General features: G+C 60.4%; 57 protein-coding genes and 1 other RNA gene (1 of these 58 only partly in view). 19 read left to right on the forward strand and 39 right to left on the reverse strand.

Going from position 1 to position 57,300, the window contains the following annotated elements; translation table 11 throughout:
• The coding region (locus G442_RS0113205; protein WP_026398370.1) for an IS5/IS1182 family transposase at positions 1-345 on the forward strand (345 nt) is incomplete at its 5' end.
• Between the two features lie 365 nt (positions 346-710).
• Positions 711-938: a hypothetical protein gene (locus tag G442_RS22285; protein ID WP_051292313.1), complete on the forward strand. Its 228-nt coding sequence runs from the start codon at positions 711-713 to the stop codon at positions 936-938.
• 176 nt (positions 939-1,114) lie between these two features.
• Here G442_RS22285 and G442_RS0113215 read toward each other — a convergent pair whose 3' ends face one another.
• From G442_RS0113215 to G442_RS0113230, 3 genes are all read right to left on the reverse strand, one after another.
• Entirely contained in the window at positions 1,115-1,873 is a 759-nt protein-coding gene (locus tag G442_RS0113215; RefSeq protein ID WP_026398371.1) for a hypothetical protein, read from the reverse strand.
• Between the two features lie 578 nt (positions 1,874-2,451).
• Positions 2,452-3,003 (reverse strand): hypothetical protein, encoded by a 552-nt coding sequence (locus G442_RS0113225; RefSeq protein ID WP_026398373.1) that lies wholly within the window; start codon positions 3,001-3,003, stop codon positions 2,452-2,454.
• A 208-nt stretch (positions 3,004-3,211) separates the two neighbouring features.
• Positions 3,212-3,679, reverse strand: a complete 468-nt coding sequence (locus G442_RS0113230; RefSeq protein ID WP_051292315.1) for a lipocalin-like domain-containing protein — start codon at positions 3,677-3,679, stop codon at positions 3,212-3,214.
• A gap of 189 nt (positions 3,680-3,868) precedes the next feature.
• Between G442_RS0113230 and G442_RS0113235 the strand changes: the two genes are divergently transcribed.
• Positions 3,869-4,786 (forward strand): LysR family transcriptional regulator, encoded by a 918-nt coding sequence (locus G442_RS0113235; protein WP_026398375.1) that lies wholly within the window; start codon positions 3,869-3,871, stop codon positions 4,784-4,786.
• A gap of 406 nt (positions 4,787-5,192) precedes the next feature.
• Here the strand turns inward: G442_RS0113235 and G442_RS26680 are convergent, their stop codons facing one another.
• The 13 genes from G442_RS26680 to G442_RS22295 form a co-directional block, all read right to left on the reverse strand.
• On the reverse strand, positions 5,193-5,558 hold the full coding sequence (locus tag G442_RS26680) for an RcnB family protein (RefSeq protein ID WP_456303706.1): 366 nt from the start codon (positions 5,556-5,558) through the stop codon (positions 5,193-5,195).
• Between the two features lie 295 nt (positions 5,559-5,853).
• A complete protein-coding gene (locus tag G442_RS0113240) occupies positions 5,854-6,669 on the reverse strand; it encodes a DNA/RNA non-specific endonuclease (protein WP_456303707.1) in 816 nt (271 codons plus the stop codon).
• A gap of 71 nt (positions 6,670-6,740) precedes the next feature.
• Entirely contained in the window at positions 6,741-6,968 is a 228-nt protein-coding gene (locus G442_RS24455) for a putative hemolysin (RefSeq protein WP_084440593.1), read from the reverse strand.
• Between the two features lie 158 nt (positions 6,969-7,126).
• A complete protein-coding gene (locus tag G442_RS0113245; RefSeq protein WP_026398377.1) occupies positions 7,127-8,293 on the reverse strand; it encodes a GNAT family N-acetyltransferase in 1,167 nt (388 codons plus the stop codon).
• A complete protein-coding gene (locus tag G442_RS0113250) occupies positions 8,293-8,757 on the reverse strand; it encodes a RidA family protein (RefSeq protein ID WP_026398378.1) in 465 nt (154 codons plus the stop codon). The genes G442_RS0113245 and G442_RS0113250 overlap by 1 nt, the downstream gene beginning before the upstream one ends.
• Positions 8,758-8,868: 111 nt before the next feature.
• On the reverse strand, positions 8,869-9,243 hold the full coding sequence (locus tag G442_RS0113255; protein ID WP_026398379.1) for a histidine triad nucleotide-binding protein: 375 nt from the start codon (positions 9,241-9,243) through the stop codon (positions 8,869-8,871).
• Between the two features lie 49 nt (positions 9,244-9,292).
• Positions 9,293-9,640 (reverse strand): phosphoribosyl-ATP diphosphatase, encoded by a 348-nt coding sequence (locus G442_RS26570; protein ID WP_084440601.1) that lies wholly within the window; start codon positions 9,638-9,640, stop codon positions 9,293-9,295.
• A 303-nt stretch (positions 9,641-9,943) separates the two neighbouring features.
• Positions 9,944-10,705, reverse strand: a complete 762-nt coding sequence (gene hisF / locus G442_RS0113265) for an imidazole glycerol phosphate synthase subunit HisF (protein WP_026398381.1) — start codon at positions 10,703-10,705, stop codon at positions 9,944-9,946.
• Positions 10,705-12,036 (reverse strand): 1-(5-phosphoribosyl)-5-[(5-phosphoribosylamino)methylideneamino]imidazole-4-carboxamide isomerase, encoded by a 1,332-nt coding sequence (gene hisA / locus G442_RS0113270; protein WP_026398382.1) that lies wholly within the window; start codon positions 12,034-12,036, stop codon positions 10,705-10,707. The genes hisF and hisA overlap by 1 nt, the downstream gene beginning before the upstream one ends.
• Positions 12,033-12,731 carry an imidazole glycerol phosphate synthase subunit HisH gene (hisH, locus tag G442_RS0113275; protein ID WP_051292317.1) on the reverse strand — a complete coding sequence of 233 codons (699 nt, stop codon included), beginning with the start codon at positions 12,729-12,731 and terminating at the stop codon, positions 12,033-12,035. The genes hisA and hisH overlap by 4 nt, the downstream gene beginning before the upstream one ends.
• The gene (locus G442_RS22290) at positions 12,728-13,177 is read right to left on the reverse strand and encodes a hypothetical protein (RefSeq protein WP_051292318.1); all 450 of its coding nucleotides are present in this window, start codon (positions 13,175-13,177) and stop codon (positions 12,728-12,730) included. The genes hisH and G442_RS22290 overlap by 4 nt, the downstream gene beginning before the upstream one ends.
• Positions 13,174-13,770, reverse strand: coding sequence for an imidazoleglycerol-phosphate dehydratase HisB (hisB, locus tag G442_RS0113285; RefSeq protein WP_026398384.1), 597 nt, complete (start codon positions 13,768-13,770; stop codon positions 13,174-13,176). Before hisB ends, G442_RS22290 begins: the two co-directional genes overlap by 4 nt.
• Before the next feature lie 96 nt (positions 13,771-13,866).
• A complete protein-coding gene (locus G442_RS22295; protein ID WP_246789448.1) occupies positions 13,867-14,709 on the reverse strand; it encodes a TetR/AcrR family transcriptional regulator in 843 nt (280 codons plus the stop codon).
• 66 nt (positions 14,710-14,775) lie between these two features.
• Here G442_RS22295 and G442_RS22300 point away from each other — a divergent pair, with 66 nt between their 5' ends.
• Entirely contained in the window at positions 14,776-16,092 is a 1,317-nt protein-coding gene (locus G442_RS22300; RefSeq protein WP_084440594.1) for an MFS transporter, read from the forward strand.
• A 174-nt stretch (positions 16,093-16,266) separates the two neighbouring features.
• On the opposite strand, the gene G442_RS0113300 is transcribed toward G442_RS22300, so the two are convergent.
• Positions 16,267-17,367 (reverse strand): NADH:flavin oxidoreductase/NADH oxidase, encoded by a 1,101-nt coding sequence (locus G442_RS0113300; protein ID WP_026398385.1) that lies wholly within the window; start codon positions 17,365-17,367, stop codon positions 16,267-16,269.
• Positions 17,368-17,579: 212 nt separating this feature from the next.
• On the opposite strand from G442_RS0113300, the gene G442_RS26575 reads away from it, so the two are divergent.
• The 3 genes from G442_RS26575 (at position 17,580) to G442_RS0113315 (ending at position 20,369) form a co-directional block, all read left to right on the forward strand.
• Entirely contained in the window at positions 17,580-18,458 is an 879-nt protein-coding gene (locus tag G442_RS26575; protein ID WP_371863417.1) for a Smr/MutS family protein, read from the forward strand.
• 94 nt (positions 18,459-18,552) lie between these two features.
• Positions 18,553-19,587 carry a FecCD family ABC transporter permease gene (locus tag G442_RS22310; RefSeq protein ID WP_035376650.1) on the forward strand — a complete coding sequence of 345 codons (1,035 nt, stop codon included), beginning with the start codon at positions 18,553-18,555 and terminating at the stop codon, positions 19,585-19,587.
• Positions 19,584-20,369 (forward strand): ABC transporter ATP-binding protein, encoded by a 786-nt coding sequence (locus G442_RS0113315; protein ID WP_035376633.1) that lies wholly within the window; start codon positions 19,584-19,586, stop codon positions 20,367-20,369. Before G442_RS22310 ends, G442_RS0113315 begins: the two co-directional genes overlap by 4 nt.
• Positions 20,370-20,441: 72 nt before the next feature.
• On the opposite strand, the gene G442_RS0113320 is transcribed toward G442_RS0113315, so the two are convergent.
• Entirely contained in the window at positions 20,442-22,655 is a 2,214-nt protein-coding gene (locus tag G442_RS0113320) for a TonB-dependent receptor (RefSeq protein ID WP_456303708.1), read from the reverse strand.
• A gap of 492 nt (positions 22,656-23,147) precedes the next feature.
• Here G442_RS0113320 and G442_RS0113325 point away from each other — a divergent pair, with 492 nt between their 5' ends.
• Positions 23,148-24,272, forward strand: coding sequence for a phosphatidylinositol-specific phospholipase C1-like protein (locus tag G442_RS0113325; protein WP_246789449.1), 1,125 nt, complete (start codon positions 23,148-23,150; stop codon positions 24,270-24,272).
• A gap of 160 nt (positions 24,273-24,432) precedes the next feature.
• On the opposite strand, the gene G442_RS0113330 is transcribed toward G442_RS0113325, so the two are convergent.
• The 3 genes from G442_RS0113330 to G442_RS0113340 form a co-directional block, all read right to left on the reverse strand.
• Positions 24,433-26,799 (reverse strand): TonB-dependent receptor, encoded by a 2,367-nt coding sequence (locus G442_RS0113330; RefSeq protein WP_084440604.1) that lies wholly within the window; start codon positions 26,797-26,799, stop codon positions 24,433-24,435.
• Positions 26,800-27,014: 215 nt separating this feature from the next.
• Complete coding sequence (locus G442_RS0113335; protein WP_035376651.1) at positions 27,015-27,752, reverse strand: tetratricopeptide repeat protein; 738 nt, start codon at positions 27,750-27,752, stop codon at positions 27,015-27,017.
• A 617-nt stretch (positions 27,753-28,369) separates the two neighbouring features.
• Positions 28,370-29,020 (reverse strand): DNA-3-methyladenine glycosylase family protein, encoded by a 651-nt coding sequence (locus tag G442_RS0113340; RefSeq protein ID WP_035376652.1) that lies wholly within the window; start codon positions 29,018-29,020, stop codon positions 28,370-28,372.
• 625 nt (positions 29,021-29,645) lie between these two features.
• On the opposite strand from G442_RS0113340, the gene G442_RS0113345 reads away from it, so the two are divergent.
• From G442_RS0113345 to G442_RS26200, 6 genes are all read left to right on the forward strand, one after another.
• The gene (locus G442_RS0113345) at positions 29,646-30,800 is read left to right on the forward strand and encodes an energy transducer TonB (RefSeq protein ID WP_026398392.1); all 1,155 of its coding nucleotides are present in this window, start codon (positions 29,646-29,648) and stop codon (positions 30,798-30,800) included.
• 90 nt (positions 30,801-30,890) lie between these two features.
• The gene (locus G442_RS0113350) at positions 30,891-32,357 is read left to right on the forward strand and encodes an AMP nucleosidase (protein WP_035376653.1); all 1,467 of its coding nucleotides are present in this window, start codon (positions 30,891-30,893) and stop codon (positions 32,355-32,357) included.
• A 144-nt stretch (positions 32,358-32,501) separates the two neighbouring features.
• On the forward strand, positions 32,502-32,861 hold the full coding sequence (locus G442_RS0113355) for an acyl-CoA thioesterase (RefSeq protein WP_146882499.1): 360 nt from the start codon (positions 32,502-32,504) through the stop codon (positions 32,859-32,861).
• On the forward strand, positions 32,858-33,514 hold the full coding sequence (locus G442_RS0113360) for a phosphoribosyltransferase family protein (RefSeq protein WP_211229148.1): 657 nt from the start codon (positions 32,858-32,860) through the stop codon (positions 33,512-33,514). The genes G442_RS0113355 and G442_RS0113360 overlap by 4 nt, the downstream gene beginning before the upstream one ends.
• 185 nt (positions 33,515-33,699) lie before the next feature.
• Positions 33,700-34,260, forward strand: a complete 561-nt coding sequence (locus tag G442_RS22315) for a hypothetical protein (protein WP_246789450.1) — start codon at positions 33,700-33,702, stop codon at positions 34,258-34,260.
• Positions 34,253-34,450, forward strand: a complete 198-nt coding sequence (locus G442_RS26200; protein WP_246789451.1) for a glycosyltransferase family 2 protein — start codon at positions 34,253-34,255, stop codon at positions 34,448-34,450. The genes G442_RS22315 and G442_RS26200 overlap by 8 nt, the downstream gene beginning before the upstream one ends.
• A 63-nt stretch (positions 34,451-34,513) precedes the next feature.
• On the opposite strand, the gene G442_RS0113370 is transcribed toward G442_RS26200, so the two are convergent.
• Positions 34,514-35,329: a TIGR00282 family metallophosphoesterase gene (locus G442_RS0113370; RefSeq protein WP_026398396.1), complete on the reverse strand. Its 816-nt coding sequence runs from the start codon at positions 35,327-35,329 to the stop codon at positions 34,514-34,516.
• 121 nt (positions 35,330-35,450) lie between these two features.
• Between G442_RS0113370 and G442_RS22320 the strand changes: the two genes are divergently transcribed.
• Complete coding sequence (locus tag G442_RS22320; protein ID WP_026398397.1) at positions 35,451-36,020, forward strand: nucleoside deaminase; 570 nt, start codon at positions 35,451-35,453, stop codon at positions 36,018-36,020.
• A gap of 35 nt (positions 36,021-36,055) precedes the next feature.
• Here G442_RS22320 and G442_RS0113380 read toward each other — a convergent pair whose 3' ends face one another.
• The 4 genes from G442_RS0113380 to G442_RS26205 form a co-directional block, all read right to left on the reverse strand.
• Positions 36,056-36,682: a 5-formyltetrahydrofolate cyclo-ligase gene (locus G442_RS0113380; protein ID WP_026398398.1), complete on the reverse strand. Its 627-nt coding sequence runs from the start codon at positions 36,680-36,682 to the stop codon at positions 36,056-36,058.
• Positions 36,669-36,825: non-coding RNA, 6S RNA (ssrS, locus tag G442_RS24465), on the reverse strand. The genes G442_RS0113380 and ssrS overlap by 14 nt, the downstream gene beginning before the upstream one ends.
• A gap of 9 nt (positions 36,826-36,834) precedes the next feature.
• Positions 36,835-37,173 (reverse strand): cell division protein ZapA, encoded by a 339-nt coding sequence (locus G442_RS0113385; RefSeq protein ID WP_026398399.1) that lies wholly within the window; start codon positions 37,171-37,173, stop codon positions 36,835-36,837.
• A 3-nt stretch (positions 37,174-37,176) separates the two neighbouring features.
• Complete coding sequence (locus G442_RS26205; RefSeq protein WP_246789452.1) at positions 37,177-37,674, reverse strand: hypothetical protein; 498 nt, start codon at positions 37,672-37,674, stop codon at positions 37,177-37,179.
• A gap of 67 nt (positions 37,675-37,741) precedes the next feature.
• Here G442_RS26205 and G442_RS24000 point away from each other — a divergent pair, with 67 nt between their 5' ends.
• On the forward strand, positions 37,742-38,257 hold the full coding sequence (locus G442_RS24000; protein WP_051292320.1) for a hypothetical protein: 516 nt from the start codon (positions 37,742-37,744) through the stop codon (positions 38,255-38,257).
• 45 nt (positions 38,258-38,302) lie between these two features.
• On the forward strand, positions 38,303-38,965 hold the full coding sequence (locus G442_RS22335) for a thiamine phosphate synthase (protein ID WP_051292321.1): 663 nt from the start codon (positions 38,303-38,305) through the stop codon (positions 38,963-38,965).
• 258 nt (positions 38,966-39,223) lie between these two features.
• Here G442_RS22335 and G442_RS25145 read toward each other — a convergent pair whose 3' ends face one another.
• The 4 genes from G442_RS25145 to ndk form a co-directional block, all read right to left on the reverse strand.
• Positions 39,224-39,394: a hypothetical protein gene (locus G442_RS25145; RefSeq protein WP_161628368.1), complete on the reverse strand. Its 171-nt coding sequence runs from the start codon at positions 39,392-39,394 to the stop codon at positions 39,224-39,226.
• Positions 39,391-40,560 (reverse strand): PepSY-associated TM helix domain-containing protein, encoded by a 1,170-nt coding sequence (locus G442_RS22340; RefSeq protein ID WP_051292322.1) that lies wholly within the window; start codon positions 40,558-40,560, stop codon positions 39,391-39,393. Before G442_RS22340 ends, G442_RS25145 begins: the two co-directional genes overlap by 4 nt.
• Positions 40,561-40,686: 126 nt before the next feature.
• Complete coding sequence (locus G442_RS0113415; RefSeq protein WP_026398400.1) at positions 40,687-42,225, reverse strand: flippase; 1,539 nt, start codon at positions 42,223-42,225, stop codon at positions 40,687-40,689.
• A gap of 282 nt (positions 42,226-42,507) precedes the next feature.
• On the reverse strand, positions 42,508-42,930 hold the full coding sequence (ndk, locus tag G442_RS0113425) for a nucleoside-diphosphate kinase (RefSeq protein ID WP_026398401.1): 423 nt from the start codon (positions 42,928-42,930) through the stop codon (positions 42,508-42,510).
• Positions 42,931-43,153: 223 nt separating this feature from the next.
• On the opposite strand from ndk, the gene G442_RS0113430 reads away from it, so the two are divergent.
• Positions 43,154-45,049 carry an ABC-F family ATP-binding cassette domain-containing protein gene (locus G442_RS0113430; protein ID WP_026398402.1) on the forward strand — a complete coding sequence of 632 codons (1,896 nt, stop codon included), beginning with the start codon at positions 43,154-43,156 and terminating at the stop codon, positions 45,047-45,049.
• 147 nt (positions 45,050-45,196) lie between these two features.
• Here G442_RS0113430 and G442_RS0113435 read toward each other — a convergent pair whose 3' ends face one another.
• Positions 45,197-46,072, reverse strand: a complete 876-nt coding sequence (locus G442_RS0113435) for a peptidylprolyl isomerase (RefSeq protein ID WP_084440606.1) — start codon at positions 46,070-46,072, stop codon at positions 45,197-45,199.
• A gap of 100 nt (positions 46,073-46,172) precedes the next feature.
• Positions 46,173-46,988, reverse strand: coding sequence for an AraC family transcriptional regulator (locus G442_RS0113440; RefSeq protein ID WP_026398404.1), 816 nt, complete (start codon positions 46,986-46,988; stop codon positions 46,173-46,175).
• An 88-nt stretch (positions 46,989-47,076) separates the two neighbouring features.
• Here G442_RS0113440 and G442_RS0113445 point away from each other — a divergent pair, with 88 nt between their 5' ends.
• Positions 47,077-47,859, forward strand: a complete 783-nt coding sequence (locus G442_RS0113445; protein WP_035376634.1) for a class I SAM-dependent methyltransferase — start codon at positions 47,077-47,079, stop codon at positions 47,857-47,859.
• 220 nt (positions 47,860-48,079) lie between these two features.
• Here the strand turns inward: G442_RS0113445 and G442_RS0113450 are convergent, their stop codons facing one another.
• The 7 genes from G442_RS0113450 to G442_RS0113480 all read right to left on the reverse strand — a co-directional run.
• The gene (locus G442_RS0113450) at positions 48,080-48,451 is read right to left on the reverse strand and encodes a hypothetical protein (protein ID WP_154660377.1); all 372 of its coding nucleotides are present in this window, start codon (positions 48,449-48,451) and stop codon (positions 48,080-48,082) included.
• A gap of 358 nt (positions 48,452-48,809) precedes the next feature.
• Positions 48,810-50,279: a M81 family metallopeptidase gene (locus G442_RS0113455; protein WP_026398407.1), complete on the reverse strand. Its 1,470-nt coding sequence runs from the start codon at positions 50,277-50,279 to the stop codon at positions 48,810-48,812.
• On the reverse strand, positions 50,276-51,256 hold the full coding sequence (locus G442_RS0113460) for a CobW family GTP-binding protein (RefSeq protein ID WP_026398408.1): 981 nt from the start codon (positions 51,254-51,256) through the stop codon (positions 50,276-50,278). Before G442_RS0113460 ends, G442_RS0113455 begins: the two co-directional genes overlap by 4 nt.
• Positions 51,253-52,743 carry an amidohydrolase family protein gene (locus tag G442_RS0113465; RefSeq protein WP_026398409.1) on the reverse strand — a complete coding sequence of 497 codons (1,491 nt, stop codon included), beginning with the start codon at positions 52,741-52,743 and terminating at the stop codon, positions 51,253-51,255. The genes G442_RS0113460 and G442_RS0113465 overlap by 4 nt, the downstream gene beginning before the upstream one ends.
• Before the next feature lie 10 nt (positions 52,744-52,753).
• A complete protein-coding gene (locus G442_RS0113470; RefSeq protein WP_026398410.1) occupies positions 52,754-54,073 on the reverse strand; it encodes a CapA family protein in 1,320 nt (439 codons plus the stop codon).
• A gap of 120 nt (positions 54,074-54,193) precedes the next feature.
• The gene (locus G442_RS0113475; protein ID WP_026398411.1) at positions 54,194-56,617 is read right to left on the reverse strand and encodes a TonB-dependent receptor; all 2,424 of its coding nucleotides are present in this window, start codon (positions 56,615-56,617) and stop codon (positions 54,194-54,196) included.
• 75 nt (positions 56,618-56,692) lie between these two features.
• Positions 56,693-57,300, reverse strand: the 3' portion of a protein-coding gene (locus G442_RS0113480) for a MurR/RpiR family transcriptional regulator (RefSeq protein ID WP_026398412.1). 220 nt of this gene lie beyond the right edge of the window; only the last 608 of its 828 coding nucleotides appear in the window; its start codon lies beyond the right edge, outside the window; the stop codon is at positions 56,693-56,695.

The raw sequence follows: 57,300 nt of genomic DNA on the forward strand, positions 1-57,300 counted from the left end.
TCTTTCACCCTGACACCAGGTCAGGCCCATGAACTTCCCTCGGCCATGGCCCTCCTTGACGCATTGCCGCACGCCCCGCGCTACGTCGTCTGCGATCGGGGCTATGCCTCGAACCAGTTTCGAGAGGCCTTATGGGACAGGGGTTCACGCCCGGTCATCCCGACAAAACGCAACGAACCGCAAGTAGCCTGCCCGAAATGGGCCTATCGGCACCGACATCTGGTGGAAAACCTGTGGGCACGCCTCAAGGAGTGGAGAGCAGTCGCCACGCGGTATGAGAAAACCGCTACGTCCTTCATGGCTGTCATCTGCATCGCTGCAACAGCAGATCATCTCAAGACCTAACAGACCCTAGCGTCACAAAATATTCCACAAAAGAAAAATAAATACAAATTATTTATTTATCAAAAAATAATAAACAAAATTGTTATGTTTAATAAACCACATGAAATTTATATCAATTTAAATCGCATGCTCCAAATATTCACAGGAAGTAGCAAACTCTGACGATGCTGTTTTCTCATAACGGGCAACCAAATCAAAAACAGAAAATCCAATTGACGCCATACGCGCGATAAAGCTGTCTGGCGAATGCCTCGCCCAAAAGCTGCAACCGCGATTACGATTGTGATCACCGGTTCAACTTGCATTTTACACTCCATAACGCGCATAGCGTTCGAGGTGTTCATAATTCAGGCAGAAACCCGTCAATGAACAAAGATTCCGATTTTTTACCGGATGTCGGCTGGACCGAACAATCGCCCGAAGACGCGGAGGTCGATAGCAGAGCCGACGCCATAGAACAGGCCGAGGGCATTGGCGAAGAACCTGCAGGAAACACGTCAGTTCTACGAACTCTCGTGCTTCCTGTTCTCTTGGGAGGTATTTTTCTTATTTTCGCATTCTGGGCGGGCTTCGCCTGGTTGGGCATGTTGTAATGGCTACCCGTGAAGCACGTCCGCACACCTCCCCTCTAATGCTAATACGTGATCAGAGCCGCCCACTTCCGCCGTAGGGCCAGCGTCTTCTGGAGCGCCAGCGGAGGATCAGAATCATACCGATTTGCCCAAGCAAACCACCCACAAGCAGGCATGCTCCTGCGACAAGTCCGAGTTCAGACACTGGCAGCAGCCCGCATCTCGCTGACGAGGGCGTCGAGCATCTCGCCATTCGGTGAGACGCCATCAACGCACATCCAGTTCTGGCGAGAAACGAGCCCGTAAGCCTCGTCACAGAACTGCCGCATGAACGCGTGAGACATTCGTTTTTGTTCGCCCCATGTGTTCAGATAAAACCAATCCGCGTCGTAACCATGCAACCACACGCAATGCCCGCCCGCGATCGCATTGTTACGGTCGGGCGTGTAATCCCAATCCCCGCACCCGACGACACAAGCCCATTCCGGAAGCGACAGTCCGATATAAAGACCGCCCAAAAATGCAATCGATCGCTGTGCGCCCGCGACATCCTGTGGATTCACGAACCCATAAGCCGTCAGATAGTCCCGCGTCTGTCCTGGCCGCTCATATCCTTCGACACGCCAGCGTTCGAGCACGTCAACTTCCACAGCGCCCCGATCAGTTGAGGGAATATCAGGGTTAAATCCAGACTCTGCGCCATAATTGTCCATTACCTGAGATTCGCTCAGCAGAACCGGCGCCTGCGCCGCCCCGGTCCACGTACGGATCGCACTCGCGACGCCAACCTGCGTGCAGCACCCGTAGCGGTCATTCGCCCACATTGGCCACGATACGTCGTTGGCCCAGTTCGCGGACAGCGGCGGAACTGGCAGCGCCGCAGCGAGAGGCTCCGCCATGCGAAAGGTGCGCGGATCATGCCGCGCCGGAAGCTTACCCAGTTTTCTTGTGATCATGGTTCATCTTCTTTTTGTGAAAGTATAGCGTCCGCATCATAATTTTTCGGCAGCGACGTTCGATCCGGATATTTCAGACAATCTCGCACGAGCGGCGCGCAGGCCGCGTGCGCACCAAACAGCAGCGACGACGTGCCTACGTAATGCAGACTCGCGATCCGCCCCCCGCGAACGCGCGCTGTCATACGACATGACTCCTGCGCGCTCGCCGTTACAGACGGTTTCAGCAAATCACCGAGCAAAGGCACTGAGCCAGTTACGGACGGGGTCGTGATTGTCACCGGAGCGAAAATCAAAACCCAGTCGTCGCGCCCAACGCGCATCCGTTCCGCAGGCTGTCCGGCGCAGGAAACGAGATCTGGCAGGCTGACACCCACAAGGTCGCGCCTAGCCTGCCCCGGAAGCTCTGAACAGGATGAAAGAAAGATAAAGAATGCGCTTGTCAGAGCGTATGTTCGGTTCCCGCCCAATCGACGCCGTCTACGCTCGACGCTTAAGCTCCCCGGGTGTAATGCTTCAGCATCCCGCACCTGGCTACTATCGCGAACTGCGCGGGCGGGCACGCTGTCAGCCCCAACTTACAGTGCGACGCCAAGCACACGCAGCGCCTGCGGCTCGCTCATTGGCGTCGCGCCAGCGGAAGCTCCCGAGAGCAACGCGCGAAACAGCGCGATAACCGTCTCAAGCGCGTTCAGCGCCATCGTGGCGTCATTTCGCACCGTCGTTGACAGAGCCGAACCGGCCCCCTGAATCGCGGCGTCGATGGAGCTCGCCACTGTCGAAAGGTCTGAGAACAGGCTGTCGACACGCGTTTTCCAGTTCGTGTCGTCGTAGGTAATCGTTACAGTCGCGCCTGCAGCCGAGCTAAACGCTGTCAACGCGGCGGCAAGGGCCGTTTCCCCGACCTCAATCGCCGGCAGATAGGGAGTCAACGACGCCACGCCGGCAGCGAGTCCCACAATCGTCGCCGCGCCGTTTAGGCCCGCCTGACCATAGGCCTGCAGCTTGGCCACATTCAGGGTAATCGCGGTAACGCCGCCGGTAGTCGTGACGGTGCAGGCCGCCGCAGTCAGCGCAGCTCCGACAAGCGCAGAATTGCGCAGAAACGAGCGGCGAGAAAAATTGGACACAGAATGCTCTCCACGAAGAAAGCCGCCCGAGGAGAGCGGCTTGGCCCGCGAGAGTATCTGTCTCGAAAGTCCACATTCGGCTGACGAGGCGTTCGGCGCAGTCTTATCCGCCAGAAGCGCGCCACCCGCCATGATCCAGATTGCCGCACGTTATGGGAGACGCGAAGGCGGCTCTGCGGAAACTGGACGGAGTCGGCCAGCGCGCCCGTTACGGCGTCGCGCGACGGAAGCGGATGATGCTGCGTGTGAGTTTATCGGGCATCCAGTTCGGCATCTTCCGCCACGGCGTCACCACATCCGCATGATCCCGGCCATCCAGAACGACCTGACGCCGTTGCTCGGTGCCTACCCAGTCGGGAGTCCAGGCAGTCTCAACGCTGGTGATCCAGCAGTTACCCTCGATGCGATACCGTCCGATATAGGCCACGAGGGTCTTCATAAGCTGAGCCCGACCCGCGTCTGTGTTGGAGAACTCGCGCCCGCTTCCTTCCAGATTGAAGGCGACCCAACCGCTGTCGGTGAAGATGACGCGGCCGCGCGGTGAAGTCCCCATGGCGTCGATCGTGCGGAGAGTGTCCTTCTCTTCCACCTTGTAGGACACAAGTTCCCACGTTCCGATCAGTCTGCTCCGAAGCTCTTCGCCTTCACACACCAGTTCATCACTCAAAATCGACATGGAATCACCTCGACACAGCCCGCTCCGGGCAGTCGTCGTCAACCGCACCGGAAGCTTCATCACAATCTGTTGTAGTAGGCCCTTTAATGCTCCCGTTGATTGCGCTCGAGTAGTGCTTTTTTGGGAAAAAAACTGTTTACAAAAATGCAAAAATAAACCCGAAATGCGCTTCAGGGAGAAGTGTCCATCATGGCGGATGACCAGACAGGGGATCTGCGGTTCTTCATATCGCTCATCGAAGCAGGGAGCCTGACCGCGGCCGCGCGCAGTCTCGGCAGTTCGCCCGCAGCCATATCGCGTCATCTCGCGCGGCTGGAAAAGCGTCTCGGCAGCACATTGGTGATCCGCAATACACGGCATTTTGCGCCGAGTGAAACCGGTCGGGTCTATTATGAAAACGCTCTGGGCATCGTTGCCGAGATAGACCAGCTTGAAAGCGAAATTGCCGCCGCGGCGCACGCGCCAAGAGGCTCTTTGAACGTCGGCGCTCCCGTCGAAATCGGTCGCTATCAAATAGCTCCCTTCATCGAAGCATTCAGCCTGAAGCACCCCCAGATCAATATCAGCCTCGCCGTCGCCGCCGAAGGCCTCCACAATTTCAGCGACTGCCTGGACGTGATCCTGCGCCTCGGGATGCCAGACGAAGCCGGAGCAGTCGTCACGCGACTGGCCTCCACGACCCGCGTGCTGTGCGCATCTCCATCCTATCTCGCCCGTCGCGGAGTTCCCGCCTCCCCCAAAGACCTGCTCGACCACGATTGCCTCTGCCTTGTTCGCAACAAAACAATGACATTGTTAAACAAATGGGTAATAGGCGATGGGATGGATACTGACATAGTTTCTATAAAACCAAGACTTTCAACAACAAGCGCCGAAATACTTCACGACTGGATTTTATCCGGCCAAGGAATTGGCTACAAACTTCTTTGTGATGTCCATAAAGATCTTGAAAATGGTCAACTCATACGCGTTCTGCCGAATATGAGAGGTGAGACCATTGACCTCTACGCTGTACAACCGACAAGACAGCATGCGCGGGCCAGCGTTCAGGCTTTTTTGCGAGAACTCAAACCTTATATTCAAAATCTCGGTTTTTTCTATTTATAACTGCGAGAAAATAAATACAAATATATTTAATGGATTATATTTTTGTGTATTTGTAAATTTTATACGTTTATTAGTCACGTTGATGTCCAGAAACTCACATCGCTAACTGCCATTACAGAACCCAGAAGAATCAGTCCCTCCAAATCACGACCAGATCTCGCTTGAGACCACAAAACATCCACACCCACCAATTCATCCGCAGCTACCATAAAGACTACCCTGCCGACTTCAGGTGGTCGCGCTATCAAATAAATTTGTCACGGCCTTAAGAACGCTGTCCCGGCAATATGTCCGCGTCGACAATTTACTTGGAAATGACGACGCGGAATTCAGAGTCCAAGCAACCCTCAGTGATAGCTGCCCCAATCTCAGAGGCAGCCAACAGGAGGCCTGCAACGTTCTCCCGTTACGGATGCGCAAGTGCCCCAGCTACTACCGCGGTGATCACCCCGGTAGCAACTGCAGTCAGTAGGAATGAGTTCCCATCATGCACCCAGCGGTATCCGTAAGGCGGCGCATAAAGGCCAGGATAACCACGCCAGTCGTTTACCCACGGAGCGCCGCCATAATAGCGCATTCCAGAGCGCCACATTGGAGGACGCATAGGGGCTGGCGGAGGCGGACGGAACCGGCCCGGACCTCCGCCATGCCGCCAATGGTTGGGACCGGGGCCGCGGCCTGAACCATGCCAGCCACCCGGAGCGGGCTGAGCCTGAACCGGCAACGTTGCACACAACGCGACCAAAGCGACGACGGCAGCTATAGATCTCACGACGACCTCCACAAAATGACACAGACCCGCAGTAGCACAACAATATGGAAAAACGCTGGCAGACGAATCTTGAGAGCAATTAAGCGGGTCAGCGTCCGCCAATCTGACTCTACGCCGCCAATCACACCCACGCGATCTGGTCAGTCATAGCTTTTAAATTCATACCGCATAACATATATACAGAGTTGCGCCCCATCCCAACCGGGCGCAACTTCCGCAAGCATCCCGTGAAAGCGCCGAGGACTCCTGTGATGAGCCTCGACGCCTTCTGCGCATCCCACTGGCCTGATTGCCGCTAACTTCGGCCATCCAACAGGGAGCGATCAAGTTCCTTGTCCCTACGAAGCTCAGAGTGCGGAAGACCCGGAAAGGGTGTTACTCCAACAACCCGCGCCAGCGCATCCAACCCGACAGCGTCGCATCCGTATGGTCCGACGTTGCGGCACACGATGACAGACACGGCGTGTCTTCCGGGCACATAGACGGCCTTCCAAATTGACGAAGGGATACGAACACGATCAGCGCCGACAACGCCGAGCGGTTCGCGAAAGGCCGGGCCGGTGACGACATAGGCCTCGCCGTCCCTCTTCACGATACGCCGCACGTTCCGCTCGATCTCGTTCCAATGCCCCGAATTCAGAACGATCGCCTGAGGCACAATATTCGACAGGGCGAATGTTTCTTCCCGACCTGATCGCGTCGTGGCGTCTCCCGACGGCGCCATATGCCCCATGGACCAACCTGAACGTTTATAGGCGGATCGCGTCGATCGAACGGATCGCGGCAGTCTCATATCGTCATGAAAATGCCCTCGCCCCTTCAAATTTTCCGCCAGCAGCACGCCTGCTCCCGTAAGCCGCTCTGCGCTCCAAGCCGGTTCCCGATCTTCTGCGGAGTAACCGCTGACAAACTCCGCAGAGCAGAGAACAATCAGTTGCCGGTCAGATCGCGGAGGGACTCCCGCAACGAACTGCTCGGGGCACGCGGCGAAAACTGCCGCCGGGAACATAGCTGCAATAGCAGCTGCTAACGGCGCTGCCGCACCAGGAAACCGCAGTAGAGTCGATTTTGACGTGCTGACGCACGCAAGTCGTAGAAGGCTCAGGATCACGTCTCGCCGCACCGATGGTCTTTACAATTCACCTACGAGAAAGAGTCCTTCTCGCGCCCCCCCCCAAAACATCACGAACGCGAAGACCGAAACAGCGCCCATTCCTCGACGGTCCGACCATCCGGCAGGTGACAATACCCTACCTGACCATCTCTCTCTTTTCTGATCTCCAGCCCTCCGCCTTGCTTCTGGCAATAGACCGATGCGGGATTCGCCATACCTACGGCTGACGGCTGCTGCGTCGCACCACACCCCACGATACCGCATGCCATCATGGCGGCACAAAACAAACGCTTCATGAAAGACACCTTCCAAAACAGAGAACGTTGAAGACACATTTCCGAAGGTAATGGAGGGTGACTCTTGATCGGTAACGTCAGCAAACCTCAGAAAAAGCTTAGCAAAACAATTTCAACAATCCTGCTCGTTTGCTGGCGCGCCATTCCAATTGCAAACGTCAGCCCGCCTCCTCCTGTTTATACGGGGAGAATTCACGCAGGGCCTCCGCCTCCCCAATCACCGCCATGCGCTCGTGATCAAGAAATTCGGCTACCGCATTTCGCAATCCCCGATTTTCAATCCAGTGCGCCGAATGCGTAAAACTTGGCACATAACCGCGCTGAATCTTGTGATCACCCTGAGCGCCCGCCTCGACGCGCGAAATTCCGTTTTCTATGGCGAATTCTATTGCTCTGTAATAGCACAATTCAAAATGCAAAAACGGCCATTCGCCGACGCATCCCCAATTCCGCCCGTAAAGCGCGTCACGCCCCAGCAGGTTCAGCGCCCCGGCGACAGGCTTGCCGTTATGATCGGCGATCATAAGCACCACGCGGTCGCCCAACCGGGCCGACAGCAAGGAGAAAAATTCGCGCGTCAAATACGCGCTGCCCCATTTTCTATCGATAGTCGATTGGTAGAACTCGAAAAATGCATCCCATAGAGCTTCGGAAATGTCGCCGCCTCGAACCGCGCGAAACGTAAGGCCACACGCATTTGCATCCCGCCGCTCCCGCTTCAGAACCTTCCGTTTTCGCGACGCCAAACGTGAAAGGAAATCGTCGAAGCACGCGTAACCGTCATTATGCCAATGATACTGTACGCCTAACCGCTGCAGCCAACCGCGCTTGCCAAATGCGTCATAATCCTGCTCCGTGCAGAACGTCACGTGGCAAGACGAAAGCTCCAACTCTCTACATACCTGCGCAAGACCATCCGCCAACGCATCACGCGCGGACGATGCGCCCCCCGGAGCCACCAGATCAGGCCTAACCAGCAAACGCGGTCCCGGAACTGGAGAAAACGGCGACGCCACCTGCAGCTTGGGATAATACGCTCCTCCGGCTGCCTCAAACGCACGGGCCCAACCATGGTCGAACACATATTCGCCGTATGAATGCGCCTTGAGATATGTCGGAGCCACCGCGACCAGACGCCCCTGTCCATCGTGCAGAGCCGCATGACGGGGCAGCCATCCAGTGCGCGGCGTCGCTGAACCGCTGTCTTCAATCGCCGACAGGAAAGCATGGCTGACGAAAGGATTATCGTCGCCCGCACAGGCGTCCCACGCCTCCGGAGAAAGCCCCCGAATAGAATCGTGAAGCGTGAGCGCCCACGCCGTCATCAGGCGATCTCGAACATGCCCTCGACCTCGACCGGAGCATCGAGCGGCAAAGACGGCACCCCGACGGTCGAACGCGCATGACGACCAATGTCGCCAAACACTGCGACAGCGAGATCCGACGCGCCATTCATCACAGCCGCATGCGCGGTGAAGTCCGGCGTGCAGGAGATAAACCCGCCCAGCCGCACAACCTTCGTAACTTTGGTCAGGTCGCCAACGGCTGACTGAAGTTGTGCCGCAAGATTGATGAAGCAGAATTTCGCGGCCTCGACGCCAGTTTCGATCGACACTTCCCCGCCAAGCTTGCCAGTCGCCAGCAACTTGCCATCCTTGAGTGGTAGCTGGCCGGAAATCACGATCAGCGAACCCGAACGCGTCCAGGACACGTAGTTGGCGACAGGCGTCGCGGGCGTGGGCAGAACGATCCCCAACGCGGCAAGACGAGAAGAGGGAGTTTCAGACATTGAACGATCCTTCATATTCGGAGCCGCACCTTGCGGCCTCACCCCGACATTGACCCGGCGCCCGGCAGCCAGGGTTCCGCCAGACGGGCGCTTCCAACGCCACAGACGAAATCAGCCGATCAGCGCGCCCAGAGGACCGCCGCCGAGCAGATGCGCGTGATAATGCGGGACTTCCTGCCCCGAGTTCGGCCCCACGTTCATGATCACGCGATAACCGTCCTCCTCAAGCCCCAGTTCGCGCGCGATCGCGCCCAGAGCTCGATTGAAGCCGACGATTTCCTCTCCTGAGGCTTTCGCGCTGAAATCCGCGAATGAGACGTATGCGCCCTTCGGGATCACCAGGATATGCGAAGGCGCTTTCGGTCCAATATCGTGAAACGCCAGAACCCAGTCATCCTCATAAACCTTGTTGCAAGGGATTTCCCCTCGCAGGATTTTTGCAAAAATGTTCTGGGGATCGTAAGGCCCGATACCGCTTACCGCCATCCTGTCTTCCTCCATACGCAAAAACTGTCCGCCGCGGCGTCAACGCCGATCAGGATTTGACGGGAACGCGGGACGCCTTTTCCTCGATTCCACTCGTGCCCTCGCGACGCGCCAACTCGGCCCATACTTCCGCCGGGGTCACGCCCGCATCCACCCACATGACGATCAGATGGTAGAGAACATCCGCACTCTCTCCGATCATCTCATGGGAGCGTCCAGCAACAGCCTCAATAAGACACTCGACCGCTTCCTCGCCGAACTTCTGCGCGATCTTGCGCGTGCCGCGCGACAGAAGACGCGCAGAATGGCTGATCGCGGGGTCCGTATCGCGGCGGCTCGTCACCACGTCGAAAAGACGATCCAGAACGCTCGCGTCGATCGCCGAATCCGGCGCAATTCGGACATCCGAAGACTGCGACGTGTTTTTTCCAACACGCGCCTTGGTTTTGGCCTTCCCCTTGCCTCGCCCCTTGGCGAGAGCCGTCGCCACGCGCGCCTTAAGTGACCCGGTCGCAGGCGCGGCCTCAATCGAGACGGCGTCAACACCGGCGCTCCGGCGCTTTTTCGCAGCGCCGGCGGTCTTGGCGGAACTTTTCTTCACAGGCGTCTTGGCCATCTCACATCCGGTCAGTTGCAAACTTTTGCGCACTCTGCGATCAGGTCGCCCATCACACTGCGCAGCGTATTCATTGTATCGGCGTCAAGCAGTCGTCCGCACCGGCAAACCTGCGTCGGCCAAAGCACGCTTCACCTGCGGCACCGTAAACTGCCCGAAATGAAACACGCTTGCCGCCAGAAGGCCAGTCGCCCCGGCGCGAGCGCCCTCCACAAAATGCTCCAGCTCCCCGACGCCTCCTGACGCAACGACGGGCAATCTGACAGCCGCATTGGCCGCCCGCAGCAGGTCAAGATCGAAACCGGACCGCGTGCCGTCGCGATCCATCGACGTCAGCAGTATCTCCCCCGCTCCGCGAGCCGCCACCTCACGACACCACTCGACCGCGTCACGTCCCGTCGGCGTCCGACCGCCATGCGTGTACACCTCCCAGCCGCCCCGCCCGTCGGAGCGCGCGTCGATCGCCACGACGACGCACTGGCTTCCAAACTTGTTCGCCGCTTCGTTGATCAGTTCAGGCCGGGACACCGCAGCAGAGTTCATCGCGCATTTATCCGCGCCCGCCAACAGGAGCCTCCGCATATCGTCGGTGACGCGCACGCCTCCGCCAACAGTCAGCGGCAGAAAAATGCGTTCCGCCGTCCTGCTCACGACGTCCAGTATCGTATCGCGGTTCTCATGACTGGCGGTGATGTCGAGGAAAGTCAGCTCATCCGCCCCGGCTGCGTCATAAAGCGCCGCCTGTTCGACCGGATCGCCTGCATCGCGGAGCGACACGAAATTCACGCCTTTCACAACACGGCCATTTTTCACGTCGAGACAGGGAATGACGCGCAGCTTCAACATCAGGCCAGAACCTCAAGAGCCTCATGCGGAGAAATGCGCCCGTCATAAAGCGCGCGCCCGACGACCACGCCCTCGATCCCCGGCGTGTCCTGTGCGACGCGCTTCAGGGCGGCAAGATGATCAAGCGAGCCCACGCCGCCGCTGGCGATGACGGGAATGGATACCGTGCGCGCGAGTTGCGCCGTCTGCTCCAGGTCGAGCCCCTCCAGCATCCCGTCACGGCTGATTTCGGTGAAGATGATCGCTGCAACCCCCGCATCCTGCATGCGCAGCCCGAGTTCGGTCGCCTGCATGTCGGAAACCTCCGCCCAGCCTTCCGTCGCGACCTGCCCTCCACGTGCGTCGATTCCGGCGACGATGCGGCCGGGAAAAGCGCGACAGGCTTCACGCACGAGTTCCGGGTTCTTCACGGCGACGGAACCGAGGATCACCCGCGTCACGCCTGCCTCCAGCCACGCAGCGATCCCTTCCATGTCGCGCAGGCCGCCGCCGAGTTGCACCGGCGTCGTCGCATTTGCGACGATCCGGCGTACAGCGTCTACGTTGGCGGAGCGACCGGCAAAAGCGCCGTTGAGATCGACAACGTGCAGCCAGCGAAACCCGGCGGCGCACCATTGCCGCGCCTGCGCGCCGGGATCGTCGGAATAAATCGTCGCGTCATCCATCTCTCCGCGCCGCAGCCGCACGCAGGCGCCGTCCTTGAGATCGATCGCCGGGTACAGCGTAAGCGGACGCGCTGACGCGCCGACAACGCCCGCGTCAGACCTGGAGTTTTCTTCCGACACCTGATGCACGACCCGACTTTGCTCCTGAAGACGCATGACAAAATAATGACCGCGCACCAGCCGCCCGCCAACAATAGCGTATCCCGGATGCGTGCCCCACTGCTCGAAGCCCGCGCGGCGAAACAGCGCGATGGCGCGATCCTGCGTTTCCCGCACGTCAAGATTCAGAAGCTGATATCCCATCGCGCGAGCGCATTGCACGATTTCGTCAAGCAGCTTGCGCCCCAGCCCGAACCGACGGGCATAAGGCGCAATATGGAAATGCATCAGGCTCGCAGCCATCGCCTGCGCTTCGTTGTTGCGCGGTGGCCGGACGAGTTGCGCCGATCCGACGATCACGCCGTCGTGCCGTGCGACAAACAACTGGCGCTCCGGCACCAACATGACGCCCTGAAAATAACGGGAAAGCGTCTTCAATCCCTGTGGATTGACCCAGCCGAATCCCCCGCCATCGAGAATCGCGGCGTCAGTCGCCTCGCACAACGCATGCAGGTCGTCTTCCGACAACTCCTGGACACGCTCGGCGGTCAACTGCGTCTCGCTCACGCCTCAACCCCTTCCGATCCGCGCGAAGGCTCCCACAGCAGAAAATTCGCCATGATCTTCAGCCCCACATCCTGACTTTTCTCAACGTGGAACTGCGTCCCTGCCCGATTGCCGTGCGCGACGATCGCCGGAACGGCGCCGCCGTAATCGGTCGTCGCCAGCAAATCTCCCGGCCCGGCCCCGGTCAGGGCGTACGAATGCACGAAGTACCCATGCGGTGCCAGGCCAAGCCCCTCGGTCAGGGGATGCGGACGGGTCAGCGTCAGTTCGTTCCACCCCATTTGCGGAAGCCGCAGGCCCGGCGCCTCCATCGGCGCGATCTCTCCGCCGATCCAGCCCAACCCCTGCGTCGCGCCATGCTCAAGCCCGCGCTCGGCCATCAACTGCATACCCACGCAGATGCCCAGGAACGGCGAGCCTCCGTCAACAGCGTCCTCGATGGACGCCCGAAGGCCGGGAACCGCCGCCAATCCGCGTGCGCAATCCGCAAACGCGCCCTGCCCCGGCAGTACGATGCGTGAAGCCCGCCGCACTGCGCCGGGATCGTTTGAAATCACGACTTCGGCGTCGACGCCGACCATTTCTGCGGCCCGCGTCGCGGCGCGAGCCGCAGACGCAAGATTGCCGCCGTCATAATCGATCACAACGATCAGTTGCCGTTCCAACCTGGCGCCATCAGGGCTTTTCGTCGTCATAACCGGGCGCCCGCAACCGCAAACGGGTCAGGAATAAGGCCGCCCGGCGCACCATGTCGCCGCTCGCCGCCGCTCTCTGTCCGAACGCGGTCAAGATAGCGCAACAGCGCTCCGTCGCGAGACGCGCCCACGATCACGCCGTCGGGGCGAAAGCCACGCAGGCGCAACTCCCATGCGCGCAAATCGCCCGCGGACACCGCCAACACAAGGTGGCTCAGACACAGGATAGCCCACGGCGCCACGAAGCCGCCCGCGCCGGTCCGAACCAACATCGTCGCGGAGGCTGCGAACAGCCCGCTCATCCATGCGCCACCGCGAAGCAGACCGAGCCACCCGAAAAAAGCGACGCGCCAGTCAACGCCGTCCTTTACGAGAACAGGCGCTCGCGCATCACGCTGCGAGACCGGCGCGTTCGGCCCAGGCACCCATACGGTGAAAACTTTCACAGCACCCCCTTCGTCGAAGGCACCACGCCCGACGCGCGCGGGTCTGGCTCCACCGCCATCCGCAGCGCCCGGGCCGCAGCCTTGAATGCGCTCTCTGCGATGTGGTGACAGTTTCGCCCTGCCTTGTTCGTGACATGCAGGGTCATCATTCCCGCCATCGCGAACGCCCGGAAGAATTCCTCAAACAGTTCCGTGTCCATCTCACCAACCACAGGGGCCGGGAAATCTACGGTCCACGCGATGAACGGCCGTCCGGAAAGATCGACCACAACTTCGGCCAGAGCCTCATCGAGCGGCACAAGCGCATGGCCGAATCGGCGCACTCCACGTTTGTCGCCCAGAGCACGTGTGATCGCCTGCCCCAGGGCGATGCCCGTATCTTCGACCGTGTGATGGAAATCGACGTGCAGATCACCCTTCGCCACAATATCGAGGTCGAGCATTCCATGCCGAGCCAGAGCCGTCAGCATGTGGTCGAAAAAACCCACGCCCGTGTCGATCGACGCGACGCCGGTCCCGTCCAGGTTCACAGTGACGGCGATATCAGTCTCACCGGTGACGCGGTGGATGGAGGCAATGCGCTGCTGGGTCATGCCAACCTTTGTACAGGATGGCTGCTTCGGACACCACCTTCGGTCTGAGAAGTTTCATGGAACGACGCGCTGCCCGGACACGCCGTGAAGCCCGCTTCAGGGTGCGGCACATCCCGCCGCATCCAGCACGAGACGCGCAAGCGCCGCCGCCTGCGCAGCGGGACCCGGCAGCGCAAACGCCTGCCCCGCGCCGTAAACCCCCTCCATCAACAGCAGAAGCCTGTCGGCGAGCGTTTCAGGATCGGCGACCTTCGTCTCCCGGCATTTGGCCGTCATCCACTCACGGATATCCTGTTTCAGTTCCTGTGCACGGCGGCGCACCGGATGATCGGACTCCGTATACTCAAGCAGTGCGTTGCTGAGTGCGCAGCCACGGTAATCCGGCCGGACCGCCCGCTTCGTCAGATCGTCAAAATAGGCGATGATCTGGGCGCGTGGATCGCTCGGGTAAATGGCCTCGAAACCCGCCATCCGATCATTGAAACTGCACAGGTAATCCCGCAGGAAAAGCTCAGCCAGATCGTCCTTGCATTTGTAGGCGCGATAGAGGCTGGGCTTGGTGACATGCGCCGCACGCACGATTTCGTCCACGCCCACCGACCGGATTCCCCGCGCGTAAAACAGCGACGCAGCAGTCTCCCTTATCTTGTCACCAGCAAGAACGCGGTCTCCACGGCGGGCGACAGGCGCGCCGCCGACTGACGAAGCCCTCGCCGTGCGGACGCTTGCAGAAGAGACATCCGTTGAAGAACCGTCCTCAGGAGAAAACTCCGCCGACTCACCGCCCGTCGGGGCTGCACGTCCCCTCTCAGCGACAACGGGCATCGAGACCTCGCCGTGCGACTGCGCAAATCTGCCGAAACTGGTGGTGAGCGGCCGCTGGTCGCTATGCGCTCCGCTCTCCACCATCGAACCCTCGCCGTCGCGATTGCGCCGCATCTCGCCTCCATTGACAATGTTACCGACCGGTACGCTAATGCCAGATGTAACTTACCGGTAAGTCATATGCGCGCTCCATCACCGCCTCACAACCCTTCCCCGAATCAGACGCCAGCATCTCCCCGTGTCGCCGCCCCCGTGGTCGTAGCTGTCGCCGTCGTCTTCGCCGCCCTGCTTGTTTCGGCAGGCGTCCGCGCTACGCCCGGTGTGCTGATGATGCCATTGCACGACACTCTTGGATGGAGTCGTCAGACGCTGGCGGCCACGGCGGCTGTAGGCATTTTCCTCTACGGCCTCATGGGTCCGTTCGCGGCGGCGCTGATGCAGGCCATCGGAATCCGCCGCACGCTGCTCGGGGCGCTGGCGTTGATGGCGGCGTCGACCCTCGCCTCGTCCGCCATGACGCAGCCGTGGCAGTATTTCGTCACCTGGGGGGCGCTCACCGGCGTCGGCACCGGAGCCGTCGCCATGGTGCTGGGCGCGTCCGTCGTAAACCGCTGGTTCGTCACGCGGCGTGGTCTCGTGATGGGCATTCTCGCGGCCAGCACCGCCACCGGGTCGCTGATATTTCTGCCTGCGCTCGCCCATATCGCGCAAAGCGTCGGGTGGCGGGCCGTGACGCTCTGCGTCGGCGCCGCCTGCGTTCTGCTCATCCCGCTTGTCGCGCTGCTTCTGCCCGAACATCCTGCTGATCGCGGCGTCCTTCCTCACGGCGCTCCGGCGGACTACGCGCCGCCACCGCCGCCGACGACGCATCCTGCGAAACTTGCGATCGAAACCCTTCTGAGCGCCGCGCAGCGACGTGATTTCTGGTTGTTGTTTCTGACGTTCTTCGTCTGCGGCTTCACGACGAATGGCCTGATCGGCACCCATTTCATCGCCATCTGCGCCGATCATGGGATCGCCGAGGTTCCAGCTGCTGGCATACTGGCGATGATGGGTCTGTGCGACCTTTTCGGCACGACCCTGTCTGGCTGGCTGACCGATCGCTTCGACGCGCGCCGGTTGCTGTTCGCCTATTACGGAATCCGTGGGCTTTCGCTCTGCTTCCTGCCTTTTTCTGATTTTTCCGGTCCCAGCCTGACCATATTCGGCGTGTTCTATGGTCTGGACTGGATCGCCACCGTCCCGCCGACGCTGCGACTGACCAACGCCGCGTTCGGAGAGCGCGCGGCGCCCATCGTATTCGGGTGGATAGTCTGCGGCCATCAGGTTGGCGCAGCATCCGCAGCGTTCATCGCCGGAATGCTTCGTCAGGCTCAGGGCAATTACAAAGATGCGCTGATACTGTCCGGTTGCACGGGCGTAATCGCCGCCTTCATGGCGCTCTCGATCGGCCGACGCAAGACTGAGCTACAGACCACAGAATCTTACGCCGCCTGAGCGCTATAAAAATAGGACCTGGCCCCTGCACCCAGCCCACTGAATCAAGGCACGCGCTGCGTTACTCGCGGCAGGCTTTACGCTTTCCATCCCACGACGCGTTCGCCGTTGACGAAAGCGCCCAGTCGGGCTGCGAAGGGTGCCCCCTCGCAGCCTGCGGCCTCCGGCGCGTGATCAGACGTTGAACAGGTCTTTGTAAGCGCGCGGCTGACACCGCAAATACTGATTCGGCGCCCGCACCCTGGCGCCAAGGTGGGCCGCCGCATGCCACGGCCAGCGCGGGTCGTAGAGAATGGTGCGCGCCAGTGCGATCATATCTGCGTCCCCTGTGGCGACGATCTGTTCAGCCTGCTCGAAGCCGGTGATCAGCCCGACCGCAACGACCGGCAAGCGCGTCGCCGCCTTCACCGCGCGCGCCAGCGGAACCTGATAACCGGGATGCACAGGAATTTTCTGGTCCGGCGTCAACCCGCCGCTGGAGACGTGCACGGCGTCGCATCCCCGCGTCTCCAGCGCCTGCGCCAGAGCGATCGTCTGTTCGACATCCCACCCGCCCGGCGCCCAGTCGGAGCCGGAAACGCGAATCGTCACAGGCCCGTTGGTAAACGCCTCGCGCACGGCGTCGAAAACCTCAAGCGGAAAGCGCAGGCGGTTTTCCAGAGAGCCGCCATATTCATCCTCTCGCTGATTGGCGAGCGGCGACAGGAACTGATGCAGCAGATAACCGTGCGCAGCATGCAACTGCACCGCGTCAATCCCCAGCCGGGCGGCCCTGCGGGCGGCGGCGGCAAAGGCGTCGCGCACGCGCCGCAGCCCATCCTTGTCGAGGGCCGCAGGAGCTTCGGTCCCCGGCGCGTACGGCGTCGCAGACGGCGCCTCGGTACGCCAGCCATTCTCCACGTTCGAGGGGATGAGCTGCCCCCCTTTCCACGGAACCTCGTGCGACGCCTTGCGCCCTGCGTGCGCAAGCTGAATCGCGATCGGCGTATCGGACCAGGCGCGTACGCCATCCAGCGTCCGACGCAGCGCAGCCTCGGTCACGTCATCCCACAATCCGACATCGCCGTAGGAGATCCGCCCTTCAGGCAGGACCGCCGTGGCCTCGATCGTGAGCAGACCGGCGCCGGAAAGCGCAAGCCCGCCGAGATGGATCAGGTGCCAGTCATTCATGCAGCCATTCTGGGCTGAGTACTGACACATCGGCGCGATGACGATCCTGTTGGCCAGTTCCAGCGAACCGACACGAACAGGCTCAAAGAGTTTTGGTCCGGCCATGATCACTCCAAATTTTATACGCCGCGCCTCGGCTTCTATCGCCGCACGGATGTGGAATACTCAATGCCTCAAATCAGGCGGGCGCAATATCCCTCCCCCCTCGGTCGAAGCGGGTTTTTCGTTTGCCCCTTGCGGCGATAGAAGCCGAGGCGGCATCATGACCAAAGGTCGCGCATACGGCGAACGACCATAGAGAAGCGAGAGGATCAGGCGTGCGCCGCAGGACGTTGCGCGATGACGAGCGAGAGCTCTGGATGCGCTGCGTGCGTGACGTGACGCCGCTGGGGCGGCCTGCGCCCGACACAAGGCCGGGCGAAAGCGATATTCCGGCGCAGAACGCCGCCGAAGCGCCATCGTTGCGCACGACAAACGCGCACGCCCCGCGTCCCTTGCCGCCAACTCCCGGCCTGAAAGCATCACGGCAGGCGAATTTGAGTCCAGCTCATCTCGAAGCGCCCGCTCAAGGCCTGAATGTACGCAACCCGACTGCGCCGAACGCGATCGCCCGATCCCGGAGCGATGCGGCCCTTTCCATACCCCGAACGCCCACATCCTCGTTTCTGCCCGCCGCCGAAGCGGCCATGGCGGCGCATCTGCGCGCGAAGGCATCTCGCCGAGCCGGAAGCGGCACGACAGGCAAGGCGACCGTCACAACGCCTGCGTCAGGCATCGATCCCCGCAACCTTCGCAAACTGGCGACCGGGCGCGTTCCGGTAGAGAGAAGGCTGGACCTGCACGGAATGACCGCTCAGGCTGCGTTCTACCGTCTGCAAGCCTTTCTGCACGAAGCATACGTCGAGGGCGTTCGATGCGTCGAAATCGTCACGGGTCTCGGGTCGGGACCGGAGGGAGGAATCCTGCGTCGCGAACTCCCGCACTGGCTCGGGCGGGTCGACTTGCGTCGCGTGGTCCTCGCCGCGACGCATAGCCATCAGGCCAATCAGGGCGCCGTGCGTCTTCTGCTCCGCAGGCGCGACGTCTCGCCAGTAAAAAAAATACGCAACCACACAGCCAGCGCGATGACCGACGACGAGGCCTTGCGCAACGTCCCACCTTCCCACGCCGTTAAGAAGCGACGCCGTGGACGGTGATTCCGCCGACGTGACGAGCACTTCCCGCCCCCCTGCAGCGCCGCCGGAAACGTCGTTTCCCGACGTTTCCAGTCCAGCGGTTCCTTCGCCGGAGATTGAGACGGCGCTCGTGGCTTACCGGTCTCTGCAACGGCGGCGGATCGTCGTTCTGGCGAGCCTTCTGGCATTGCTGAGCGTCACGTTCGTGATCAATCTGGCCCTTGGCCCGGCGAGACTGGGCGTCGACGACATCTTTCGGGCCCTGCTTGGACAAGGCGACGCTGGAGCGCAAACCATCATCTGGCGTTTACGCCTGCCCTATGCGGTGATGGCGGTCCTGACCGGCCTCGCTCTCGGTCTCGCCGGGGCCGAGATGCAAACCATTCTGGACAATCCGCTGGCCAGCCCCTTCACGCTCGGTCTGTCGGCGGCCGCAGCGTTCGGAGCCTCCCTCGCTATTATTCTTGACTGGCGCCTACCCTTTCCGTTTCTAAGCGGCGAAGGCGCTGTCGCCGCCAATGCATTTCTGTTCGCAATCGGTTCATCCCTGGCGCTCGACGCCGTCGCCCGCCTTCGAGGCTCCGCGACCAATACGGTCGTCATGTTTGGCATCGCTCTGGTCTTTACCTTTCAGGCCTGCGTCGCCCTCCTGCAATTCATTGCATCAGAAGACGCGTTGCAGGATTTGATTTTCTGGACGATGGGCAGCGTCACGCGCGCAACATGGCCGAAAATCGGTGCGCTGTTCGTCGCCTGCGTAATCGTTGCGCCCTTTTCACTCCGTTCAGCGTGGGCTCTGACCGCGCTGCGGCTGGGCGAAGACCGCGCCGCCAGCATGGGGGTCGACGTCCGCCGCGTGCGCCTCGCCTCGCTCATGCGGATCAGTGTTCTTGCCGCCATCGCCGTCGCATTTTCGGGAACCATCGGTTTCGTAGGGCTGGTGGCGCCCCATATCGCGCGCCGCCTGGTCGGCGAAGACCACCGGGCTTACCTGCCCGCCGCAGCCCTTTCCGGCTGCCTGATCATGTCAGGCGCAACCCTAGCCTCACGCAATCTGGTGCCAGGCCAGGTCCTTCCGGTCGGGATCGTCACCGCGCTTGTGGGAATCCCCTTTTTCCTGGGCGTCGTTTTGCGGCGTCCGGCGTCATGAGAGAGGCTATACAAGATTCTCTGACGGCTGGTCCGCTCACTATCTCCTACGGACGCAGGCGCATTCTGGACGGGGTGACCGTCGGCCCCCTCCCTCCCGGCTCGATCACCGCATTGCTGGGCGCGAACGGCAGCGGCAAATCGACGCTGCTGCGGGCGCTTGCAGGGCTGAAAGCCGCAGACGGAGCGATATCGCTCGGCGATATCCCCCTCGGCGCCCTCGCTCCCCCCGAACGCGCACGTTACTGCGCCTATATGCCCCAGACGTTGCCGCCGCCGATCCGGATGCAAACTCTGGAAACAGTGCTCGTGGCCATGCGCACTGACAATCGTTCTCGCAAATCGAATCACATCGCCCAAGCGCTGAAGATTTTATCAGATCTGGGCATAGCCTCGCTTGCGCATCACTACCTCGATGAATTATCGGGCGGGCAGCGGCAGCTTGCAGGTCTGGCCCAAGCGCTGGCGCGATCTCCAAGGGTGCTTCTTCTCGACGAACCCCTGAGCGCCCTCGACCTGCGCCATCAACTCGAAGTCATGGACCTGTTGCGTGACGAAACAGCCTCTCGCGGAATGATCACCATAATCGTGCTGCACGATCTCGGCGTCGCCCTGCGACGCTCTGACCAGGCCATACTTCTTGCAGAGGGTCACGTCGTAAGCGCCGGCCCAGTGAATCAGGTGGTGACCCCGGAACATTTGCGCAGGGCGTTTGGTGTGGAGGCGCGTATCGAAATCAGCAGCGACGGGCGCCCTATGCTGCTGGTCGACGGGGTCGCCTGAAACAATCCCGAATAACCTCAAAGATCGCGACCCCGCCTGTTTCGAAGGAACACAGGCCGGACGCGATCCTTTTTATTCGAATGTGCCAGCAATCGTCACAACGGCAGCAAAGCCGGATCCGACATTGTAGCTCGGATTCGAACCGCTGACGGTCTTGCCGTAAATCCCGGTGATCGATTTCGCGGCCGTCACGGAATATCCGGTCATCGATGACAGGTAATGCACATCTCCCAGATTGGTCAGACTTAACATCGCCTTGGGATGAAATCGCCCCACTTTTGGAAGATAACGACCGAAAGAGAGATCCGCCGTGAAATAGGCTGGAATTCCCTGATCGTTCATCAACGTCGAGTATTGCGAATCTGAATAGCGGAAATTGAAATTTCCGAATGTCGTGCCATCGTCATAGGTCAGGCCCAAAGCCGCGAGAAATTTGGGTGACGCCACTTCCTGCTTGCCCTTAGTTCGAAAATAATCTCCGCCATAGGCGATGTTATTGCCGACCGACGTATGCATGTACTGCCCTGACGCATAGGCGCTGATATGATGCCATGGACGAGTGGATATCTCCGCCTGAACGCCACGCGCCGTTTCCCCGCCTGCGTCAATCGGCTGGGATACGATCAGCGTTGAATTCGGCAGATAGGTGGAGCTGCTGATCTGGTGATGCGTCAGATTGTAGTTAAACCCGGACACGTTGAACATGATCGGTCCATAATGACGAAAGCCGATTTCCTCTCCGATCATATACTCAGGCCGATAATCGCTTAACGGCGATGACGCCACAACAGGCGACGTGAAGCTATATGTCGCCACCTGAGACTGGAATGAAGACGGAGCCCGGTAACCGGTCGTTCCATTTATATAGATCTGATTTTCAGGATCGATCTTGTAGCTGATGAGCAGTTGAGGCGCCGGTATGAACATATTCTTAACCGATTTGTAGGGATCGGCGCCCGGAAGGTTCTCTGTGAATTGCCGACTGATCATGTTCGTGCGCAGACCGGCATTGATCGTCAACCGATCATGGAATAGACGCAGTTCGTCTTCCAGCGCTAGGGTGTTCGACTGCTGCATGCCGTTGATATCGTATTGGGTCAGCGCTCTGCCTCCGACTTTCAGATATCCGTTATTCTCCGAGTACCCGCCATGTGAATCGACGACATAATGATTTTGATACTCGGTATGCACAACATAAGAATACCAATATGAAAATTTTACCGTGTTATTGCCCTTTTTCCACGCCCCGATCAAATTCAACCCGCTAGACGTCTGTACCCAGGGGTGAATGCTGATCGCCGTGACGTTTCCGCTTCCAGACGAATATCCATCGAGATTCGAATACTTTTCAGACCCAAAATAACCATTGGACGTTGGTATGGACACGCCATAATTGTTCGGGCCATAGGTTTCGACCGCATAGGGCTGAGCGTCCAGCGTCAGCCCGCTCCCAAAATCAAAGTGATTTTTGATCGTGCCAACAATCGCATTTGTCGCTTTGGTATTTAATTTGTAATATGACGTGTTTCCTGCGGTATATTTTGAACTCGTATTATAACTGTCGCCGTACTCGTGCCACTGGGCGAGGGTAGGATATAACCACTCGGTCTGGTTCGCGTAGTTGTAGCTGAATATCAATTCTGAACTGCTGCGTCGTCCCCACTGCTTCTCAAGAGCAGCATCGATGTGCCAGCGATACATGTCGCCCGGACCACGCCAGAGATTCGCACTGGAATAAGAACCAGACACAAATCCCGTCACGCCAGAATGTCCTATTTCCCCTGTGTCAACGCGGATAAATTCCTTATTCGTGCTGTGAGTTCCGCCTGACGCCTCGACATACGCCCCAAATTTTTTTGACGGATGGCGCAAATTCAACGTCATTTGCGCGCCGTCGGCGTTATATGTCGGCGCTGTAAGATCAGAAGATCCCTGGCTGACAGATACGGACGCCATATTTTCATTATCCACCATGGCGGACGTGTAAGCGCCGTAAGTGAACGGGTCAGCGAGCGGCATGCCTTCATAAACCATCCCGATCTGGGTCTGGTCCAGACCGCGGATATGTATGGTTTCCGACGTGGTGCTCAACGGCCCCTCGTTATTGCCCTGCACGCCAGGCAAACTGGACACCAGAACACCAGGGTTCACAAGCGGGGATTGTTTTGAAATATATTCCTGATTTACAGAACTTATCGTTTTTGCAACCGTCTGCCTCTCCATCATCCCGCCGCCAAGTGCGCGATGAGAAGCCTGCACGTTCACTGTTTCAGCCTGAGTGGCCATAAGTCGCGTATGCGGCTTCGTACGAGTGGCGGATTTCAGTGGCGCGTCGGGTTTGGCGCTGACTATCGCCTCGGCCTTCGATCGGCTTTTCGTATGAGAGTGATGGCTTGCCGCAATCGCCTGGGAATAAGGTCGCGCGATAAAGACAGAGCAGGCGACAAAAATCGTGCTGCAAAGGGATGCTTTTTTTAACGTCATTACAAAGTCCGTTCATGGTGAAGGAACGGCGAGATGAACGGCTCCCGCGCGGCAGCCATGAGCTATTGCGAAATACCCCCGTATTCAAATGACATTTCGTTATAAATTTTGTGTATTTTTTATGAATGTTTTATGATTTCCCAATAATTGAATTGCGCAATGCGTCAATTGCGACTTGAAACAATTACCGACAAAAACTTCAGAGAATAAAATATGTTTCGACCAAGACGGTTTTCCCTGCCTCTTCTGGCTTCGTTTGTTTTGACACCGACATACAGCGTTCACGCTCAAGGCGTGGACGACTCCGTGCGTCTGAACCAGATACAGATTATCGGCACACACAACAGCTACCGTTCCGACATTTCTCCGGTCACTCTGAAATGGCTGCAAAAGTTGAGCCCGCAGATGGCGGACGCGCTCGATTATCGTCACACGAATCTGGACAAACAGTTCGATAGCGGCGTGCGCCAGATTGAAATCGATATTTATGCGGATACGCATGGCGGCGAATACAGCCACCCCAAGGGCCCTGCATGGGAACGCCAATCCGGCCTGAAGCCGGACCCGGCGTCTGAATCCTCGTCCCTCATGCAGGGGGACGATTTCAAGGTGATGCACATCGTCGATGTCGACCAACGTTCGAACTGCGAGCCCTTGCGAAAATGCCTGGAGATTGTCTCGTCATGGTCCAAGGCCCATCCTGGCCACCTGCCACTTTTCGTGGATCTTGAGACCAAGCAGGATATTCCGTTCAAGAGTGAAAAATTTCCCTTCACTACCCCGGAAGCATTCACCCCGGCCACTTACGACAAACTCGACAAGGAAATTCTGGAAACAGTAGGACGCGCGAATATCCTGACGCCCGACGACGTAAGAGGACAGTTCGATACGCTGGATCAGGCGGTGCGCGTGACCGGGTGGCCTACCCTTTCGCAGGCGCGGGGGAAGATCATCTTTCTGTTTGATCGTCCCCACGACACCGCACGCTACACGCAAGGACATCCCGCCCTGCGCGGACGTGTCGTTTTCACAAACTCTCATCCGGGCGACCCCGACGGCGCCTTCACCGAGGTGAACGAAGGCTTTGTAGGTCAGGCAGGCAACGGCAGCGCCGCTGTGAATAACGCCGCAGCCGAAAAATCCATCTCCGAGCTGGTGAAGGCCGGTTACCTTGTTCGCACGCGGGCCGACGCAAACACCGTCGAACCACGCGCTGGCGACACGTCCCGCCGCGATGTCGCCTTCCACAGCGGCGCGCAGATCATCAGCACCGACTTTCCCGGACTGGAGCCTGCGCGCTGGAACAATTATGTAGTGGCGTTTCCGGACGGATTGATTGCGCGTTGCGATCCGCTCAACGCGCCGAAAGATTGCCAAAGCGCGTCTCTGGAGAAGCGGGATGCTTCGGCGACCCGATAGTCATTACAAGACCGGGCTATCTGGAAGCGGGCTGACAATAAAAAAGGTCGACTTACGGCGTTGGCGTAAGTCGACCTTTTCTCGACGTCAGATCAGAGTGCGTATCCGAACAAAATTGCAACCGGCCTGAGCAATCAGGCAGGCCGACTTTGGTACGCAATCAGTAAGTGAACGACAGGCTTCCCAGGAAAGTTCGGCCGACCGAGGGGGTCGCCCTGTCGCTGAACAGGTTGGAATAATTCACCCGGTTCGTAAGATTGTATCCATTCAGCGCCATACGCCAGCGATGCCCGATGTTGTGAGAAATCATCGCATCCCAATCCATCGTGTGCGGCACACGCGCCGTATTCGCAGCGTTGAGGTAAACCGCGTCGCGCCATGTAAGTCCACCGCCAAACGTCACGTTCCAGGGCGTATCCGGGGCGATCGTATATGTCGTCCAGAGCGTCGCCATGTTCTTCGGCGCATACTGAATACGCTTTCCAACATCAGCCGCCGTCAAAGACCATGTCGTGGTCGCGTCATAATAGGCGTATGTGCCAATCACGTTCCAGTTCTTGAGAATTTGCCCGGAAAGGCTGAGTTCCACGCCCTGATTTCTCTGGCGGTCGCTGGATGACGACACGGTTCCCGTGCTGGGATCGGTCATCATGGCGTTGCCCTTCTCGAGCCTGAAAACGGACGCTGTGGCGCCAAGTCGGCCATGGAAAAACTGCTGCTTGATCCCCAGTTCGTAGAGACTCGACTGCTCTGGCTTGAAGCCCTGAGTCGAGGATTTCAGCGGCTCGGAACTGTTCGTCACGTAGAGCCCGAGCGGCGTCGTCGAGCGCGCCCAGTTGAAATACACCATTGTATTCTTGCTTGGCGTGTACATCAGGCTGACCGTCGGATTGAACGTGTCCTGCTGCTGCCCGTAATGGACGCCGCCGCCAACCATCCCGCCATTCGCGGAGTAATGGCTGTTCCAGTGATCCCAGCGGAAGCCGCCCTTGATGGAGAACCACGGCGCGACCCACATCTGCTCCGAAAAGAAAGCGCCGACATCAGTGGCGTCGCCCGTCTTGTAGAGCGCTCGTCCCACTCCGGAGATATTCACCAGGTTACTTTGATACTGGCCGGCGCCGCCCAGCAGCAGCCCCGTCTGGGTATGAGAGGGGTGCACCAGACTCGTGGTGTCGGACGCCGTGCCATTCTGACCGTTAAAGTTATAGGCGTAGTTGGTGCGTCGGTCATAAACGTGTTCGACGTCCCACCCTGCAATCATCTCATGCTTGATCGATCCAGTTTTGAATTTCGCCAACACAGAGAAGACGTTCTGCACAGACCAGTCATTTTGCTGATATGGCTCAGGACCGCCAAGATGACCGCGACGGTCCACCGTCGCAGCGGAGGGGTCCGTAAAGAATTCACTGGCGCAGGTCGTGTCGCAACCCGGTTGGGACGCAGAGAACCAGCGCTGATACATGCCGCCACGAAGATCATCGAACACAGTGATGTACTGACTGATCTCTGACTGAAGCCTGCCAGTCAGCATGTTTTCATTGGTGACGTCCTGATCGTAATTCGTTCCATACCAGTTGTGACGGTTCAGCCCATATTCCGTGGCCGGACGAGCGATCGCGGTCCCCGGTTTCGTGATGACCGGCACGCCATAATCGGGAATCCGGTTATCCGACTGGTGAAAATATTCCAGCGTGAAAGTCGTTTTCGTCCCCAGCCCAAACCCTATCGACGGCGCCAACCCCCAACGATGGGAGTAAATATTGTCTCGCCCAACCTCGTTGTTTTCATTCCCCATCCCGGTAATACGGATCGCCGTGTGCTCGCCTATCTGCTGGTTGAAATCCAGTGTCCCTCGATAGTATTCACCAGAGCCGCCAGAGAATTGCGCGCCGTAGTTGTTACCCAGATGCGCCACCTTGGTGGTAATGTTGATGGCGCCGCCTGTCGTTCCGTTTCCAAACACCTCCGAAGATGGTCCCTTGATGACGGAGATGTGGTCGTAGTCGAAACTGTCGCGCGTATAGACGCCGAAATCTCGCAAGCCATTTTCGTAAATATCGTTCTGGGCCTGGAACCCGCGGATCAGGAACTGATCCCCCGACATCCCGCCCTCGCCCTCGCCCACCGAAGCCGTAACGCCCGGCACGTCCCGCAACGCCTCGTCAAGCGATTTGACGTTCTGCTGCTCCATCAGAATGCGCGGAACAGCGTTCACCGTCTGCGGCGTATGCATGATATCCTGCGGCATACGGCCAATGCCGATCGGATCGTTCAGAATATTCATGCTGCGTCCGGTGACGAGCAAAGACTCCCCATCGCCAGACTGAGCGCTTCTGCCCGTCTTCCGGGCGGCGTGCTCGTCCCCGTTTAATGCCGCCGCAGGAGCATATCCGGGAGCAGGCGACGGCGTGTTTGTCGCGGGTTTACTTGCCTCTGCGACGTGCCGGTGATGGTGTTTGTGGCGTTGCGGGCTCTGCGTCTGGTCATTCGCGCTTGCGAGCGGCGCACCAAGCGAAGCCCCCATGGCGAGGGAGCCGAGAGCAAGGGACAACGAAGGGGTGCGATACTTGGCGCCGGAAGACAAAGACGCTGCTCCTGCAAATGATTCTGAATACGAATTAAGCCTTCTGTCATTCAAATGATAACCATTTGCAAGTGCAATCAGGACACACCTGACATCAAAAGATATGATTCGGTCAGATTTCTGATATGCAACGGAAGCAATTCAGACGCTTTCCGTTACTGATCCGCCGCGACGCCCAAAGCGCCCAGCCGCGCCCGCGCGCGCTCAAGCAACGCCGTGTCTCCAGCGGCGCCCAAGCTTCGCAGCCGTTTTTCCATCGCGAGCAAGATGTCGCTGGTGGCCTCTTCTACCGCGCGACGCCACCACGTCAGCGCATCTTCACGCCGCCCCATTTCAAGCAACGCCGTCGCGTAATTATGCTGCCCTCTGTAATCACCGCCCTCAGCCGACCGCCTGTACCACTGAAGCGCAACTTCTGGATCACGCGGCGTATGCCATCCCTCCTCGGTAAATCTCCCGACGAGGTTCATAGACTTTGCGTGCCCACGGTCAGCCGCGCTGCGAAAAAGAAACAGTGCTTGCTCAAGGTCTGCAGGACGACCAAGACCCCGCATGGTCATGATTCCGAGGTTGTAACACCCCCAAAGATCACCCAAATCCGCCGCAGCCCTGTAGCTGCTGACCGCTTTGGCAAGGTCAACAGGGCAACCCCAGCCGAAATGATGGCACCGGCCCAGCATGTTGTACGCCGGAGCATACCCTGCGCCTGCGGCGATGGCGTACCACTCCCGTCCCTGTTCGGGATCTCGTGGGCCGTACTGATCGCTTAGAAGAATATCGCCCCATCGAACCTGATCGAGAACATGCCCCTGTGCCGCACGTTCGCGGATCTCGAGAACAAAATCCGGCAAAGGCGTCGCAGATTTCTTCGTCGTAACGGGGCGACGAGACATTCGCCGCAGGAGGTTGTCGAAAGCCACTGTTATAAATTCTCATGCGATTGGTTGCGGGGAACCTCGTATTGCGAACGAAAGTCAGTCACAGCTCGATAGATATAGCCGCACAGAACGTCAACCAGGAACGCACACGCGCATGGTCAGCGTTCCTTTAAAAACTCATACCAGACGTAAGCGATCGCGTTACCATGCCCATATCTTGTTAACAGACATGCCTTTTTCTATACTCTGCATTCCATTGATGACGAGAGCCCTCACTGAGGGAACGCGCGCCCCTCGATAATTTCGAAGTATTTTCGCAAGTATGAGCAGAGATTATCGGTAACTATATATAAGTATTTTTCGGTTTTATTTTTATTTTTTAATCCCACACCAAAACCCAAAAAATACATCACGCGATAAAGCGAAGAAAAACAATACAACAAGATCGATGTTGCGGGCGTACCAGAAAAACAGACTAACTCTATATTTAATAAAACACCTATATAATACTGAATTTATCGCCGCCGACTACAAAACCCCCTCCGCAGGACAACAGATCGAAGCAGACACAGAGCACTGAAGTTAAGGCTGCCCCAACTCCAGACGTTACGTCGAACCGCCGGACCCGACGCTCACCCGGTAAGGACGTTGGCCGCGACTGCCCGTCCCTCCTCGCTCGCCCGCCACAGATACCAGGTCGCGACGGAGCGCCAAGGCGCGAGCGGAAGAGACTCTTCCAGCAACGCACGAGGTTTCGGCTGCGCATCCAGCCCCTTTATACGCCGCCACCCTTCCCGCACCCCAAAATCGTCGACCGGCATCACGTCCGGCCGCCCAAGCGTGAACATCAGCAGCATCTCGACAGTCCAGCGACCGACGCCTTTCAACGAAATCAGACGCGCGATCAGCTTCTCGTCATCAAGACGCGCCGCCTGCGCGCGAGACGGCACGGTCCCGTCAAGTCTCGCCCGAGCAAGCCCCTGCAGCGTTTCGGCCTTGCGCGCCGACAGGCCGCAGCCGCGCAGACACCCTTCGTCCTGCTCCAGCAACCACTCCGCAGAAGGAAGACCGCCAGCCGCCGCCTCCAGACGACCAAGGATCGCAGCCGCCGCGCGGCCGTGCAGTTGCTGATAGACCACGGCCCGCACCAAGGCGTCATATGGTTCACGCCGTTCCCTGTCCTGCGTGAGGCGACATCGACCGACGCGCCTGATCAGCGCCGCCATGTCCGGATCGGCCTCCGACAGATGACGTTCAGCCACGCGATGAGAGAGTGCGGGCATGAGGCAATCACTCCTGTCGCCAGACCACATGACGGTTCGAACCGATTCGAGCGTCTGCACATTGTCTGATCCAATGAACACCCGTGACCACATAGCCACGCTCACCGGAACAAGTCCGCCTGACATATCGCGCCCGTCAGGCGACAGTAAGCTCAACCTGCCCTGATGCAGCGCCGCCTCTTTCACGACATGCGGCAATCACGGTCAAAACATAAGCGTTCGTTTAAGAGGATCAGACACTGCTCGCCTCTCGACCCGCTAGCGTATGCGCACGCATGACGCATCGGCGCCGCAAGCGAAGATGGAGCAGAAGCGAACCGGATCGAGCGGTAAGGTTTGCGTCCGACAACACGTCCGCTTTTATTGAGAAACAGTTCACGCCGCCAGAAGCAGGACCGCCCCGCAAGCGACGCCACGTCCCCACCCAGAGCGCCACAACCGCGCCGTCGAGGAATCCCGGCCGACGCACGGTGAATCCGGCCTGATAATTCCGCGCTCAGGCGGACTGATACGTTGCATTACCTTAACCCGGCAGGATACGGGTGGCCACGCGCTGACGGCGGTGGCAGATTGAGACGGCGGCTCGCAGGCAAACGCAGGTCCATCCGGAGAACGACCCTTTTTCATGACGGTGACGCTGAGGCCTTATTCCCGCGTCAGGGATCCAAGGGAGCCGGTGCTGGTTCCGCGTCACGGCGAGACACGCCCGGGCGCAGCGGCGCCGAGACCGCTCGCGTCATCCGACGAGAACGGTCGCAATGGACTTGCGCCCACATTCATCGACCGCCCCGAGGGCTACCGCAAACTGCGTCGCACCAGGACGCCCATGCGGCCCCGGCAGATTTTCGCCGACCCAGACATTGTGGCCGTGCTGGTCATCTCGATGGCGCTGCACGCCGCGTTGCTGGCCTTCGCCCTGATAATGGCCGCGCATCATCGGCCGCGGGGGTCGCCGATGGCCCCAGAATCGAATTCCGTGGACATGATGTTCGTTACCCCGCCAGCCCAGAGCGGCATGGTCGGCGAACATTCTGACGACGCCGCCGGCGGCAACGCCTCGTCCTCGTCCTCTCAAAGCAGCGACGCCGAGCCGGAGAAAGCCGAGTCCGCCAAGGGAGACGCGCAGCCGACGCCTGAGACGCCGTCCACGCCGCCGCTTCCGCAGGCCTCCGCCGACGAAAGCTACCCGACGCCCACGCCGACCCCCGCGCCGATCAACCCGACGTCAAGCAACTCCGGGCAGGGAAGCAAGCAGACAGAGAAGCAGTCGACGCACAAGCAGTCGGTGCAGCGCCAGACGCATCGCCAGCACGCGCCGTCCCCGTTCGACACGCCTATGGACCTGTCACTCGACCAGTCCTCCGCGCCGCGCCGCAACCGGCGTGGGCGTTCGGGCGGCTCCGGCGGTCCCATCGACCTCTCGATCGGGCCTATGGTGCAGAACGGCCGTCTCAACGCGCCTTATTCCACGCGATCCACGACGCGCGGCGTCAGCGACGATTACAGCGCCGAGGTCGACCGCTGGATACGCCGCCACATGTACTATCCGGAGGACGCAGCCCGAAACGGCGAGGAAGGTCCGTCCTCCGTACATGTCGTGATCGACAGGGCCGGACGCGTGCGGTTCGTCCGTCTGACGGGACAGTCAGGCTCCTATGAACTCGACGCCTCGACGACCGGCATGTTCCATGGCGCAGAACTGCCGCCGGTGCCGCCTGACATTCCGGGCGACCACTTCGATCTCGACGTTACGATCAACTACATACTTATCCGGCACTGACGCGCGCCTTCGCGCCGCGCCAGACCCGGGAGCGGACGCAGGAGAGCCAGAATGCCTGAAACACAAACGATCGAAACACTTGAGATCGGGATGCTGGCGGCCGGGACGCAAGCGATACTGAGCGAAGTCGGTTCGGACTTCGTCTCATTCACTGACGCTGGCGATGCCGTGCAGCGGATCGAAGCGCTGTATGAAGAGAGCGCCGAGGCGCTGCGCGCCGCGTTCCGTAACCGCGAAGCGGGTTCGATCGCTCAGCCGACCTACCCCTACCTGGCCTTCCCGGTCTCTCACGGCCCTGCGCCGGGCGTCCGTCCGCCCTTCGACATCGTGCTCGAACCCGGCTTTTACGGCACGACGCTAACCCGGCCGACTTTGTTTCACGACTATCTTCTCGAGCAGATCGAGTTGTTGATTCGTCATTACGAGCAACCCGTTCTAGTCGGCAGGTCACGCCGCCCGATCCCGCTCCCCTACGTCATGGACGATGCGGTGGCCGGGTTGACCGAAGCGGACCTCCGCCTGTTGCAGGACCACTTCGCCCTGCCAAACCTGCGCGCAACGGACGATTCCATAGCAAACTGCGCGCTGGTGCCCGAAGACGGACGCCCACGCCCTCTGGCGCTGTTTACAGCAGAGCGCACGGATTACTCGCTGGCCCGCCTGCACCACTACACCGGCACGGCCCCTGCGCATTTTCAACGTTTCATTCTGCTGACCAATTACCAGCGTTACGTCGACGCCTTTCGCGCCTATGGCCAGCAGGAGGTCCTCAAGGGCGGCGAATACGATGCGTTCATCGAGCCGGGCGATATCATTTTCCAGCAGGACACCGCCGAAACCGGTGGTGGGACCGCCCAGCTGACCAGCCTCCCGCAGATGCCCGCGTATCATCTGCGCCGCCCGGACGGGAACGGAATCACGCTGGTCAATATCGGCGTCGGTCCCGCAAACGCGAAGACCATCACCGACCATATGGCTGTCCTGCGGCCGCATTGCTGGCTGATGGTCGGGCACTGTGCCGGGCTCCGTCGCACCCAGCTTCTCGGAGACTATGTCCTCGCACACGGCTATGTACGGCAGGATCATGTTCTGGACGACGACCTGCCGCCATGGGTGCCGGTTCCGCCCATCGCCGAGATTCAGGTGGCGCTTCAGGAAGTGACTGCGCGCGTCACCGGGCTGCGTCACGCTGAATTGAAGACACGATTGCGTACCGGAACCGTGATGACGACCGACAACCGGAACTGGGAATTGCGGCTGAACGCGCTGTTCGCAGAGATCAACATGTCGCGTGCGATCGCCGTCGACATGGAATCCGCAACGATCGCAGCCAACGGTTTCCGGTTCCGCGTGCCCTACGGCACGCTCCTGTGCGTATCCGACAAGCCGCTGCACGGAGAATTGAAGCTGCGTGGAATGGCCAACGCCTTCTACCGGGAGCGCGTAAACCAGCATCTCGTCGTCGGAATCGAGACCATGCGCCTGTTGCGCGAACAGGGGGTGGCGGGGCTACACTCACGCAAGCTGCGCGGTTTTGACGAGCCGCCGTTCCGCTGACCTCCGGTCCCGGCCCCCGCCTGTCTTCAAGGCGGCGGCGCCTTCCGAGGCGAAGCAGTCACTGTTGTTGATGTGAGGATACTCTCTGTGCCGACGCCCCCATCCAGCCCGCCTGAAGTGATACCGACGATCCGGGTGGTCGCGATGCCAACCGACACCAATCCCGCTGGCGACATCTTCGGCGGTTGGCTCGTTTCACAGATGGATCTCGCGGCCGGCACCGCTGCAGCGTTCCGCGCGCAGGGGCGCTGCGTGACGGTCGCGATCGACAGCTTCATTTTCCATGAGCCCGTCATCGTCGGCGACGAGGTCAGCATCTACACCAAGATCGTGCAGACCGGCCGCAGTTCCATGGTCATCCATGTCGAGACCTGGCGCCGCGCCCGGAACACCAAGGACCGCCGCAAGGTCACGCAAGGAAAATTCACCTTCGTGGCGCTGGACGAAAATCGCAAACCCCGCCCGCTCCCTCCGGAGGACGGCTTCGATACGGTCACAGCGTGAGTCACGGTCAGGACAACCAGATAACCCCCGGCGGCTCCAGCCCGCCGCTGGCTTCCACGACTTGGCGCGTGGACGTGGCGGGCCGCGAGATCGAACTGCCGATAACGCCTGTCAAGCCGGACCTCGCCATCGCCCTGATGATGATTACGGACATGGGCGTGTCGTTCGGCGATCATATCGGCGCTGAACTGGCGAAGATTCTGCGCCCCTTACAGCCGGAGATCGTCGTCGGTGCGGCGACGCTCGGCATTCCGGTCGCCATCGAAGTCACCCGCCATCTCGGCCTCGACCAGTACATAATCCTGCAGAAATCTCCGAAACTGCACCTGACGAACGCGCTGAGCAGACCGTTGCAGTCGATCACCTCTCACGGCGATCAGGCCCTTCGCCTCGACCGCGCTGCTCTGCCGCTGCTGATGCGCCGTCGGGTGGTCATCGTTGACGACGTAATCGCGACGGGCGGCAGCATCGCAGCCTGCATTGCGCTCGCACGGGATGCTGCGGCGGAAGTCGTCGGCGTCGGGTGCGTGTTGACGGACGGCGCCGACTGGCGCGCCAGACTGGGCGAGGACGCCGGACTGGTCCGCTCGCTCGCCCACGTGCCACAGTTCAGGCCAACCACCCTCGGAGTATGGGAACCGATCGAGGAGTAGGCTCAGTCTGCTCGCCAACGCGTTCCGCAGCCGAACCTGCCATCTTCTATACCTCACGATTTCTGCCGCTCGCTCCGGGACGTCCTGCAAATTTTCCATGTGTCGGCGCCCGTTTCAGAAACACGCGATTAAACCTATCGAAACCGCTCTCACGCAGGATGCTCCTGACAACAGAGGCATTCCGAGTGAACGATTCAGCGCCGATCCCCCATATCTTCATCGCCACGCCCTGCTTTGGGGGCGTCGTGACGCAGACCTATATGCAATCCATTCTGGGAAGCGTCCTTTCCGCCCCGCATCAGGGACTGGAGCTGACGCTATCGATGGTCGGCAATGACGCCCTGATCACCCGCTGCCGCAACACGCTGCTGCACCAGTTTTTCTCCCAAAGCCACGCGACGCATATCCTGTTCGTCGACAGCGACATCGGCTTTCAACCGGACGCCATCGGGCGTCTTGTCGCGACGAAAAAAGATCTCGTCGCCGGTCTGTATCCCCTGAAGGACCGTTACTGGGATGCCCTGACAGACGCACAGACACAACGCGGGGAACCGCCGGCGACAGCGTCCCTGCGTTATGTCGGCGAATGCGAGCGTCTGCATGAGGCGACGCCCGCAGGTAACGGCGCAAGCCTTGTCGAAGCGGGCTACGCGGGGACTGGCTTCATGCTGATCAGCCGCCGGGCAGAGCGCTTCTGCGCAACCCGCGGCGGCCGAGGCATACGCCCTGTTCGATTGCATGATTGACCCGGAGACCGGAACCTATCTCAGCGAGGATTTCACGTTCTGCCGACGCTGGCGACAGATTGGCGGCGAGGTGTGGCTCGATCCGTCAATCGTCCTCACGCACACCGGTCCATCGACTTTCAGCGGTCATCCAGTCAACCGTGTCGGAATCGCGCACGGAGCGCAGGCTTTTCACGTCTCCCACCTTTAAACCGGTGGCCTGAAAACACACGCCTGACGCGAAACCCCGAAGCAATCGCCCCCAGGCCGGGCGTCAGAAGTCAGGTAGCGTTTGCGACAGGATGCCGCCCTGACGCAGCGGCGCGATCTTCCGGGCAAGCCCTGTGGCGTCGTCCGTCTCGATCATCAGCCCGGCGACCGTCGCCTCGCCCTCCGCAGGCTGCAGCCTCTCGCCCGGCATCTTGCGAACGAAACGCGCCAGCGCAGCCTCCTTCTGCATGCCTATGACGCTGTCGTAATCGCCGCACATGCCCGCGTCGCTCTGGAAAGCCGTGCCTCTCGTGAGAATACGGTGGTCGGCTGTCGGGGTGTGCGTGTGCGTGCCGATCACCAGAGACGCCTTGCCGTCGAGCGCGTGCCCAAGCGCCCATTTCTCGCTGCTCGCCTCCGCATGCACGTCGATAATGGCGGCCTGCACTGTCACGCCCAGACGATGGCGCGCCATCAGCTCCTGCGTCATGCGGAACGGGTCGTCGAGCGGATCCATGAACAGCCGCCCCATCACATTGGCGACCAACACGCGGCGCCCATCCGCCAGAGTGAACACAGTGCTGCCCTGCCCCGGCGTGCCGGGCGGGTAATTCAGGGGGCGGACGACGTTCGGCAGACCGTCGATCTCCGCCACCAGATCCTTGCGGTCCCAGCTATGGTTGCCAAGAGTCATGACGTCCACACCGCAGGCAGACAGGTCGCGGGCAATGGCGGCGGACAGGCCGAAGCCATGGCTGGCGTTCTCTGCGTTCGCAATCACAACGTCTAGCGACAGGCGCTTACGCAATTCGGGAACTCGGGCGATCACGGCGTCCCGTCCGGCGCGGCCGACGATGTCCCCCAGAAACAGTATCCGCACCAAATTCTCCTGCTATCGTTCCCACTGTCGGCCTCTGCGCCGATCCGCCTGGACGCTGTAGCGTACCGGACTGGAAACGTCAGTTCTTCCCCTCAATCCCACACACTGGAGACGCCCCTCGATGCCGCCCGTCCCTCCCGGAAAATCGTTACGACGCCGGACTGCCCTCGCGGCGGTCGCCGCTGTCGGCGCTCAGATGGCGACGTCAAAAAGCCGCGCAAGCGCAGCGACAGGAGCCAACGCCGAGGATGAGCGCTTCATGACGCAGGCCATTGAAGAGGCGCGCAAGGCGGACTTCCCGTTTGGCTGCGTCATCACCGCCAATGGCGCCGTTATCGCGCGCGGCGGCAATATCGGGCGACAGCACCACGATCCTACGGCGCATGGAGAAATGACCGCGATCCGCAACTGCGTCTCGGCCGACAAGACCTCCGAACTGAAGGGCGCCACGCTCTACACAACCGGAGAGCCATGCCCGATGTGCATGGGCGCCATCGTCTGGTCCGGCATTTCGCGCGTGGTCTATGCAGTCTCGATCGACGAGCTTGCGACCCACATGAACCAGATCATGGTCTCGTCGGAACAGATTGCGCGGGCGTCCTTTCATCCCGTCGAAATCGTCGGCGGCGTCGGCCTGCAAGAGGCAAGGCCGCTGTTCGCGCGGTTCAAGAAACAGACGGCGCCGGGATAAAGCGTTGCGAACGTCGCGAACTTAACGCCTGACGGTCAGGACGACGACGGATCGCAGCGGATCGTTTCCAGCTCTGTCACGATGAACGGCAGGGGCCTGTCATATGGTCCCACGGGCACGTCATCCCGCTCCTGCGTCGAAAGGGCATAGCCAATAGCTATCGCGTCGGGATTGGCGACAAGCGTGCGATCATAATAGCCGCCGCCATACCCCAGGCGGTAGCCGCGCCGGTCGAAGGCCAGCATGGGAACCAGAATGATCCCGGGCGTTCCAGTCTCCCCATCGGGATGCATCGTGCCGAAACGCCCGGCGATCATCCCGACATCGGGGCGCCACTGACGAAACAGCAGCGGATTTCCCTTTTTCGTCGTCTCCGGCAGCAGCACATTCCGCCCTGACGCATGGAGAAACTCGTTAAGCGGGCGAAGATCGATCTCGCCTTCCAGTGGCCATAGCGAGGCTATCGCGACATTAGGGCGAAGAAGGATTTCGTGGCCCAGGCGGCCGACGAGCTGGTTCTGCTTGTCCGGCGATGCGCCCCGCGAAGCTCGGAGCAAAGCTCGGAGCGCCGCCTTGCGTTCGGTGGTTTCCGCCGACTCCCGGGCGGGGGGGGAATCTTCAGGCATCGTTGCTTCGGGGGTATTCATGTGCGGAGCCGCCATGGCCGTTGGACTGTACAACCTCCAGGACCTGCTAGTGCAGGTGGGCGCCGGATAACATGACCACGGCCACGTCAGCGCCAGCTCCCGAGGAAGTGCTTATCGGCCCAGGGGTATGATCTGCCTGACGAGCCGGGCAGCCCCGCCCTTCCTATTTAGTCTCGCTCAAGCGCCGCCGCAATGGCTTCCGCGCGTTCCGCGAGAACGGAGAGCTGCTCCCCAAGAAGCGCACGGTCGCGCACCGCCTGCCGCCCTTCCGCCAGCGCCTCGGTCGTCTCCACCGGGAGCTTTTGGGCCGACACGTCCGCGACCTCGTCAGCCATCAGCAGGGCGGCGAGGACCAGCACCTTCGCCTCGCCGCTGAACCCGAGGTTGCGGACGCGGCTCACCCGCTTCTCCACCTCTTGCGCCATCGACAACAGATGGCGCTCTTCGCCCTGCTCGCACCCGATCGTGTAGGCGTATCCGTTGATGCGTACCGTCACCTGCGCCACGGTTTATTCCTCCAGCCCGGTCGGGGCGCGATGATCGAATCCAGAAAAACCCTGCGACCCACTGTTCGAGAACTGCTGGTCGTGAAAATGTTGATCCTGGAAATGCTGACCGGATGCATGATCGGCTGCGTAATCCATGCCCGGCGCGACATGATCAGGCGCCATATGGCTGGAGCCCGCGGCGTCACCGGGCGCGGCGATCCCTGAGAGCGAAGACGATCCGTCGTCGTCGCCATACGAGGGCTCTTCACCGACCGGAGCCGGGCCTGGCTCGGCCGTCTCTTCCAGCACGTCACGCACCCTCATGATGAGGGCGTCGAGATTGGCCGCGATCATCTGAACGTCCGGACCTGCAGGCGCGGTGGGCGCGGCGACGACTGTGGCGGCCATCGCCTTGCGGCGCTCGATCGCGAAGGCGATGCGCTCCAGAGCCGAATTCAGCCTTGCAACCGCCTCTCCCGCCGAGAGGGCGGAGTGAGTATGTTCACTCTGTTCAGCCACGCTACCGCCTTGCTCTCGCATTGAAACCATCTGGCAAGAATCGCCGCCACAGGATTGAACGTCAAGCATGTTCCACACTTCGCCGCCGCCCTTCGCCCGCGACGGGTTCGTGACGCTCGAAGTCGGAGACCTCGCGACTGCGCGGACCGCGGCGGCGGCAGCGGCTCTTGGCGGGTTCACGGCCGTACTGCTGTCGCCGGTGGGCGCCGCGTCCTTCATGGGCGTAAAATGGTGGCGCGCCATCATAAGCGCCCTGACGTCCGACGGCGCCGTGAACGAATCGGCTCGAAACGACATCTCCGAACGCCACGACTTCATCGATATCCTCGACTGCGACCGGTTCGCAGGTCACGCCGCGACCGCACTCGCCGCCGGGCAGGAACGGATCGTGCTGCATCCCTCCTGCCCCCAGATCCGATCCATCGAAGTGCTCGCCGAGTCCCTTGGCCGCCATGTGCTACGCGACAGGCCCAACGCGATAGTCGTCACCCCCTCCATGACGGCGGAAGATGTCCTCACGCTTCTTCCGCGAAGCGACGTTGCGGCCGGGCCGCATGGACAGCGCGCCGTCCGGACCGCATAGCAACGCAGGACGACAGCCTTACGTGACAGGACCAGAGGACAGAACATGAGCGACCGGGTGGAACAGGCATCGGACGAGACGACTGCGTGCGAGCTGTATCTCGTCACTCCGGTAGTGGATGACGGGGATGCGTTCCTTCCGGTTCTTGAACGCGCGCTCGCCAAGCTTCCCGCCGCAGCCGTTCGTCTGCGGCTTGCCGATCTGCCGGAAGACCGCCTGAAGCGCATCGTCACCCGCCTGCGCCCGTCGGTGCAGGATCGCGGCGTCGCGTTGATTCTGGACAGCCACCCTTCGCTCGCCCTTTCGACCGGATGCGACGGCGTTCACGTCGATGCGGAAGACACCGCAACAGCGCGACTGATCGTCGGGAATGATCTTCAACTGGGCGCATTCTGCGGAACGAGCCGGGACCTCGCCATGACCGCAGGAGAGGCCGGAGCGGACTACGTCTCGTTCGGCCCGTTCACTCAGGCGTCCGAGATCACGTCGGACGCCGAGTTGGTGGGCTGGTGGTCCGCGGTCATGGAATTGCCCGCTGTGGCGGAAGTGACGATTGACGCTGGAGGCGATTACGCAGCCGCGTTGCGACCTCTGGCCAAAACTGCCGATTTCCTCGCGCTTGGCGGCGATGAGGGCGCCTTGTCGCCGTGGAGCGATCCGGCGGGCGCGCTGGCCGCGCTATCGGGCGTCCTGACGACAGGATTGTAGCGTGGTCAAATGGAGTATCGCGTAGAGGCCGAAGGCCGGGTGTAGGAGCAGCAGCCCCGCCCGCCCCTGCGCGCCAGATGACGACGCGATCGTTATGATCGTAGGCACAGTCCACGCAGCGGCCCCCTGCGTACGTGTCGTGACGTCTGCGTCGAAGTTCGGTTACGTCCTATCGATCTAAACCCGCTGTCGGATAAGGCGCCCCAGAAGACGAAAGAACATTATCTCGTTCCCAAGCCTGCATCGCCGGATCGTGAGCTACGCGCGTCGCAGAAACCACACCGTCACCAGCAGGGGCGCACCGAGCCCTACCGCACCGGCAATGTCACCAACCGGCCCCTCCACGACGAGAGCGCCGACAAGCCCCACGAACGTAACGACCGAAATCCAGATCGGCGGCCACCACTTCGAACGCAAAAGCAGCATCACGTGCGCCCCTCCACCAGCAACAGCTCCTCGGCCAGAGCCGCCTCCCCTGCTGTGGCATCTCCCGCCACGACACGGGATTTTCGCCCGCCGCCGAATAGCAGGTAGACGCCGGAGCCAAGCACCGCGATTGTCACAACGTCGAGCAGCGCCCAGAGCCACTTCAATGTGAGACCGCCGTAATCGCCGAAATGCAGCGGGCGGCAGATTTCCAGCATGCGAAGATACCATGGCATCGCCGCGACGAAGGCGACTGTTCCGGTGCGGGAATCAACGAGTACGGGCGTCAGCATTCGCGATCGCAATTTCGACTGCCCCTGCGTCCAGACGACGTAGTGGTCCGGGCTTCCGCTAATATGCGTCGGGTAGGTCACGAATGTGGTCGCCATGCCGGGCAGAGCCGCTTCCGCCGCACGGATCGCGACCGACACGGGCGCATGCGGCGCCAGCGCCGGATCGTGGATGTATGGCCCCAGGATCGGCGCCACGTCGCGCATTTCCCACAGGCCGAACAGCGGCGTCGCCAGAGAGTTCATGACGCCGGTCAGACCGACGATCATCGCCCAGCAACCCGACGTCAGACCAATCAGATTGTGCATGTCGAGCCAACGCAGGCGCGACGAGCGCTTCCGCCGGATTTCACCGAAGCCCATGCGGCGGCTGAACGGTGCGTAAAGCACCACGCCGGAAACGATGGCCACGGCGAACGCCACGCCCATGAGACCGAGAAAGAGTTCACCCGGCAGTCCCGCGAGCATTTCCGCGTGCAGCCGGAGGATGAAATCCATGACGGAGTCACCCGGAGGGTCGCCGTCATGCAAAAGCACGCCGCTCTCAGCGCTGAACGTCATCTGGTGCGTGTGGTCGAATGTGTCGTCCGGCCCAGGGGAAAGGCGCAGGAGAATCCGTTGCTTGTCATGGTCAAGATAAACGAGGCGAACGCTTTCCTTCGGGTAGGCGCTGTGAGCGCCGCTGACGGCGGCGTCCAGTGCCGTCGCCCCGAAGAGTTTCGCCCCCGCGTCCGACGCGGGCGGGTCGAAGAAATTCGATATTTCGTCAGAGAAAATAAGCGGCAGGCCCGTCACGCACAGCATGAGCAGAAACAGGGTGCACACGATGCTCGACCACTTGTGCCACCACCGCCACCGCCGCAGCACCTGATTGTTCATGAACCCGCCTCATTCCGTTTTCACCCGCCGACGCATCGGGGAAGCGGGAGTGGTATTGCGACTTATTATCATAGTCAACAACAAGCCGCGCGCGTCCCGCTCTCACCCGGACGGATGCCGGAGAGATCAGTTCGCCGAAGCAGCCCTGGAACGCCCCAGTTTTGCCATGACCAGACCGGGGAAGCGCATGAAAGCGCCTCGTTCGGACGCATCCATGCACCCAAACCACAAGACGCCGTAAAACACCGCAGAGAGCACGACAAAGGCGAGTGCCGCGACCGAAAGCGACATCTCGACGAGGCTCGCCACGAGCGCCAGAAACCCGACGACAGCCGCGGGCAGAATGCGCCGGATGGCGGCGCCGAGCGGCCTGTAAAGGCGCACGCTGACCCAACTGCGCACGATAAAGTCGAGCGTCATGCGTAGCGCCCAGGCGAACGCAGCCCCGATCACGCCAAAGCGGACAAGGCAGATGTAAAGCAGCGGCGTGTAGACAAGGAATTCTCCGATCGACAGCTTCGCGCTGGCGTCGGGACGTCCGATGCCGTCCAGAAAGCCCGCTGCGATCGAATCGACGCCAGAAATGAACACGCCGAGGCAGAGGAACTTCATGATCGTGCTGCTCTGCGTCGCAAAAGACGGATCGATCCACAGCGCCAGAAGCGGGTGGCTGAACAACGCCGCGAACAGGCACACGGGAAACAGCAGGGCCTGAATGGTGAGCACGCTGGTCCGGTAGAGCGCGACCGTCGTCTCCACATCCCGTCTCCACGACGCGGCGAAGGCTGGAAAAGCCGATCCCGTAACGGCGTTGGTCAGCAGGGAGAACCGACCCACAACGTCGGCAGGGGTGGTGTAATAGCTGGTGGCCGCGGCGGAGATGACGCTCGCGATCATGAAACGGTCCATGTAGTTCAGGACCGGATAGGCAATGTTGGACACCGTCATCCAGCCGCCGACCCTGAACAGCGGCGCAAGCAGGCGCGGACGCGCGCGCGCGGTGCGTATCTGCGGCATGAGGCGCAGGCAAATCCTCAGGTAACTGACCGTCATCCACAGGCGGCACGCCGCAAGGACCAGCATCACCCCGATCAGGTTGTTCCAGACCAGCAACGCCAGCAGCGGTCCGAGGTAATACATGATGGAAATCGGGATATTGACCAGATTGGCCGCCCTGAAGGCCTGAAACGCCGTCATCACGCCCCACATGGCGGCGTTCGCCATCACCAGCGGCGCGGTCGCGCAGAGCACCCACAGGGCGATTGTCGTCTGGCGCTCAAGCTCAGACGGGATTTTCAGCCCGTGATGGACCCAGAAAGCCACCGCCACAGCTGCGATCAAACCGCCGATCACGCCGAACACCGTCAGCGTGATGATACCGGTGAGCGTGACGTCCGCGGTTTCCTCGTCCGGCTCGTCTGTCGCGCGGTCGGCGATCGTGCGTGTCAGGGCGCGCCCAAGGCCGAAATCGAAGATGCCGAACGTGCCGACCAGACTCAGCGCGATGCTGAACACGCCCCAGCGCGACAGGCCCAGCAGATGAATGAGTTTCGGAGTGACCAGCAGTGCGACGAAAATTGGCGCAATCCGCCCGAGCATGTTCCAGCCGGTATTAGACAGGATGTGCTTCGGCTGAGCGGGAGAACGAGGGCTGGGGGACGCCATGAACGGTCAGATCCTGCGAACGGCCGAATGGACCGGCCTTGTGCCAAATAGCGCGCCTGACAATAGCGTATGGCGGAGTCGAGGACAGGCTCGTTCGATCGCCACGCGTACTGATTATCGCTAGGATCATTATCTAGACGGCGCGAAACGAGCGCGCCAGTGGGCTCGAAGCCCTTACCGGAAGCGATTCCGGTCATCGGTCGTCCTTACGTGTGAAGAACGACCGGATCGACGCAACGGGGCGGCTGCCGTGAAACGACCACGCGCCCCGCGATCAGATGATCAGGCGACGATTTCCGTCTCGGCGAAGAAGAAGCGGATCTCGTTCGCCGCGTTCTCTGCGCTGTCGGAACCGTGGACGGAGTTCGCTTCGATGCTCTCGGCGAACTGCGCGCGGATCGTGCCGGCGTCGGCCTTCTTCGGGTCGGTCGCGCCCATGACTTCACGGTTCTTCAGAACCGCGTTCTCGCCCTCGAGAACCTGCAGCACGACAGGGCCGGAGATCATGAAGGAGACCAGATCGCCGTAGAAGGGACGCTCTTTGTGGACAGCATAGAAAGCGCCAGCCTGGGCTTCCGTCAGCTGCACGCGCTTCTGGCCGACGATGCGCAGACCGGCGTCTTCGAACACGGCGTTGATCTTGCCGGTCAGGTTGCGGCGGGTCGCATCGGGCTTGATGATGGAGAGTGTGCGTTCAACGGCCATGGTCGGCTCCCAGTTCTCACGTGAAGCGGATCGCCGTTACGACGGCCCGCAGGCAGCGCCCATCTAGAGCATTCCGCGCCCGACGGGTAGGCCCCCGCAGCGCAGAACCGCCTGTGAAACGATATGGTCATGCGTTCGGACGGTTCGCGTTCGCACGTATGACTATGGTATCCCACCCGTCGCACATCGTCCTTCGCCGCCAACTTCCCCAAGCGAGATCCCGTTGAGCCTGCTTATCATCACCGACCTCACCCTTCGCATCGCCGGACGGACGCTGCTCGATCACGCCAGCCTTTCGATCGAACCCGGCCGAAAAGTCGGCCTGATCGGCAGGAACGGCGCGGGCAAATCGACGCTGCTCGCCGCGATCGCCGGGGACATCGCACCGGATGACGGGACGATCAGGCTGTCGGCGCGCGCGCGAATGGGGCGTGTGAAGCAGGAGGCGCCGTCTGGACCCGCCTCCCTGCTGGAGACCGTGCTTGCGGGCGATCTGGAGCGCGCGTCCCTCCTCGCCGAGGCTGAAACCGCGACCGATGGAGCGCGGATCGCCGAGGTCCACGACCGACTCGCCGCCATTCAGGCCGACAGCGCGCCTGCGCGGGCCGGGACTATCCTCGCCGGTCTGGGCTTTGACGCGGAGGCTCAGGCTCGCCCCGTCTCGGACTTCTCCGGCGGCTGGCGTATGCGCGTGGCTCTGGCCACCGCGCTGTTCCTCAATCCCGATCTGCTGATCCTCGACGAACCAACCAACCATCTCGACCTTGAAGCGTCGCTCTGGCTCGAAGGCTGGCTGGCTCGCTTTTCCGGGGCTGCGCTGATCGTCAGCCATGATCGCGGGCTGCTGGATTCAACGGTGGACGCCATTGCGCATCTCGACCGCGGCAAGCTGTCCCTGACGCCGGGCGGCTATGAGGAATTCGTCCGCATCCGCACCGAACAGGCCTTGCAACAGGCGCGCGCAGCGGAGCGGGTTGCGGCCCAGCGCGCGCACATGCAGTCCTTCGTGGACCGCTTCCGCGCGAAAGCCACGAAGGCGAAACAAGCGCAGGCGCGCATCAAGGCGCTGGAAAAACTGCCAGTCATCGAAAACGTCGTGGAGGACGCCCCTACCCGCTTTGCGTTCCCCGAGCCCGAACAATTGCCGCCGCCCATGCTGACTATGGACCGCGTGACGGCGGGCTATGACGGGCGGCCGATCCTGTCGAACCTGACGCTTCGCCTCGATATGGAGGACCGGATTGCGTTGCTGGGCGCGAACGGCAACGGCAAATCGACCTTCGCCAAGCTTGTGGCCGGGCGCATGGAGCCGATGTCCGGCTCGATCAGCCGCAGCTCCAAGATGCGGGTTGGCTATTTTGCGCAGCACCAGACCGAAGAACTGGTGATGGGCGACACCCCGATAAACCACATGGCCCGCGCCCTGCCGCAGGCGGCGCCAGCAGTCGTACGCGCGCAGCTCGCGCGCTTCGGGCTGGATGCGGGCAAGGCGGAAAGCCGCGTTTCTGACCTGTCAGGCGGCGAGAAAGCGCGTCTCCTGTTGGCGCTGGCGACACGCGACGCCCCGCAATTGCTGATCCTCGACGAACCGACGAACCATCTCGACCTCGACGCCAAGGACGCCCTGATCCGCGCGCTATCTGCGTTTGAAGGGGCGGTGCTGCTGATCAGCCATGATCCGCATCTTGTCGAGCTTGTGGCCGACCGGCTCTGGCTGGTCGCCGATGGCAAGGTGACGCCTTTCGAAGGCGACATGAGCGAATACCGGACATGGCTGTCCGAACGCGCGCGCGCGGCCTCCCGCGCGGCTTCGTCGAAATCCGACGCCGCGCCCGCCGCGCGCAAGGAGGACCGACGGGAACGCGCGGAGGCCCGCAAGGCTCTGGCGCCGTTGCGCAAACGGGTGAAAGACGCGGAAACGCTGATGAGCCGTCTAGGAAGCGAACACGCGACGATCGAGGCGAAGCTGGCCGATCCGGGGCTTTACGCGTCGTCCGCCACACAGGAACTGACGAAGCTGACGACGAGGCTCGCGGCGGTAAAGCGCGAACAGGAGAAAGCGGAGGAGGTGTGGTTCGAGGCTCAGGCTGAGCTTGATGAGGCGTCTCAGGCCGCCTGATCAAGCCATCTCCCGGATCGGGCGGTTGGGGTCGCAGTTGCGGCCGCCAGACGACGAAACGCCGCTTTCAGCGCTGACGCAACAGTTTCTGCTATTCCTGCCGATACACGTCATGTTTTCTTACACGCGCAGCACGGACCGCGCCTGTCATCTGACTTCCCGCGACGGAACAGGCACGTTGCACAACGCAACGCCGTGCGCCGCACGCACGAAGAACGGATCGGTCCGCGCAGCCCGCGCATCCAGATAGGCCGCGAACGTTGGGCTGTCGGTTCGCATCGTCTGCACATGAGGACGCGCCGCCTGCGGCAGATCAGCGGCGAGAGTCATGCTTTTGATCGGAACGTCCTGATGCGCGTCGGTGTAAAAACCTAACGCCCCTGTCCCACGTCGAAGAGCGCCGAAATACTCCATGCCGACAAGGACGCGCCCGACGACCGCCAGATTACGATCAAGCTGTCTCGGAGCCTCACCGTTCACCACGTAAAGCTCCCGCCCGTCCCCGGTGTCAGGCGGCATTTCACGCCCCACGCCAACGGTTCCGTAACACTGCGCGGGCCAGACACGCGCCCCGTCGCTTCCCGCAGCCCATCCCGCCGCAAGTCCGGCCTGCGGCGCGTAGGGGTCGGGGTAGCCGAGCGGACGAAACGCGACACCCGCCAGAGGCCTGTCGTATTCCGCCGGGGGCTGTTCGACGAAACCTTTCGGAGACGCCGTCTTCTCGTCCCGCACGCGCCACTGCACGACATAATCATCCTGCACGCGGGTGATGGCGCCGCCGTCCCACGCATGGGCTTGCGCAAGACGCACGACATTCGCGACGTGAACTGGCGCGAAATCAGGAGCAAGCTCGATCACGACTCTCCCGCCATCGGCCATGACCATCTGCAACAGTCGCTCCGGGGCGACGGTCCTCCATGCGCTGTCCGGCGCATGGGCGACGATTTCGGCGGGCGTCGGCGCAGCCGCGTGAGCTGCGACGTTCGAAAGCAGGAAAGCCAGGACGGCATGATTCAGGCGCATCGAAAAAGAATGCATGTTTATTTCGGAAACGGATAGATCTCTGGAATCAAAACAGGGCGGGGCGGCGAATCATGACCGCCGGGGCGTTTACGGCGGCCATTCAGCCACCCGTTTGCGTTTTCCTGAAGCTGGCGGGCGACACGCCCAGCAAGTGCGTGAAGGCTTTTGCAAACGCGCTCAGGGATGCGTACCCCGCTTCGGCGGCGACATCCGTCACGCGCGCTCCCTCCGCAAGCAGGACCGCCGCATGAAAAAGACGAACCTGCGTGATCCAGTCCTGCCAGGTCATTTTCGTCTCAGCACGGAAATGACGACGAAAACTGCGTTCCGACATGCCTGCGCGTCCTACCGCCTGCGCCAGATCCGTCTCGGCAGGACAAGCTAAGGCCGCGTCCATGGCCCGCGCCAACGATGGGTGGGCCGCACGTGGCAGCGTGAAGCGACGCTCAGCTTTTTCCCGCATCTGCTCAAGGCAGAGCAAGCCCAAAGTATTGAAAAAACTTATGGCGACCGAGTCATGTTCCGCCGAGTCCACGCTCCAGCGAAGGGTATGAAACAGCATTTCCTGCAACAGAGCGGTCACAGGAAACGTCTGGATATGTTCAGCGCGATCAGGGGGAAACTGAGCCGGATCAAAATAGACCGACACCCCCTCCAGGTCGCGGATCATGGTCCGATGCCGCGTCCCCGCTGGAATCCATATGGCGTGGGCGGCGGGCAGCAGATATCGCCCCTCCCGAGCTTCGATCTGCGTCGCGCCGCGTCTTGCGTAAGTGATCTGATGACAGGGATGCTCATGCCAATCGTAGAAGACTGGCGTGGATGGATTACGAAACGCAAAACCGGGCGTCCCCGGCCCATCAAGCCTGTTTTCTATCAGAACGCTCAGCGTCTCTCTGGCTGTCAGGGTCTTCATTGGCCGACGTTCGCTCAAATATGGCCGATCAGCGTCAGACGGCCAATCGCCACTTCTTTATCCTGAACGCATAAAGAAGGAAAGAACGATGATCGAACCGTCCGCCTCACACGCAGCCCGCATAGTTTCGCAATTCACGCGTTGGGCGAAACCGTTTTCCGAATTGCCTATCCACGCCGAAACAGACAGCATGGCGCAGACCGTCGCCGCCTGTTCTATCGCCAAGGGCATGAAGACGCTCGACGTCGCCTGCGGGCCGGGAATCGTCGCCTGTGAACTGGCGCGATCAGAGGCGCAGGTCACCGGCGTCGATCTGACGCCGGCCATGATCGAGCAGGCGCGCCAGCGTGCGCACAGGCTGGGTTGTGACGTGGATTTTCAAATCGGCGACGCACAACATCTGACATTCGAAGATGCAAGCTTCGACAGGGTTGTGACGCGTTACAGCTTTCATCATATGCAGGAACCGGGAAAAACTCTGACAGAAATGGCGCGCGTGTGCCGCCCGGACGGCATGATCATCGTGATCGACGCAACCCCGACGCCCGAATGTCAAAAGGCATATGACTACGCCGAAACACTCCGTGATCCTTCGCATACCTCGGCCCTGACACTGTCGCAGTTGCACGCGCTGGGCGCCGAAGCAGGACTGTCTCTCGTGGCGACCTATCAGTATCGTCTCGAATCCAGATTGTCGGATCAGGTCGCTCCTGAAGACTGGCCCGCACTGCAGGCGCTGTTTGCAAGGGACATCGCCTCCGGAAAGAATACTCTGGGCATGGACGCATGGGAGGCGGAAGACGGCGTTCGCTTTTATTTTCCAATTTCAATCGTCGTTTGGAAAAAGAGTTCGGTCACGCCCGTCGCGTAGCGCGAATAATTTTTTCCTGCGCGATAGCCGCTATCAGGCCCCGGCGCAGACAAATCCGGCGAAGCGGGCACAAGAGACGCGTCTTTCCATGGAGTGCTCATTCAGGATCTTGGGCCACGCCAATATTGCGACAGCCGTCATGCTTCTCGGAACCTGCCTTCATCCCACCCGGCAAGTTGCATCGACCAGCGTGCAATTACAGGTCCGCGCCCGGAACGCCTTAACTCGCGCCCTCCTCGAAGCGTATCTGTGACGGGTCGATGGCTTCGCTCGGAGCATGATCCGGAACGATGGTTTTCGATGAGGACGGAGGCGCAGCACCCGCCTTCCCTGCCGCCGCGTTCGCACAGGGCTGCGGGCGGCGGCGCGGTGGACCCGCTCCGTTAGAGGCGTCGGCATACTGACCGCCGCCAGCATCGTCCGGCGCGCCCATGCCGCCTCCCCCCATACCGCCGCCGCCCATGCCGCCCCCATAACCGGAAAGACCGCTCAGACCACGCATGCCCATACCCAGACCGCTTCCCACTCCCCCGCCGATCAACCCGCCAGCGAGGCCGCCGACCATGCCCGCGCCGCGACCGATCGAACTCATCAGCGAACCATGGGGGGCTTTTCCACAGCTTTGGTTATTGTCATCGTGCGACCCGGAGCATGCCGCGAGCGTCAGGGACGCGAGCAATCCCGCGCACAGTTTCATCACAGGTTTACTCAAAGTGCGCGCCCTCAACACCGCGAGCGATTTCAGGCTCATGGAACGCCAGAACGCTCGAAACCACCATATGGAAGGCCCGCCCTGCGCAGTCCTCTCTCGGCCCGGAGTATCCTCCGGGGGAGCGGCATCGCACAGCGCATGAACCGTCACGAACTGTTATTGAACGCGACGAAAACGACTCTCCCGTTTCCGCGCGTAACAGAGCCGCACATAATCAGATGAAGTGGCGATCAGGCCTTCAGGCGGAAGCGTAAGGATCCGCGACTTGCGGCCAGAGAGGACGCCCCGCGCGAGGCAAATCGAGTTCCGCCATATCGGGCCTTACGCAGCCCGGCGCCGAAACGAAGAGAACTTCCGAAGCGACGCCGACGAAGCGATTGTAAAAATGTTGCGCTGACTTCACGATCACCGCACGTTTGCTCGACAGGTCGATTCCAAGGTTCGTGAAGGCTTCAGGCGAAAACGTCTGCTGGCGTCTGGAAACAATGACGACGTCAACCCCTTCGACTTCCAGCCACGCAGCCGCCCCCAAGGAAGAACGGCCTCCGCCCAGCCCCACCTGCAAAAGTTCGTCCGTCACCCCACGAACGACGCCCGTTACATCCAGCGGATCGCTGGAGGTCAGCCCGCATTTGCCGCCGACGCGCAGGGTCAAGGTTTCCCCGGCGCCTGCCTCAAGACACGCCGATACGACCATCGGGTCCCAGATACACCCAAGAGCCACTCCCTCGACGCCGCTATCAAGAAGGTGGCGCAGAACAACCGTATTATCAGAGGGCGCGCCGCCGCCCGCGTTATCTGAAACGTCCGCTAGCACCAGCGGCCTGCCTGGCGGAGCGGTGAGAATACGTTCGATTGCTTCGTCGACGGACAGGAGACTGGCTTCATTCGCCTCTCGCATGTCCCATATTTCCTGGGCTAGGCGGGCGGCGAGATCGGCGGCTCGTCCCGCGTCCCCGTCAGCGATAACCAGCGTCTTTGCGCCAACGTCCGGAACGTCCGCCCAGGGGAAGCCATGGGCAAAGGAGACCGAAAGAATCCCGTCCTTTCCTTCGAGCGCCTGCATTCTGTCGACGAAGGAGCGCACCGGCTCGTGCGGCGTACGCCAGACCGAGAGCATACGGCAATCGTGCTCAGCCATGACCGGGTTTATGCGTCCTTCAGCGGTATCGACCGCCAGACGATAAAGTTCGATCGCTCGCGGTTCGATATCGTCGTGCGGATACTCCTTGTACAAAACGATCAGGTTTGCGCTCTCTCGCATTTTTTTTGTCAAATGACAGTGCAAATCAAGAACGGTTCCTACGACTGCGTCAGTACCGACTATGGCGCGCACGTGAGCGAGCATGTCACCCTCACAATCATCATAGCCCACAGCCACCATCGCGCCGTGCATGGACAAAAGAACGACGTCAACCGGCAACGCCGCCTTCAGGTCATCCATGATGTATCCGCGTATTTCCTCATAAACGCCACGCAACGTCAGGCCTGCGGGTTGCGCGAATGAGCACACGCTTTCAATAATCTCATGCCCCTCGGCCTCCGCGAGTTGTCGCCATGCTTTCAGCGGCACGCTGGCCATTGTTGTCGGGTGGTCGGTGGCGCCGTTACGGAACCAGTCACGGTCGCCCATGAACGCGCTGCGCCCGGTCATGATCGGCGAGAACGTATTTGTTTCTGTCCCGAACGTCGCTATGAAAATTCTCATTTATCTGATTCCTGTGTGATCACGACGCAGCGGTCGAGCGCCTCCGCCAGATCCCTCGACGGGAATCCCTGGCGGCGCCCAATAAATACAAGTCGGGTGCGTGGGTCAGTCGCCGCCCGGTCAGGCGCAGGCCCGAGAGACGCGCGGCGTCCGACCATTTGAAGCAGAAGCGGGCGTCCAGACGCCCCCGCATGATAGAGAATACCCTTCGCTCGCAGAAGTTGAGCTGAAAAACGTCCTACCGTTTCCTGAAACAATGCAAGATCGACAGGGCGCGCTGATTCCCAGGCCAGACTTGCAAAATTGTCCTCAGCTTTACCGCCTTCCACGCCAGAGGCGAACGCCGTAAATCGCCTCCGCCCTGCCGGTCCGGACAGAGCCGAGTGCGCCAACAACGCTTCAGGGGTATCGACAACAGGCGTCCCCGGAGCAATGTTCCGCAAACGCGTTTGGACGAAATCGACTTCTGCGGGAGCAAGAAGATCCAGACGCGACAGCGTCAGCAGATCAGCGGCTCGTATCTGTTCAATCCACAGCGGGTCGAAAGCCCTCTCATCTTCAGCAACCAGCCACTGCGCGTCGACGACGCAAAGAACGCCCTCCAGAGCCGCATGTCTCCAAATCACGGAGTCCATCAGCGCCGTTCGCATATCGGACAACCGGGAAACCCCGCTGCATTCGATCACGATCATTTCCGGCTGCGGCGTTCTCCCAAGCAACATCCTGATTGTCGAAAAGAGGTCTCCCTGCAACGAGCAGCACACGCACCCATTGCGAAGCGAGAGAATATCTTCCTCTCGCCGCTCGATCAGCGTTGAATCTACGTCTATGGCGCCAAAATCGTTGACGATCACGGCAAGATTTTCGGCCTCCCGACGCGCCATCAATCTGTTGAGAAGCGTCGTCTTGCCTGCGCCAAGAAAGCCGCCCAGCACATAGACCGGGACGGCGACGTCGCCGAGCAGCGAACCGTTCATCGACGCCCTAACCGCCCCCTGACCGGCCGTCCCGGGGCGGCATCCACCCGCAATTCTCCGCCGTCGATAACCGGTTCGCCATTCACCAGGAGAAAGGATACGCCTTCCGAACGTCGGTTCATCGCCGAAAATTCAGCCTTGTCGGCAATCGTATCCGGATCGAAAATCACGATATCGGCGTCGCAACCCTCTTGCAGTCGCCCCTTTCGACGCATCTGCGGAGCCGCGGATTCGATGATTTTCGCGGGCCCCAGAGAACAGCGACGCATTGCCTCAAGAAGAGAAACTTTCTTTCGTTCCCGCATATACTCCCGAAGAAATTTTGTGAACGTTCCGGAAGACCGAGGATGCGACGACGCCTCCGCCGGCAACGGCCATTCGCCGCCTTCGTAGGTCGAGCCATCCGGCAGGGTCCACGGCATGGCGTCCGACGCGATGATACCGCCAGGATACAGTACCGACGTATCCAGCAACTCCCTATGGCGGGGAACGCCTTCGACATCGAGAAAATGCCACAAGACCAACGTGTCCGGGCGCTCCTGCTGCGCGGCGAGAAGTTCGTCCCGGCTGGATATCCTTTGTCCGTTCTCAACCTTCTGGATAGCCGGGTAATCATTTCCCGTCCGTTCCCGAAACGCCGGATCCGCAAAGAACGGCGCTCCGATCACTGTGGACCCGGTTCCGTACGGATAAGCTTCCACCGTAACCTTCAGGCCTTGCTTCTGGGCCATGAGCACCAGTTCGGCCGCGCGCTCCACATCCTGCAAGCTGGTGCTGTTGAAGTGGCAGATATGCATATGCGCGCCAGTAGCGCCTGCGTAGCCGATGAGCCGCGTATAGGCGTCGATCGAGCTTCTCGGATCGATGTTCGATGAATAAGCAATATGGGTGTATGTCGGGACGTCATAACGTGCGGCAAGCGAGCAGACATCGACGATCTCCTTCGCTCCCGCGCCCGGGAGATAGGCATTCGGGATGCCTATACCGACGCCGCCTTCTTCCAGCCCCCGCTCGACGAGAGCGAGGATTTTTCTGCTTTCACTGTCTGAAGCCGTGTTCTGGCTCCAGCGCGGGTCGTCAAAACACTTGCCCATGAAAGACAACGATGGCTCCAGCGGTCGCTCGATGATCGCCGAAATTCTGGCGAACGCCCATGCCGCCGCAGCGCCATAGTTCAGCACACGCCCGACGTCCGCCTGCTTCTCGTACCATTTCGCCACGGGCAGAATGCCTACCTCACACTCGAGGGTCGTCGTCACCCCGTCGAACGCTTGCATCCGGTCGGCAGGTATCGATTGCCCGTGCGCGTGAATATCTATGAAACCGGGAGCCACGACCTGGCCCGCAGCGTCGATCTCCCGAACGGCTGCTCCCGAGACCGCTCCAACCCGCTCGATGGTCCCGGAACGTATGGCGACGTCGCCACGTTTCTCCAGTCCCGTTTCCGGGTCGACGAGAATGCCGTCGCGGATAATAACGTCGTACATATTGCTCATCCTATGCAGGCACGTAGCGCAGCGTTTCGCCATCGAGCGCCAATTCCGTGCCAAACGGTCGGGATAACGCATCAAGGCGTCCCAGGATCGATCTGGCTTGTTCACCTTTGGCAAGTCGGGGAACGCCACGTTGATGCGCCGCTCCGCCAAGCCCGAGTTCGACAGGATGAATGACCATTTCCTTCAGAAGACCATGCTCGAATTTACAAATTGGCGTCACGGTTTCCCAAAATCTTGTTTCAGCAGGAAAACCCTTCGTATCGTTCTCCGTACGTAGCCGATAGACATGCGCGGGCGTCATGTCAGATGGGGCTCGAAACCGACGGTACGAGTCTGCCGGCAGTCGCGGCACCAACTCATTCTGGCCGATGAAATTTCCCAGACTGTAAAAGATCGGCTTCCCCCGGTAGAATTCTATTCCCCTAAGGAGATGCGGGCCGTGTCCAGCGACGACATCGGCGCCGGCGTCGATAACGCTGTGAGCGAAATCGCGAAAAAATGGCGCAGGCGTCTCTTCGTCAATGACGCCAGCGTCGTTGTAGCCGGGCTCGTGCGAATGCACGCTCACTATGACGACGTCAGAGACCAGGCGCGCTTCTTTCACCCAGCGGACGATGTCATCCACGTCCTCAGCGCGAGCCGTCGCCCTAATTCTGGTCTCCTTGCCGGGACGGAAATTCAATCCCCCTAAGGGCAACATTTGAGGATCGGCTGGCTCGAACCCAAAACCAAGCCTGACGATCGCGCGTCGCATAGTCTCAAGCCCCAGTTGCTCCGCGATCTCCCGCAAAACCGCCATCTGCGCTTCGGTGACTTCATATGTAGCCGCATAGTGGAGAGGATTGCACCCGGGGCGCCCCTGCATGGCGTCTGTCTGGGCGGCCGCTTCCTGCCCGACGCCGAACGTGGACGTGCATGACAGCATCGCCACGGTTCCGTTCGGATGCGTGCAATATGTCGGCATACGGGCGCGGGTCAGGTCCGGGCCTATGCCCGCGTAAAGAACCTGCCTTTCGTCGAGTTCTTTCATCGCCTTGCGCAGACCGGAAATACTGTAATCCAGACTATGATTCGTCGCCGCGGCGAACAGGTCGAAGCCTGCTTCGGTCAGTTCGTCGATAACCCATGACGCCGCGCCGAAATGGGACCCTCCGCTCTCGAGCGCGGGATCTCCTTCATAATCGTTCGGCAACACCTCGAGATTGGTGAAAGAAACGTCAGCCTCACGAATCAAATCGAATAGCGGCGCAATGCGCGCGTCGGAGAAACTGTTCAAACGACGCAACAGAATGCTATCGCCGGTGAGCGAAAGTGAAAGCATACTTCATTCCCAGCAAAATCCCGTCCAGCGAACGGAACTTGCGTTTCGACGGATTATCTCGTCGTTCAGTAAACTCGAGCGTTTCGTCGCATCTGACGAAACGCCCTGTCGTGACTGATTTCAGAAGTCGAAGCCGAACCGGCCGCCGACGAAACGGGGAGAGCCTGAGATACCCGTCAGTGCCGTCGTCGCCGCCACCGGGACGACCAGTATGTAATGCCGGTTCGTCAGATTTTCAGCGTATGCAGTAACGAACCACTTGCTGTTGATCGGCTTGAACGTAACGCTGGCGCCCATCAGGAAATAAGACGGCACGACGTAAACGCCGGAGCCGCGCGGCTGCAGGCTGTCCTGCTGCGTCCGGTAAGAGTAATCGACCGCAAAGTTCAGCTTGTATTTCTTGAAGACAGGGCGAGTGTCGTAACTGGCCATGCCGCTCAGGGTAAGCTTCGGCATACCCATATCAGCGCCGTCATAGCTGCTGTAGACGGGGGAATAGACGCCCGTCAGTTTGTAATTGGCCGAAACCGCAGCGCTGTTGACCTGTTGGTAATCCGTATATTTTCCCCGCAGGTAACCGAAAGTCTGTGTAAGAGTCAGGCCGGGAAACGGGTTCGCGTCCACCGTGAACTCGGTTCCCCAGATTTTCGAATGCGGGATATTGACGTAGGATCCATATGTTCCGGGCGTGCCGCTGCTCGTTGCGACGTTCGGATTGCCCGAAATGACCACAGTGCCGAGCATCTGCTTGTCATGATAGTCGTCGTAGAACATCGCCGTGTTGAGGCGTAGCCTGTGATTGAAGAATTCCGTTTTCAGACCGATCTCATACGCCAGAACCCATTCGGGTTTAAACGGTTTGATCTGAACATCGGATACGGTGGTGTTGGTCGTGAATCCGCCCGGTTTCACGCCGCGCGAGATGCTTGCATACGCCAGGATATTATCCGTAGCCTGCCAGGCGAGCGCGGCTTTTCCAGAAAACTGGTTGGTCAGCGCGCCTCTGGTCCCAAAGCTCGTCTCACTCATACAGGTTGCCGCGCCGTTACACCTCGCGGCCTGAGTCGTCGAAGGCTGCATGTAGTATTGTTTGACCGCATCGCCAACAAGCTGACGCTCGTCGCTCTGATGCGTCAGACCGAACGTGAACTTCAGCTTGCGCGTCAAATCGTAGCCTAACGTCGCATACTGGCTGAAATTTTCTTGCGGCTGATTATGCAGACTGTCTCGGAAATACCCTACGTAATCCGTAAGATCGAACCAGTTGGCGCCGAAGGCCCGAACCCGATTGTAGTATAGGCCTGTCGTCCAGTGAAACCGGCCATTCAGCAGCGGCTTTCCTTCCAGGCGGATTTCTTGAGAGAAGACATTCGTATTTCCTGCGAAATACGTATCGCCGGAACGGAACGCCAGGGCGTCGCGGTCGACATATTCATGTCTCTGTTGTTGAGAGAAATTACTGATACTGACCAGCTTTGCGAAATTCAGTTCGCGAGACGCCTTGAGTGTAATCCCCCACGTCACGTCATTATTCGACGGAATACTCTTGGGGTTGATGCCGATCAGTTTTGCGTATTGCGGATTCAGACTCCAGCCCGTGGCGTAAATGTTCTGATCGCGCGGAGCGTTGCTGAGCGTGGAAAAATCCTGGAGCACGAAAGCGCCTGTGGCGTCCGAGCGATCGAGCGACCAGTTGCTGATCAGATCGATATTGGTCTTCTCGTCAGGCTGCCATGCAAGACGCCCTCTGATAGCGCCCATGTTCGCATTGCCAAGTTTTTGCCCCGTCACGCGATTAAAGCGAAACGCTCCCCCTTCCATGTTCAAAGCGGAGATACGGTATTGCAGATTGCTCGTGATCGGTCCGGAAACATATAACGTGGTCTTGCTGCGATCCCGGGTCGCAAGATCTTCTGTAATTCCGTAGTGAAGTTCTTTCGTGGGCGCCCGGCTTTCGATGCGCACCTCTCCACCGGTGTCCGACAGCCCGTGAGTAAATCCTACAGGACCCGGATCCGCAGCCACGCTCTGCACATCGAACATCTGGCCGCTGCTCATGGACGAAATCGGGTAGGCGACGTCGTCAAAGTAGGTCAACACCGACGGCATGTTGTTCTGGGTGTAATCCTGGAGACCGATGCCGCGCAGGTAGTAAGAGGGCGCATTCGAACCGCCTTCCGTCTGCACCGTAAGGTTCGGCACAATGCGACCGAGATCCATGACGCTGTTAATATGACGCTGCGTCAACACCTCCTGATCCAGATAAGTCGCCGAGTTGGCTTCGTGCTGCTGCGCCGAAAACTTCAATACGCGATGGCGTGCCACCACGCTGACAGCTTCCGTGTCCGTTCGCACCATGGATTGTCGCTTGCGCAGCGTAGCGGGTTTTGCAGGCTGCGCCACAGCCGCAGTTCCGACGTTTACGTGCGGCGCGGCTTTTTTGTGCGTCGCAGACGCCGCGCGCACAGCGCCACCATGAAGCGCGCATAGCGCGGTGGCCACGGAGAGCGACTTTTTCAGGTGCAATGATGAAACGCGAACCATACGTCACTCCGAGGGGATTTTAATTGCGATATCAAAACAATAACAACGCGATAGGGCTACAACGCGGCCCATCTCTCAACTCTTGAAGGCGAGAACGTCGATCTCCTCCATCAGGCTTTCCACCTGCGTGAGCCTGCTCGCCACGGCGCCGCCGACGGACTGTTCGAGCAGCGACGCAAGGCAGTTCACCAACGTCATGGCCGCGCCATAACTGTCGAAAATCCCCCTGCCCTCGACCGCGCAGCGAAGCGTCAGATTGACACCGTCATCGTTGGGCGGAGCATCGAAGTCCCCGATCTGAAGCACTTTCGCACCACGCCGCTGGGCCACACGCGCAATCCGCCCGCGGACAGGGCGCCGTCGCCGAAAGGACAACAATACGACCAGATCGTTTTCCGCAACATTCACCAGATCTTCGCCCAAAGTCATCCCCGCACGGGGAAGAAGAGCAGCGCCCTCGCGCATGAGATTGAGAATATTGTGAAGATAGGAACCAACGATCATCGAGTTACGAAAACCGACGATCCAGATGCGGCGAGCGTCCCTGAGCATCGCGACCGCCCGCTCCAGCTTGTCGGCGGCAAGATCGTCGGCCGTGCGCGACAGGTTATGATTTTCCTGCCGCACATAGTCAGTAAAATCGTAATTGATCTTTTCATGACGTTCCGTGCTGCGAAGAGCCA

The sequence above is a fragment of the Acetobacter nitrogenifigens DSM 23921 = NBRC 105050 genome (assembly GCF_000429165.1).
Classification (GTDB): Bacteria; Pseudomonadota; Alphaproteobacteria; order Acetobacterales; family Acetobacteraceae; genus Acetobacter; species Acetobacter nitrogenifigens.

Bases quoted from the DNA above. Each gene is read 5' to 3' on its own strand.
- G442_RS22285 (WP_051292313.1), top strand. From the start codon at position 711: ATGAACAAAGATTCCGATTTTTTACCGGATGTCGGCTGGACCGAACAA.
- G442_RS0113215 (WP_026398371.1), bottom strand. From the start codon at position 1,873: ATGATCACAAGAAAACTGGGTAAGCTTCCGGCGCGGCATGATCCGCGC.
- G442_RS0113230 (WP_051292315.1), bottom strand. From the start codon at position 3,679: ATGTCGATTTTGAGTGATGAACTGGTGTGTGAAGGCGAAGAGCTTCGG.
- G442_RS0113235 (WP_026398375.1), top strand. From the start codon at position 3,869: ATGGCGGATGACCAGACAGGGGATCTGCGGTTCTTCATATCGCTCATC.
- G442_RS24455 (WP_084440593.1), bottom strand. From the start codon at position 6,968: ATGAAGCGTTTGTTTTGTGCCGCCATGATGGCATGCGGTATCGTGGGG.
- G442_RS0113245 (WP_026398377.1), bottom strand. From the start codon at position 8,293: ATGACGGCGTGGGCGCTCACGCTTCACGATTCTATTCGGGGGCTTTCT.
- G442_RS0113250 (WP_026398378.1), bottom strand. From the start codon at position 8,757: ATGTCTGAAACTCCCTCTTCTCGTCTTGCCGCGTTGGGGATCGTTCTG.
- G442_RS0113255 (WP_026398379.1), bottom strand. From the start codon at position 9,243: ATGGCGGTAAGCGGTATCGGGCCTTACGATCCCCAGAACATTTTTGCA.
- hisF (WP_026398381.1), bottom strand. From the start codon at position 10,705: ATGTTGAAGCTGCGCGTCATTCCCTGTCTCGACGTGAAAAATGGCCGT.
- hisH (WP_051292317.1), bottom strand. From the start codon at position 12,731: ATGACGACGAAAAGCCCTGATGGCGCCAGGTTGGAACGGCAACTGATC.
- hisB (WP_026398384.1), bottom strand. From the start codon at position 13,770: ATGACCCAGCAGCGCATTGCCTCCATCCACCGCGTCACCGGTGAGACT.
- G442_RS22295 (WP_246789448.1), bottom strand. From the start codon at position 14,709: ATGCGGCGCAATCGCGACGGCGAGGGTTCGATGGTGGAGAGCGGAGCG.
- G442_RS22300 (WP_084440594.1), top strand. From the start codon at position 14,776: ATGCGCGCTCCATCACCGCCTCACAACCCTTCCCCGAATCAGACGCCA.
- G442_RS0113300 (WP_026398385.1), bottom strand. From the start codon at position 17,367: ATGGCCGGACCAAAACTCTTTGAGCCTGTTCGTGTCGGTTCGCTGGAA.
- G442_RS0113315 (WP_035376633.1), top strand. From the start codon at position 19,584: ATGAGAGAGGCTATACAAGATTCTCTGACGGCTGGTCCGCTCACTATC.
- G442_RS0113320 (WP_456303708.1), bottom strand. From the start codon at position 22,655: ATGGCCACTCAGGCTGAAACAGTGAACGTGCAGGCTTCTCATCGCGCA.
- G442_RS0113330 (WP_084440604.1), bottom strand. From the start codon at position 26,799: ATGGGGGCTTCGCTTGGTGCGCCGCTCGCAAGCGCGAATGACCAGACG.
- G442_RS0113335 (WP_035376651.1), bottom strand. From the start codon at position 27,752: ATGTCTCGTCGCCCCGTTACGACGAAGAAATCTGCGACGCCTTTGCCG.
- G442_RS0113340 (WP_035376652.1), bottom strand. From the start codon at position 29,020: ATGCCCGCACTCTCTCATCGCGTGGCTGAACGTCATCTGTCGGAGGCC.
- G442_RS0113345 (WP_026398392.1), top strand. From the start codon at position 29,646: ATGACGGTGACGCTGAGGCCTTATTCCCGCGTCAGGGATCCAAGGGAG.
- G442_RS0113350 (WP_035376653.1), top strand. From the start codon at position 30,891: ATGCTGGCGGCCGGGACGCAAGCGATACTGAGCGAAGTCGGTTCGGAC.
- G442_RS0113355 (WP_146882499.1), top strand. From the start codon at position 32,502: ATGCCAACCGACACCAATCCCGCTGGCGACATCTTCGGCGGTTGGCTC.
- G442_RS26200 (WP_246789451.1), top strand. From the start codon at position 34,253: ATGATTGACCCGGAGACCGGAACCTATCTCAGCGAGGATTTCACGTTC.
- G442_RS22320 (WP_026398397.1), top strand. From the start codon at position 35,451: ATGCCGCCCGTCCCTCCCGGAAAATCGTTACGACGCCGGACTGCCCTC.
- G442_RS0113380 (WP_026398398.1), bottom strand. From the start codon at position 36,682: ATGGCGGCTCCGCACATGAATACCCCCGAAGCAACGATGCCTGAAGAT.
- G442_RS24000 (WP_051292320.1), top strand. From the start codon at position 37,742: ATGTTCCACACTTCGCCGCCGCCCTTCGCCCGCGACGGGTTCGTGACG.
- G442_RS22335 (WP_051292321.1), top strand. From the start codon at position 38,303: ATGAGCGACCGGGTGGAACAGGCATCGGACGAGACGACTGCGTGCGAG.
- G442_RS22340 (WP_051292322.1), bottom strand. From the start codon at position 40,560: ATGAACAATCAGGTGCTGCGGCGGTGGCGGTGGTGGCACAAGTGGTCG.
- G442_RS0113415 (WP_026398400.1), bottom strand. From the start codon at position 42,225: ATGGCGTCCCCCAGCCCTCGTTCTCCCGCTCAGCCGAAGCACATCCTG.
- ndk (WP_026398401.1), bottom strand. From the start codon at position 42,930: ATGGCCGTTGAACGCACACTCTCCATCATCAAGCCCGATGCGACCCGC.
- G442_RS0113435 (WP_084440606.1), bottom strand. From the start codon at position 46,072: ATGCGCCTGAATCATGCCGTCCTGGCTTTCCTGCTTTCGAACGTCGCA.
- G442_RS0113440 (WP_026398404.1), bottom strand. From the start codon at position 46,988: ATGAAGACCCTGACAGCCAGAGAGACGCTGAGCGTTCTGATAGAAAAC.
- G442_RS0113445 (WP_035376634.1), top strand. From the start codon at position 47,077: ATGATCGAACCGTCCGCCTCACACGCAGCCCGCATAGTTTCGCAATTC.
- G442_RS0113450 (WP_154660377.1), bottom strand. From the start codon at position 48,451: ATGAGTTCGATCGGTCGCGGCGCGGGCATGGTCGGCGGCCTCGCTGGC.
- G442_RS0113455 (WP_026398407.1), bottom strand. From the start codon at position 50,279: ATGAGAATTTTCATAGCGACGTTCGGGACAGAAACAAATACGTTCTCG.
- G442_RS0113460 (WP_026398408.1), bottom strand. From the start codon at position 51,256: ATGAACGGTTCGCTGCTCGGCGACGTCGCCGTCCCGGTCTATGTGCTG.
- G442_RS0113465 (WP_026398409.1), bottom strand. From the start codon at position 52,743: ATGTACGACGTTATTATCCGCGACGGCATTCTCGTCGACCCGGAAACG.
- G442_RS0113470 (WP_026398410.1), bottom strand. From the start codon at position 54,073: ATGCTTTCACTTTCGCTCACCGGCGATAGCATTCTGTTGCGTCGTTTG.
- G442_RS0113475 (WP_026398411.1), bottom strand. From the start codon at position 56,617: ATGGTTCGCGTTTCATCATTGCACCTGAAAAAGTCGCTCTCCGTGGCC.